General features: G+C 59.2%; 35 protein-coding genes and 1 tRNA gene. 10 read left to right on the forward strand and 26 right to left on the reverse strand.

Annotation, left to right across the window (positions count from 1 at the left end; translation table 11 throughout):
- The coding region (locus tag ABJO75_RS07945; RefSeq protein WP_348129038.1) for an integrase core domain-containing protein at positions 1–106 on the forward strand (106 nt) is incomplete at its 5' end.
- Positions 107–615: 509 nt separating this feature from the next.
- Here the strand turns inward: ABJO75_RS07945 and modC are convergent.
- The 4 genes from modC to ABJO75_RS07965 form a co-directional block, all read right to left on the reverse strand.
- Positions 616–1701 carry a molybdenum ABC transporter ATP-binding protein gene (modC, locus tag ABJO75_RS07950; RefSeq protein WP_348128945.1) on the reverse strand — a complete coding sequence of 362 codons (1086 nt, stop codon included), beginning with the start codon at positions 1699–1701 and terminating at the stop codon, positions 616–618.
- Complete coding sequence (modB, locus tag ABJO75_RS07955; protein ID WP_348128948.1) at positions 1698–2396, reverse strand: molybdate ABC transporter permease subunit; 699 nt, start codon at positions 2394–2396, stop codon at positions 1698–1700. The genes modC and modB overlap by 4 nt, the downstream gene beginning before the upstream one ends.
- Positions 2393–3115, reverse strand: a complete 723-nt coding sequence (modA, locus tag ABJO75_RS07960; protein ID WP_348129041.1) for a molybdate ABC transporter substrate-binding protein — start codon at positions 3113–3115, stop codon at positions 2393–2395. Before modA ends, modB begins: the two co-directional genes overlap by 4 nt.
- A 135-nt stretch (positions 3116–3250) precedes the next feature.
- Positions 3251–4126 carry a hypothetical protein gene (locus ABJO75_RS07965; RefSeq protein ID WP_348128951.1) on the reverse strand — a complete coding sequence of 292 codons (876 nt, stop codon included), beginning with the start codon at positions 4124–4126 and terminating at the stop codon, positions 3251–3253.
- Between the two features lie 253 nt (positions 4127–4379).
- Between ABJO75_RS07965 and ABJO75_RS07970 the strand changes: the two genes are divergently transcribed.
- From ABJO75_RS07970 to ABJO75_RS07980, 3 genes are all read left to right on the forward strand, one after another.
- Entirely contained in the window at positions 4380–6203 is a 1824-nt protein-coding gene (locus ABJO75_RS07970) for an ABC transporter transmembrane domain-containing protein (protein ID WP_348128954.1), read from the forward strand.
- 164 nt (positions 6204–6367) lie between these two features.
- Positions 6368–8257 carry an acyl-CoA synthetase gene (locus ABJO75_RS07975; RefSeq protein WP_348128957.1) on the forward strand — a complete coding sequence of 630 codons (1890 nt, stop codon included), beginning with the start codon at positions 6368–6370 and terminating at the stop codon, positions 8255–8257.
- 30 nt (positions 8258–8287) lie between these two features.
- Positions 8288–9214, forward strand: a complete 927-nt coding sequence (locus ABJO75_RS07980; RefSeq protein WP_348128960.1) for an alpha/beta hydrolase — start codon at positions 8288–8290, stop codon at positions 9212–9214.
- Positions 9215–9220: 6 nt separating this feature from the next.
- On the opposite strand, the gene ABJO75_RS07985 is transcribed toward ABJO75_RS07980, so the two are convergent.
- The 9 genes from ABJO75_RS07985 to ABJO75_RS08025 all read right to left on the reverse strand — a co-directional run bounded on the left by ABJO75_RS07985 (position 9221) and on the right by ABJO75_RS08025 (position 20349).
- Positions 9221–10057: an alkaline phosphatase family protein gene (locus ABJO75_RS07985; RefSeq protein WP_348128963.1), complete on the reverse strand. Its 837-nt coding sequence runs from the start codon at positions 10055–10057 to the stop codon at positions 9221–9223.
- A gap of 932 nt (positions 10058–10989) precedes the next feature.
- Positions 10990–12627, reverse strand: a complete 1638-nt coding sequence (locus ABJO75_RS07990) for an ABC transporter ATP-binding protein (protein ID WP_348128966.1) — start codon at positions 12625–12627, stop codon at positions 10990–10992.
- A complete protein-coding gene (locus tag ABJO75_RS07995; RefSeq protein WP_348128969.1) occupies positions 12627–13442 on the reverse strand; it encodes an ABC transporter permease in 816 nt (271 codons plus the stop codon). Before ABJO75_RS07995 ends, ABJO75_RS07990 begins: the two co-directional genes overlap by 1 nt.
- Entirely contained in the window at positions 13439–14395 is a 957-nt protein-coding gene (locus tag ABJO75_RS08000; protein WP_348128972.1) for an ABC transporter permease, read from the reverse strand. The genes ABJO75_RS07995 and ABJO75_RS08000 overlap by 4 nt, the downstream gene beginning before the upstream one ends.
- Before the next feature lie 4 nt (positions 14396–14399).
- Complete coding sequence (locus ABJO75_RS08005) at positions 14400–15992, reverse strand: ABC transporter substrate-binding protein (RefSeq protein ID WP_348128975.1); 1593 nt, start codon at positions 15990–15992, stop codon at positions 14400–14402.
- 115 nt (positions 15993–16107) lie between these two features.
- Positions 16108–18102 carry a CocE/NonD family hydrolase gene (locus ABJO75_RS08010; RefSeq protein WP_348128978.1) on the reverse strand — a complete coding sequence of 665 codons (1995 nt, stop codon included), beginning with the start codon at positions 18100–18102 and terminating at the stop codon, positions 16108–16110.
- A 31-nt stretch (positions 18103–18133) separates the two neighbouring features.
- Entirely contained in the window at positions 18134–19237 is a 1104-nt protein-coding gene (locus ABJO75_RS08015; RefSeq protein WP_348128981.1) for a DUF4147 domain-containing protein, read from the reverse strand.
- Positions 19238–19675 carry a D-aminoacyl-tRNA deacylase gene (gene dtd / locus ABJO75_RS08020; protein WP_348128984.1) on the reverse strand — a complete coding sequence of 146 codons (438 nt, stop codon included), beginning with the start codon at positions 19673–19675 and terminating at the stop codon, positions 19238–19240. It lies immediately after the preceding gene.
- Positions 19675–20349 (reverse strand): nitroreductase, encoded by a 675-nt coding sequence (locus ABJO75_RS08025; protein ID WP_348128987.1) that lies wholly within the window; start codon positions 20347–20349, stop codon positions 19675–19677. The genes dtd and ABJO75_RS08025 overlap by 1 nt, the downstream gene beginning before the upstream one ends.
- Positions 20350–20499: 150 nt before the next feature.
- Here ABJO75_RS08025 and ABJO75_RS08030 point away from each other — a divergent pair, with 150 nt between their 5' ends.
- Complete coding sequence (locus tag ABJO75_RS08030; protein ID WP_348128990.1) at positions 20500–20919, forward strand: Hsp20/alpha crystallin family protein; 420 nt, start codon at positions 20500–20502, stop codon at positions 20917–20919.
- 7 nt (positions 20920–20926) lie between these two features.
- Here the strand turns inward: ABJO75_RS08030 and ABJO75_RS08035 are convergent, their stop codons facing one another.
- From ABJO75_RS08035 to ABJO75_RS08060, 6 genes are all read right to left on the reverse strand, one after another.
- Positions 20927–22036 carry a primosomal protein N' (replication factor Y) - superfamily II helicase gene (locus ABJO75_RS08035; protein ID WP_348128993.1) on the reverse strand — a complete coding sequence of 370 codons (1110 nt, stop codon included), beginning with the start codon at positions 22034–22036 and terminating at the stop codon, positions 20927–20929.
- Positions 22037–22063: 27 nt separating this feature from the next.
- Positions 22064–23182, reverse strand: coding sequence for an SPFH domain-containing protein (locus tag ABJO75_RS08040; protein WP_348128996.1), 1119 nt, complete (start codon positions 23180–23182; stop codon positions 22064–22066).
- Positions 23183–23207: 25 nt separating this feature from the next.
- Positions 23208–24140 (reverse strand): DUF2927 domain-containing protein, encoded by a 933-nt coding sequence (locus ABJO75_RS08045; RefSeq protein WP_348128999.1) that lies wholly within the window; start codon positions 24138–24140, stop codon positions 23208–23210.
- Positions 24141–24182: 42 nt separating this feature from the next.
- Positions 24183–25373, reverse strand: a complete 1191-nt coding sequence (locus tag ABJO75_RS08050) for a toxic anion resistance protein (RefSeq protein WP_348129002.1) — start codon at positions 25371–25373, stop codon at positions 24183–24185.
- 19 nt (positions 25374–25392) lie between these two features.
- Entirely contained in the window at positions 25393–26286 is an 894-nt protein-coding gene (locus ABJO75_RS08055; RefSeq protein WP_348129005.1) for a 5-bromo-4-chloroindolyl phosphate hydrolysis family protein, read from the reverse strand.
- A gap of 173 nt (positions 26287–26459) precedes the next feature.
- Positions 26460–27263 carry a pseudouridine synthase gene (locus ABJO75_RS08060; RefSeq protein ID WP_348129008.1) on the reverse strand — a complete coding sequence of 268 codons (804 nt, stop codon included), beginning with the start codon at positions 27261–27263 and terminating at the stop codon, positions 26460–26462.
- A 61-nt stretch (positions 27264–27324) separates the two neighbouring features.
- On the opposite strand from ABJO75_RS08060, the gene ABJO75_RS08065 reads away from it, so the two are divergent.
- A complete protein-coding gene (locus ABJO75_RS08065) occupies positions 27325–27783 on the forward strand; it encodes a nucleoside deaminase (protein ID WP_348129011.1) in 459 nt (152 codons plus the stop codon).
- On the opposite strand, the gene ABJO75_RS08070 is transcribed toward ABJO75_RS08065, so the two are convergent.
- The 4 genes from ABJO75_RS08070 to ABJO75_RS08085 all read right to left on the reverse strand — a co-directional run bounded on the left by ABJO75_RS08070 (position 27780) and on the right by ABJO75_RS08085 (position 30996).
- Positions 27780–28010 carry a hypothetical protein gene (locus ABJO75_RS08070; protein ID WP_348129014.1) on the reverse strand — a complete coding sequence of 77 codons (231 nt, stop codon included), beginning with the start codon at positions 28008–28010 and terminating at the stop codon, positions 27780–27782. The genes ABJO75_RS08065 and ABJO75_RS08070 overlap by 4 nt on opposite strands.
- A 154-nt stretch (positions 28011–28164) precedes the next feature.
- Complete coding sequence (locus ABJO75_RS08075; protein WP_348129016.1) at positions 28165–28857, reverse strand: metal-dependent hydrolase; 693 nt, start codon at positions 28855–28857, stop codon at positions 28165–28167.
- Between the two features lie 149 nt (positions 28858–29006).
- Positions 29007–30677 carry a sulfatase-like hydrolase/transferase gene (locus ABJO75_RS08080; RefSeq protein ID WP_348129042.1) on the reverse strand — a complete coding sequence of 557 codons (1671 nt, stop codon included), beginning with the start codon at positions 30675–30677 and terminating at the stop codon, positions 29007–29009.
- 244 nt (positions 30678–30921) lie between these two features.
- Positions 30922–30996 (reverse strand) — tRNA-Gly (locus ABJO75_RS08085).
- A gap of 154 nt (positions 30997–31150) precedes the next feature.
- On the opposite strand from ABJO75_RS08085, the gene ABJO75_RS08090 reads away from it, so the two are divergent.
- Together ABJO75_RS08090 and ABJO75_RS08095 are read left to right on the forward strand one after the other, a co-directional pair.
- Complete coding sequence (locus tag ABJO75_RS08090; protein WP_348129019.1) at positions 31151–31282, forward strand: hypothetical protein; 132 nt, start codon at positions 31151–31153, stop codon at positions 31280–31282.
- 133 nt (positions 31283–31415) lie between these two features.
- The gene (locus ABJO75_RS08095) at positions 31416–31769 is read left to right on the forward strand and encodes an MmcQ/YjbR family DNA-binding protein (RefSeq protein WP_348129022.1); all 354 of its coding nucleotides are present in this window, start codon (positions 31416–31418) and stop codon (positions 31767–31769) included.
- A 149-nt stretch (positions 31770–31918) separates the two neighbouring features.
- On the opposite strand, the gene ABJO75_RS08100 is transcribed toward ABJO75_RS08095, so the two are convergent.
- Together ABJO75_RS08100 and ABJO75_RS08105 are read right to left on the reverse strand one after the other, a co-directional pair.
- A complete protein-coding gene (locus ABJO75_RS08100) occupies positions 31919–35359 on the reverse strand; it encodes a pyruvate carboxylase (protein WP_348129025.1) in 3441 nt (1146 codons plus the stop codon).
- 116 nt (positions 35360–35475) lie between these two features.
- Entirely contained in the window at positions 35476–36624 is a 1149-nt protein-coding gene (locus ABJO75_RS08105; protein ID WP_348129028.1) for an alpha-hydroxy acid oxidase, read from the reverse strand.
- A gap of 119 nt (positions 36625–36743) precedes the next feature.
- Between ABJO75_RS08105 and ABJO75_RS08110 the strand changes: the two genes are divergently transcribed.
- Both ABJO75_RS08110 and ABJO75_RS08115 read left to right on the forward strand, forming a co-directional pair.
- Complete coding sequence (locus tag ABJO75_RS08110) at positions 36744–37544, forward strand: glycoside hydrolase family 19 protein (protein ID WP_348129031.1); 801 nt, start codon at positions 36744–36746, stop codon at positions 37542–37544.
- Positions 37545–37604: 60 nt separating this feature from the next.
- The gene (locus ABJO75_RS08115; RefSeq protein WP_348129033.1) at positions 37605–39965 is read left to right on the forward strand and encodes a UvrD-helicase domain-containing protein; all 2361 of its coding nucleotides are present in this window, start codon (positions 37605–37607) and stop codon (positions 39963–39965) included.
- Positions 39966–39977: 12 nt separating this feature from the next.
- Here ABJO75_RS08115 and cls read toward each other — a convergent pair whose 3' ends face one another.
- Positions 39978–41405 (reverse strand): cardiolipin synthase, encoded by a 1428-nt coding sequence (cls, locus tag ABJO75_RS08120; protein ID WP_348129035.1) that lies wholly within the window; start codon positions 41403–41405, stop codon positions 39978–39980.
- Between the last annotated feature and the right edge of the window lie 269 nt (positions 41406–41674).

The raw sequence follows: 41674 nt of genomic DNA on the forward strand, positions 1-41674 counted from the left end.
ATGGAGGAACCATTACAACACCAAACGACCCCATAGTGCTCTGGGCTACCGCCCACCTGCGCCAGAGGCCATCGTTCAGATGGACCAAAGGCCATTCATGCACTAACTCTCAATTTGGACCACTCAAGTGGGGCTGTTCACATCCATGCTGCCCCGCAGGTCGTCGCATGCCGTCATGAGGAGACTTTCTAGCCTTGCAAGAGTGAGTTTAAGCTTCATGATCTATTTCTTTCATTTTCAGCAGCGCACGTTGCCAGACGACTCTCAGGGTGTCAGCTAAACTTAACAGCTACCTTTGTTGGGTGCATCCACAGTCATACAAAACCTAGTGGATATCCACATGCCAGCAGCAGTTTGGCGACTGGTAGGTTAGTGGATATGCCGCCATCTTCCGAGCGACCGACCGAACTGTTGCAGGAACCCGTAATCGGTTGGCCGGAAGCAATGTCCGCTTTCCTGACGCCCAGTGCTACGATGGGGTGGCGGGGCGAACCAGAGGTTTGCAAAGCAATGGGCAGATTGATCACCTTTGTCGATGGTAAGTAACCCACCAAGCCCAACTACAAAATACATTTACAATCTGCATTGTGCGAAAGCGCCGGAGGTGTAGACTGACTATCCTGCGCCGACATCGGTGCGGGCTATTGATACCGATTTGATGACCGCATGGATGCGATCGCCGGGTTTCAATGCCATCGCATCGGCGGATCTGCGGGTGATGCGGGCCAGCAGGCGATCTTCGCCGCATTGCATTTGCACGATGACGCCGGGGCCATCGCCGCCGCGCAATGCGAGTATCTTGGCCGACAGGATATTGAGCGCAGACAGCCCCTTTGGCACGGCGCGGGACAGGATCACGTCATGTGCAAGGATCCGCACGCGAGTCATTGTGCCGGGTGCGGTCTCCATCTCGGGCAGAAACAGCCGACCGCCGGAAACGCTCAACTCGGTCAGCCCGTCGTCGTGATGTCTGGCGACTGTCGCTGGCAACACGGCACCTGCTTCGCGCACACCAAGCTGGCGCACCATTTCTGGGTCGGAGAGTACGTGTTCGGCTGGACCGGATCGCGCCACACTGCCTCCTTCGAGTACGACGACCGTGGTTGCGAGGCGAGCGACCTCGGCGACCGAGTGGCTGACATAAAGGATTGGAATATCGGTGTGATCGCGCAGTCGTTCGAGAAACGGAAGGATCTCGGCTTTGCGCGCTGAATCCAGCGCAGCCAATGGTTCGTCCATCAAAAGTATCCGGGGACGTGATAACAGGGCCCGCCCGATTGCGACACGCTGCTTTTCGCCGCCTGACAAGCCGCCGGGGCGCCGCTCTAGTAAGTCAGATATGCCGAGCAGCTCGCTGACCTCTGCCAAGGTTGCACGGGGGCTCGTGCGGGCGAAGCGGGCGCCGTATGTCAGGTTTTGGCGCACGGACAGATGTGGGAACAGGCGTCCGTCCTGAAACACATAGCCCACGCGGCGTTTGTGCGTGGGTACAGACAGGCCCGAACGCGTGTCCAGAACGGGCGTTCTGTCAATTTCAATGGTTCCATGGTCGGGCGTCAGAAGACCTGAAACCGCGTTGATGACGGTCGTCTTGCCAGTGCCTGACCTGCCAAAAAGCGCGGTAACGCCACCCGGTGCGCTGAACGAGATTTGCAAGTCAAGCGCGCCGAGGCGATGACGGATGTCCACCGACAGGCTCATGCGCCGGCAACCCGCTGTGTCGCGCGCCGCGCGAGCCATTCTGATACCAATAGCGCGCCCATCGCAACTATGATTGATACGACGACGAGGCGTAGTGCCGGTCCTTCGCCACCGGGCACTTGCAGGAACGCATATATCGCAGAGGGCAGGGTTTGAGTTTGGCCGGGGATATTGGAGACAAAGGTGATGGTTGCACCGAATTCGCCCATCGCCTTGGCAAATGCCAATACCGATCCTGCGATCAGTCCGGGGAGGATCAGTGGTAGCGTTACCGTGGCAAACACCCACAGGCGTGATGCGCCGAGTGTCGCTGCAGCCTGTTCAAGTTTTGGATCCACCGCCTCTATGGCCAACCGCAGAGAGCGCACCATTAAGGGAAATGCCATGATCGCGGCGGCAAGCACGGCCCCGGTCCAGCGAAAGGCCAGGACGATGCCAAAGCTGTCATAAAGCCAACTGCCGATCGCACCCTGCCGGCCGAAGGTCAGCAAAAGAAGATAGCCTGTGACCACGGGCGGCAGGATCAGCGGCAAATGCACAAGCACGTTCAGCAAGTGTTTGCCGCGGAACTGCCAACGGGCCAAGGCGTAGGCAATGAACACACCTAAAGGCAGGCTCAGCAGAGTGGCAAAAAGCGAGACGCGCAAGGACAAGGCGAGGGCCTGCCATTCCGCCGGGCCGAGCCAATCGGTCACGCGCCATCCTCCGGCAATCCAAATCCGTGATTTCGGAATACCTCTGCTGCTTCCGAAGTGCTGAGATAATCCAGAAACACCTGTGCCGGGGCAAGGCTGGCGCCAGTAACTAGCGCTGCCGGGTATCGGATCGGCGGATGCGAAGTTGCAGGGAATGTGCCGACGATTCGGACCTCGGGGCTTGCGGCTGCGTCGGTTGCATAGACGATGCCGTAGGGCGCTTCGCCCAGAGCCACCAGCATCAGCGCGGCGCGCACATTGTCGGTTTGCGCGACGCTGGGGGCGACCTGCTCCCAGATACCGAGGGATCGCAGGGCGGCCGCGCCGTAGATGCCCGCAGGTACTGCCTCGACGAGCGCCATTGCCAGATGGTCCTGCCCCAACGCCCCCGCGAGATCAAAGCCGGGTTCAATGGAGAGATCACCGTTTACATCAGGCCCCGCGATCAGGACCAGCTGGTTGGTCAAGAGCGTTCGGCGACTTGCTGTGACGATCAGTCCTTCCTGCTCAAGAACATCCATCCATGCGGTATTGGCCGAGATAAAGAGATCGGCCGGCGCGCCGTGTTGGATCTGGCGTGCCAAGGTCGAACTGCCGCCATAGGAGATTTGCACCGGTCCCGCATAGGCCGTGCCAAGTTCGTCGAGTGCCGATTTCAGGCTGGCTGCGGCAAAGACGGTTACAGGTGTGTCTGCGCGGGTCCCAAGCGGGGTCATCATTGCCGCGAGGGACAAGGACAGGAACAATCGCCGGGGCCAATGTTGCAGCATGGTTGATCGTCTCCGTTGCGACGCTTGGTTCAGATATCTCAAGGGCGCAGGGCGCGATGCAAGTAGATTAGCATTTGCAAACGGTCAGGGGTCAAGCAGCGTGACCCCCGGAATATTGCGGATCCGTGCGAGATCTTCGTCGTAGAGTTCGGTCATTTCCTCCACCAAGTCTTCGGTCCATCCGGACAGGTCGAGTTCTTCTTCCACCTGCTCGGGAATGGCAAAGTTCTCCAGGAATGCCGCGATCACGCCGCGTTTTTGTTGCTCGTTCAGCCGTGGATACTTGTGCAGATAGGCGCGGAACCGCTGCATGCCCTCGCGTGTGATCAGATCACTTAACAGATCAAATCCGCCAACGATCTTTTCGTAAGGCTGCAGACCGGCCATTTGCCGAATTATATGAGCCCAGAGCAGGGGGGTATCCTCGTTGCACCAGACCGTCATTTCCATATCGGGCGCCGCCGCGCGGATCCGACGCAGACAATCGGACCAGCGTAGCTTTTGTGGTTCTGCGCCTCCGAGGGCATCGGCAAGCAGTTCCGGTGTCGCGTCGCCCAAAACCGCCGGCAGAAACGTCGCCGGATTGCGTAGCCCCATGAACAGGCTCAGCTGATCGCCGGGAAACAGCTTTTGCAGATGGGTTACGCGTTCTGGTGCCGCCGGGTAGAACTGTCCGTCCTGAACGGCAAAGCGCCGGGATCCGAGGAAATACGCATTGGACAGGATCATCCGGTCGGCATGGTCGTCATCAAGGATGGCATCCATCAGTACTTCGCGTGCATCGGGTGCAGGCTGCGTCGTGGACATGGCCCGAAACGATTGCCCCAACAGCTCACGATATTTTCCGGGGCCGGGGGCCGCAATGCCGCGTTGCGAAAAGGTCTGATTGTTGCGCAAGAGGCATTTCAGAATACGATCACCATCGGTGCAGTGTGCGCCTGTATGAAAGATGACCCGCATGCCTGCCTAAACGCTCTTTCTTTCGAACCGTAGAAAAATTCAGGTACCCTGTTGTCGGGGGGGCGTCAAATGTCATTGCCCCATCCCGCCGTCCAGTAGTCCGCACTATTGCCTGTTTCAACGTCCTATTTATGTCGAAGTTCGCCACCGGGCACGGATCGAACGCTTGACCCCGCCTGCTTGCGCGGCCATGAAACGGGGCCAAGAAAATACTGCCCGTCAGGTGGTATGCTGAATGACCAAAGGAGGCGAGATGGCCCGCCGACCCCAGACCAGCCAATCCGCGCCAGCAGTGGCCCCCGGTGCCACTGAAGAGCGCGAACGCTCAAAGGCGATTGGCGGCCTCCAGGCCTTGTGGCCTTTCATGTCTCCGTATCGGGGTTTGATTGTCGCGTCGATCATGGCGCTGGTTCTGACTGCCTGTGTGTCGCTGACCCTGCCATTGGCCGTGCGCCGTGTGGTTGATAACTTTCGCGCACAGGATGGGGCCATTCTGGATCAGTACTTTATGGCCGCTTTGGCGATCGCCGGTTTGCTCGCGATCGGCACCGGCCTACGCTATGCGCTGGTTACACGCCTTGGGGAACGGGTGGTTGCGGATATCCGGATGGCGGTTTTTGACCGCGTGATCGGGATGAGCCCACAGTTCTTTGAAAAGATCATGACCGGCGAAGTGCTGAGCCGGATTACAACCGATACCACGCTGATCCAGTCGGTTCTGGGGTCTTCGATCTCGATCGCCTTGCGTAACCTGCTGATTTTTATTGGCGGTTTGATCCTGATGCTGCTGACGTCGGGCAAGCTGACGGGGTTGGTCTTGCTTATCGTGCCGGTGGTCATCGTGCCGATCCTGGTGCTTGGGCGTAAACTGCGGGTCATCAGCCGCGAAAATCAGGATTGGATCGCCGCGAGTTCGGGCAATGCCTCTGAAGCATTGGGTGCGGTGCAAACCGTGCAATCCTATACGCATGAAACAGCGAGCCGCGCACAGTTCGCCGAGATGACAGAGACCTCATACGATGTTTCCCGCCGCCGTATCCGCACACGGGCGCTGATGACCGTGATCGTGATCTTTCTGGTCTTTACCGGTGTGGTCGGCGTTCTGTGGATGGGGGCACTGGATGTCCGCCTTGGCAACATGACCGAAGGCACCCTCATCCAGTTCGTGATCTATTCGGTGATGGTTGCCGGGTCCGTGGCCGCGCTTTCGGAAATCTGGGGCGAACTGCAACGGGCGGCAGGGGCAACGGAGCGTTTGGTGGAGCTGCTTGCAACCATTGATGCTGTGCAGGATCCGGACCAACCCAAAGACTTGCCAGAACCCGTGCATGGGCGGATTGCGTTTGAAAACGTGTCGTTTCGATATCCCGCACGCCCTGAAACGGCTGCGCTCTCGGATGTATCACTGGATATCGCGCCGGGTGAAACCGTTGCCTTTGTCGGGCCATCCGGGGCGGGCAAGACAACAATCATTCAACTGATCCAGCGGTTCTACGATCCTGACAATGGCCGCATCACGCTGGATGGTGTGGCGTTGACGGATCTCGCCCGCGATACTTTTCGCCGGCATATCGCGCTGGTTCCGCAGGACCCGGTGATCTTTGCGACCTCGGCGCGCGAAAATATCCGCTTTGGTCGTCCCGGCGCCACCGATGAAGAGGTTGTGGCCGCCGCGCGCGCCGCCGCAGCGCATGACTTCATCGATGCGCTGCCGCAGGGGTATGACAGCTATGTCGGCGAGCGGGGAGTGATGCTGTCCGGTGGGCAGAAGCAACGGATCGCCATTGCCCGTGCCATACTGCGCGACGCTCCGGTGCTGTTGCTGGACGAAGCGACCAGCGCGCTGGATGCCGAGAGCGAGCGGTTGGTCCAGCAAGCGGTCGATGAGCTGAGCGCGGGGCGCACCACCTTGATCGTGGCGCACAGGTTGGCGACGGTGAAAAAGGCCGACCGGATCGTTGTGCTGGATCAGGGACAGATCGTGGCGACCGGGCCGCATGATCAGCTGGTTGCCGAGGGCGGTCTCTATGCCCGTCTGGCGCGTTTGCAGTTCACCGATGGCAGCGCCGCAGCCTGACCGGCCAGCCCGCAAGTTTCCGCCAACCGTTAAAAAGTTGCGCGACGTCACGTGGTTCTGGGGCCAATCAGCCAATGATGCACCCTTGCGTGGCATCACGTTTCCCCGCATTTTGATTTCCAAATCAAACGCCTGAAATCGGGCGCCCTGGGGAGGAAACTATAATGTCCATTGCAAATCTGGCTGATCGCAACGCGATTGAAGGCAAAATGCCGTGGGCAGAGCGGGACGTTCCCAAGACCCTGTTCCAGATGCTTTCCGGAACAGCAAAGAAGTACCCCGGGAACAATGCGATCAGTTACCAGATTCTGTCAGGCCCGACGGACAAGGTCGAAACGCTGACCTGGTCCGAGTTGTTGCAGAAATCGGTGCAGGCGGCGAACCTCTTCCGCTCGCTAGGTGTCGGCGAAACGGACGCCGTTGCCTTTATCCTTCCCAATTGCAACGAAACGATCCTGACCATTCTGGGCGGGGCCATTGCCGGGATCGTCAATCCGATCAACCCCTTGCTTGAGCCCGAACAGATCGCGTCGATCCTGCGCGAAACCAAGGCCAAGGTGGTCGTGACGCTCAAGCCGTTCCCTAAGACCGACGTTGCGGAAAAGACTGCCGAGGCTGTGCGTCATGCACCCGATGTCGACACGGTGCTTGAGATCGATCTGAACCGGTATCTGACGCCGCCGAAATCCTGGATTGTTCCCTTGATCCGCCCCAAGATGCCGAACAAGGAACATCTCGCGCACGCGGATTACAAGGATTTCAACAAGGAACTGGCCCGGCAGCCCACCAGTCTTGCCTTTGAAGACAGCGCAGAAGACCGTGTGGCGTTCTATTTCCACACCGGCGGAACGACGGGCATGCCCAAGGTGGCACAACACACCTATGGCGGCGTGGTTTATAACGGGTGGGTCGGCGGCGAACTGTTGCTGAACGAAGAAGACAACATCATGTGCCCCTTGCCGCTGTTTCACGTGATGGCCTGTCACGTGATCCTCATGGCAGCGGTCTATTGTGGCAGCCATGTGATCTTTCCAACGCCGCAAGGGTATCGTGGCGAAGGTGTTTTCGACAATTTCTGGAAGCTCAACGAACGCTACAAGACCACATTCATCGTGACAGTGCCAACCGCCATTGCGGCCAGCATGCAGCGGCCCGTGGATGCCGATATCTCGACCGTGAAAAAGGCGTTCTCTGGATCGGCCCCTCTGCCGCTGGAGCTGTTCCGGCGCTTTGAAAAGGCCACTGGCGTGACGATCATCGAAGGCTACGGGCTTACCGAGGCGACCTGTCTGGTGTCCGGAAACCCGGTTGATGGTGAAAAGAAGGTCGGCTCGATCGGCATTCCGTTTCCCTATACCGACGTCAAGATCATCAAAGGGTCTGCCGATGGGCCGGTAGAGGCGGGCGAGGACGAGATTGGTGAAATCTGTATCAGCAACCCCGGTGTCTATACCGGCAAGACCTATACAGAAGTGGCCAAGAACACTGACCTTTATTATCAGGACAAGTATCTCAGAACCGGCGATCTGGGCCGGATAGATGCCGATGGATATCTCTGGATCACCGGGCGTGCCAAGGATTTGATCATTCGCGGTGGCCACAACATTGACCCGGCCGAGATCGAAGAGGCGCTGTTGGGTCATGCGGCGGTGGCGTTTGCCGGCGCAATCGGTCAACCGGACCCGCATTCTGGTGAATTGCCCTGTGCCTTTGTCGAACTGGTCGATGGCGGCTCGGTCACGCCCGAAGAGTTGATGGAATACTGTCAGGTGCATGTGCACGAAAGGGCTGCGCGCCCCAAGCACATCACGATCCTTGATGAATTGCCAAAAACAGCAGTCGGCAAAGTGTTCAAACCCGATCTGCGCAAGAACGCCATCACACGCGTCTACAACGGGGCGTTGGAAGCAGCCGGCAACCCGGCGCGGGTTGAAAATGTCGTTGACGACAAGAAGCGCGGCCTGGTTGCGCAGCTCGAGCGCAACGGAGCAGAAGAAGCGGATGTCGCGAAGGTTCTTGGAGACTTTACACGCCCTTGGGAATGGGCAAGTTGAGTTAACTCAAGAATCTTCCCGGAGGCAGCAATGGACTACGACTCGCTGATTGACGCGCAAACCTGGGAATTCATCCGGCGCACACGCGAAATTTATCCCGATGATGCTACCGGTCGAACAATTGAAGAAGAGCGCACGGCTTATGACGCGATGTGTGCCGAGTTCCGTGCGGCGCGACCAGAGATGATCGAGGCACAAGACGTCTCAGCGAATGGCGTGCCGGTGCGCGTCTATTGCGCTGGCGGTCCGACCCGGACTGTCATGTATTTTCACGGCGGCGGCTTTGTGGTTGGCGGCCTTGATAGCCATGACGATGTTTGCGCAGAAATCTGCGCCCAGACAGGGTATCGCGTGGTGTCGGTGGACTACCGTCTCGCCCCGGAACACAAGCACCCTGCCGCCTTTGACGATGCATATGCGGCGACGTGCTGGGCCGAGACAGAGTTTTCCGCCCCCATCGTCCTTGCGGGAGACAGCGCTGGCGGCAATCTTGCAGCTGCGGTGGCTGGCCATGCGCGCGGTTGCCTAAGTTGTATTTTGGGGCAGGTGTTGATCTATCCTGGGCTTGGCGGGGATGTTGATGCGGGCTCGTATATCACCCATGCCGAAGCACCGCTGCTACAGCGCGCTTATGTGGTCAACAACGCCGGTGTGCGGGCGGCAGATGGCACCGTTCCTAAGGGTGATCCGACCTATGCGCCGCTGGCTGACAGCGACTTTGCGAACCTCCCACCGACCATTGTGTTTTCGGCGGAATGTGACCCGCTTTGTGACGACGGGCAGGTGTATTGCGACCGCATCCTCGCGGCTGGGGGCAAGGCACATTGGATATGCGAACAAGGTCTTGTCCATGGCTATCTGCGCGCGCGGACGACCGTGGCGCGAGCACAGGACAGTTTCGAACGTATCTCTCTTGCTATAGAAGCTCTTGGTCAGGATATCTGGCCCTACGACTGATCCGGTTCAGGTCAGAAACGGCGTTGCCTTCATCGTTTCAGGGATCGGCGCTCCCAAGCGTGACAAGACCGTCGGCGCGATTTGCAATTGATCGATGACCGTGCCTTCGGGCGGCCCATCAGCCGGTCCGAAATAGTAGAGCGCCGACTCCTGCTGGAGCGGATCGTGCCCGCCGTGATGGCCGCGCGCATCTTGTCCATGATCCGCCGTCACGATGACTTCGTACCCGGCGGCACGCCATTTGGGTATGAAGGGCGCGAGCATCTCGTCCATCACGGCACAGGCGTGGTCCATCTGCGAACAATCATGAAAGAAGCGATGCCCCATACTGTCGAGCGTGCAGGTGTGCAAAAGCCCATAGTTCAGCCCAAATCGCAGGCACAGATTGGTGAGGGTGGCGAACAGATCGACGTCAGAGGGGGTCATCTGGTTGTCATGGCCATAACCAGTCATGCTGTGGAAACGTCCGTGGTTGATGGTGTCGCTGTCCGGCTCGTCATACTCGATATCGCGCACGTAATCGAACGGATGGCGGTTAAAGAACTCGGACCAGAATGAATGAGACACGGCTCCGGTTACACCGTTGGCCGCCCGCACCTGACTGAAGATATCGGGGTGGCCCAGGCGGAACACGTTGCCGTTGCCGGTGCAGCCATGCACCTGCGGGCTGACCCCGGTGTGGATAGAAGCATAGCAACTGGCCGAGATCGACGGCAGCACCGCGCGATGCGTCCAGACACGGGCCTCGACGGACTGAACCCAACCTTCGAGATTGCCAAAGAGGCGACGAAAATTGCGATGGGGTACGCCGTCGAGGATGATGAGAAGAAGTTTGTTTTGCATGTGGTTCGCGTCTTCCCTGAATTTGCGCCGCTTCCCGATTTGTGGCAACCAAGGAGCGTGCGCGCAACGGTTAACGCGACCGGCAGCGGCGATTCTCCGAATCCTGCTCTTTGCTCCGTTATTATCCTTGCCATCAGAGCGAATCGAAAGGGTGACATGGGTGCGCAGCCCGTGGACCACCCTCGCACCGGCAAAGTGCGGATACAGCGTACTGGCCGGCGTTGCCGGGGTATACGGTCGGAAACTCACCAAATGGGTTAAAGGGCGAGTTGCTGGGGGGCGCGCCAAGACAAACGCATTGCCGGATGTTTTGGTACGATGCGCAGAGCACACGGCGCGACCGGGCTCGCGACCGACGCCCCCCTCCAAAAAATTCGCCAAGGTGCCGCTGTCTGGAATGTCAGGTATGCGGACTTTTCAGACGTTCGCTGCGGCAGCAAAGCAGTTTAGTAGGTGGACGTCCTTAGTTCATTCACTTGACCCTGACGAAGTCTATAGAGACTCCGCCTTTTGCGCAGGGCGTATGCCAGAGGTGTACTGAATGCGATAAAGAGCACTGCTGAGAAGACGAATTTCCATGCGGAATTGTGTACCACAAGCAAGATGATTGGTGCCGACAAAATCAAGACTAAATAGTAGTACACCAGCATTCGACTGGACCCAATATTGGGCTGTCGATCCGAGGCGTGCAAGTCCATTTCGTTGGTCATAGCTGTTTCTCCTCACTGATATCAAACCGAATAGAGTTGTTAGCTATTTGGATCAGGTATCCATTTAACGTTTGTCCAAAAAATTTCACCCGATGGCAACAGGTCGAACGAGACATCAGGCAACCACGGGCTCAGAGCGGTCAAACGTTCCGTGGATGATCGCGTTCAATAGCGGGATGCGATCATCTTGTGAGGGGCGCGGCGGCCCGGGCGCAGGGGGCGTCAGTTCCCTGCGCTTTCCATCTTGCGATGGGCGATGACCTCTTCCAGCCAACCAAGCTTCATCTCCGGGACCGAGGACAGCAACAGGTCGGTATAATCGTCAAACGGAGGGCTAAGCACATCAGTCTTTGAGCCATACCGCTGGACCTTGCCTTGGTACATCACGGCGATTGAGTCCGCGATGGCGCGGACCGTGGCCAGATCGTGAGTAATGAAGAGATAGGCCACGTCCTCGATTTTTTGCAGGTTAAGCAACAGCTTGAGAATGCCGTCTGCCACCAGCGGGTCGAGTGCCGATGTGACCTCGTCGCAGATGATCATCTTGGGCTTTGCGGCAAGGGCGCGGGCGATGCAGACCCGCTGTTTCTGCCCTCCGGACAGTTCCGCAGGATAACGATCCTGAAACCCGTCACCCAATTCGATTTCGTCCAGCAGTTCCTGAATTCGCTTTTGTTTTTCGCGCCCCTTGAGGCCGAAGTAGAACTCGAGCGGACGACCGATGATGGTGCCGACGGTTTGGCGCGGATTCATCGCGACGTCGGCCATCTGGTAGATCATCTGCAATTCGCGCAGGTCTTCGCGGGTACGGCCTTCGAATGCGGGGCTGAGTGTACGCCCGGCAAATTCGATGACGCCGTCGCGCGGCGGCAGCAGGCCGGTGATCACACGCGCCAAGGTGGATTTGCCCGAGCCGCTTTCGCCGACAATGGCGAGGGTCTGGCCGGGATGCAGATCAACGCTGACGTCATGCAACACATCAAACTGTGTGCCGGGATAACGCGCGGTGATGTTTCTGACGGACAAAACCGGTTCCGGTGTCGGCTCCTTTTCGATGTGCTTGATCGAGCGGACCGAAACCAGCGCTTGGGTGTATTCTTCCTGCGGCTTGTTGATGATCTGATCGGTGGTGCCATATTCCACCATGTCGCCCATACGCAGCACCATGATATGGTCGGCAACCTGTGCCACCACAGCAAGATCGTGGGTAATGTATAGCGCAGCGACGCCTGTATCGCGGATGGCTTCCTTGATCGCGGCCAGCACGTCGATTTGAGTGGTCACGTCAAGCGCCGTCGTGGGTTCGTCAAACACCACAAGATCGGGTTCTGGGCACAATGCCAGTGCGGTCATACAGCGCTGCAACTGCCCGCCTGAAACCTGGTGTGGGTACCTGTTGCCGATGTTCTCGGGATCGGGCAATCCGAGTTTGGTAAAGAGTTCGATGGCACGGGCCTCGGCCTCTTTCTTGTTGAACTTGTTGTGGCGGATCGCGGCCTCGGTCACCTGTTCCATGATCTGCTTGGCCGGGTTGAACGACGCAGCGGCGGACTGGCTGACATAAGTGACCTCGCCGCCCCGCAGGCGTCGCACATCCCGCATGCCGCTCGCGAGGATATCGCGACCGTTGACCCAGACCTCACCACCGGTGATTTCAACGCCACCGCGGCCATAGGCCATGGTTGCGAGGCCGATGGTGGATTTGCCGGCCCCGGATTCTCCGATCAAGCCGAGAACCTCGCCCTTTTGTAGGTCGAAGTCGACGCCGTGGACGATCTCGATTGGATGGGGTTTTTCGTCCGGTGGATAGATGGTCGCCCCGATCTTAAGGCCACGGACTTTGACGAGTGGGTCTGACATTATCCGCGCCCTCCTTTCAGGCTGGTGGTGCGGTTTAGCACCCAGTCGGCTACAAGATTGACCGAGATTGCCAATGTTGCGATGGCAAAGGCAGGGATCAGTGCGGCGGGAATGCCGTAAACGATGCCTTCCTTGTTTTCCTTCACGATGCCACCCCAGTCCGCCTCTGGCGGTTGCACGCCAAGGCCCAGGAACGACAGGGTCGATACGAACAACACCATAAAGATGAAGCGTAGACCCATTTCCGCGACCAGCGGGCTGAGTGCATTGGGAAGGATTTCGCGAAAGATGATCCACGCGGTTTTCTCGCCGCGCAGGCGTGCAGCCTCGACATAGTCCATGACGGTGATGTCAACGGCAACGGCACGGGCAAGGCGATAGACACGGGTCGAGTCAAGCAGACCCATGACCAGGATCAGAACCGGGACCGTGACCGGCATGACCGACAGAACCACAAGCGCAAAGATCAGAGTCGGGATCGACATGATGAGGTCGACAAAGCGCGAAAGGACCTGATCGACCCAACCGCCGGAAACCGCAGCCAGAAAGCCGAGGATTGATCCGGTGATAAAGCTGAGCGCGGTCGCCATCGTCGCGATAAAGATCGTGGTACGCCCGCCATAGATCATCCGGCTGAGCAGATCGCGTCCGATGCTGTCTGTGCCAAGCAGGAACTGGCTTGACGATGGCTCCCACACGTCCCCGACGACCTCGGCCATGCCGTAAGGAGCCAGAAGCGGTGCAAAAATAGCCATCAGGAAATAGAGGCCGGTGAAGAACAGGCCGATGAGGGCCGAGATGGGAATATTCTTCATTTCGGATGCCTCAAACGCGGATTGGACAGGATTGAGACGATATCGGCGAACATGTTGAGCGCGATATAGACGGCCGCAAAAATCAACCCGCAAGCCTGCACAACAGGAACGTCACGCTTGGACACGTGATCGACCAAGTATTGGCCCATGCCGGGATAGACGAACACCACCTCGATCACGACAACCCCGACCACAAGATAGGCGAGGTTGAGCATCACTACGTTCACAATTGGCGCGATTGCGTTGGGAAAGGCGTGTTTGCGGATGACGTCAAGGCCGGACAGCCCCTTGAGTTCGGCAGTCTCGATATAGGCCGACTGCATGACGTTAAGGATTGCGGCGCGGGTCATGCGCATCATATGCGCCAGAACCACCAGCGTCAGCACCATGACGGGCAGGGCGATCGCATTCAGTTTCTGACCCAAAGACATGGTGTCGTTGATCATCGCGACTGAAGGGAACCAACCCAATTTGACCGAGATGAAGTACATCAGCACATAGCCGATCAGAAATTCGGGGATAGAAATCGAAGTGAGGCTTACGGCCGAGATCAGCTTGTCCGGCCAACGGTCCCGATAGCGGACCGAGAGAAGGCCGAGAAAGATGGCCAGCGGCACCGCTATAACAGCGGCCCAGAAGGCAAGGAAAATGGTGTTCTTGAAACGTACGCCAAGGCTTTCAGCGATGTCGCGGCCATTGGTCAGGGCGGTGCCCAGATCGCCGTGCATCACGCCGCCCAGCCAGTCGAAATAGCGGGTGAGCGCGGGATCGTTCATCCCCAGCTCGGCGCGCAGGTTGGCCAGCGCTTCGGGCGTCGCAGCTTGGCCCAGAATGGATTGTGCCACGTCACCAGGCAGGATTGTTGTGCCGGCAAAAATCAGGATCGAGGCAAAAAAGAGGAGGATCAGGCCCAGCGTCAATCGCTGGGCCACAAGTTTCAGGACAGGGTGCATCTGATCAGGCTTCGACCCAGCACTTGATGTTGAACTTGTTGTTCATCATCTCGCCATTTGGATCGGTAACCCAGCCACCGACAGAATTCGATACACCGCTGACAAAGTCGTTGAACATCGGCAGGATTACCCCGCCTTCGTCGCGCAGCATTACACCCATCTTGGAATAGGTTTCCTTGCGTTTGGCTTCGTCCAGTTCGCCACGGGCCGACAGCAACATCGCGTCGAAATCATCGCGTTTCCAGCGCGTGTCGTTCCAGTCTGCGGTCGACAGATAGGCCGTGGAATACATCTGGTCCTGCACCGGTCGGCCACCCCAGTAGGAGGCACAGAACGGTTGCTTGTTCCAGACTTCCGACCAGTAGCCATCATTTGGCTCGCGCTTGATCTCCAGGGGAATGCCGGCAGCTTGTGCCGATTGCTGAAACAGCGACGCGGCATCGACTGCGCCGGGAAAGGCCCCATCGGCTGTGCGCAGGATGATCGGGCTGCCATCATGGCCCGAGGCCTTGTAATGTTCGGCGGCTTTTTCAAGATTGAATTCGCGCTGTTCAATGCTTTCGTCAAACAGCGGATAAGAGGCGTTGATCGGAAAGTCGTTGCCGATGCTGCCATAGCCACGCAGGATTTTGTCGACCATTTCCTCACGGTTGATGGCGTATTTCAGTGCCAGCCGCAGTTCGGCGGCATCAAACGGTGCAGTGTCGACATGCATGATAAAGACATAGTGGCCACGACCAGAGGCGCTCTCAACCGAGAGATTTGGCGCGCGGTCGAGTAGTGCAGCAACCTTGGGATCGACCCGGTTGATCGCATGAACCTGTCCTGATTGCAGGGCGGCCGCACGTGCAGTGGCATCGTTCAGTACCAGCACTTCGCTGAATTCGGCAAAGCCGCGATTGTCGGCGTCCCAGTAATTCGGGTTGCGTTTGAAGCCGTGGCGGACGCCAGGCTCGTCAAATTCGATGGTGTAGGGGCCGGTGCCAATGCCTGCCGCCGGGTCTTCCATGCCACCATCGGGCTGGATCATCAGGTGGTAGTCGGCCATCAAATAGGGCAAATCCGCGTTAGCAGTGCCAAGCTCCACGACAAAATTGTCGCCGTCTACGCTCATACCTTCGATGCCTTTGACGATACCCAACGCGCCGGATTGGCTATCTTCGTTGGAATGGCGCTGCATCGTTTTCAGCACATCCTCGGCGGTCATGGTCTTGCCATTGCTGAATTCTACGCCGGGACGGATTTTGAAGGTCCAGGTCTTTGCATCGGCCGAAGCCTCGACACTTTCTGCCATGCGGAAATCGAGAGAGCCATCCGGGCTTACATCGACCAGCGTTTCACCCCAATGGCGGATGTTGGACAGGGGAACTTCGGATGCGGTCAGCGCCGGATCCTGCGTGTTCGTGCTTTCACCGCCAGAAGAGCCCAGCTTGATCGTGCCGCCCTTTACTGGATCGGCTGCTCTGGCTGCGCCGGTGTAAATCGAGGTCGCGACCACTGCGCTTACGCCGAGCGCGGCGGCCTTGCCCATGAATTCGCGACGGGTCATTTTCCCAGCCGTCACGCGGCTGGCCATGTAATCGAGTTGGTTGTTCATCAGGAGCTCCCGTTTGGTGCCACGCTTGCTGCGCGGCTTTATTGATTGATGAGTCAAGGTTTGCGCATTTCGGACCTGCTCGCAAGGGGCGATGTCATTTGATCGGGCGGCAGGATCACAGCAGATCGCGCGGAATACTGTCGCAAACGTCCCGGTCCAGTATCAGCTTGTCGTTCTCATAGGCCTCAAGTCGGGCCCTGAGGTGAAAGTGAGAGGCATCCGACGACATTTCACAGGTGGTCTCGGTGCGCAAGCGGATGTCGCCACGTTCGAGTTCATCCGTCCAGTGGCAAGTCCCACGCGCTGACAACGGATCGTCAGGGTGGATCGACCAGCGTTCGCGCGCGATTGATCCGGAGATCAGGCCGTGGTTGGCATCGCGGAACTTGCCAAAATCGTCCTCGATCACCAAATGCACTTCTCCCGTCGTCAGATCGGTTTCCTGCCTGCGCAAATGGGCCTCGGGGCGCAGCTCCTCGGTCTGCCATGGCGCATCGGCGTCGGGTGGCGGAAACTGCCATTCATCGGCGTCTGCCGTTTCGCGCAGAGGCAGATCGAGCGCCCCACGCGTCAGTGTCAGCGCGGTTGTTTCGGGGCTGGGCCAGAGCAGCGGCCAGTATGCGGTGGAAATCGCGACCCGCAACCGGTGACCCCGTGGCACGCGATAGGCGATGTGATCCAGCGTCAGATCGATTTCGACAGGTGCACCCGGTGCCAGCGGTGTCGGACTGTCCGATCCGTCGCGATGACAGAGGTTCAGAACGCCATAGGTGATCCGTGTGCTGGCTCCGTCCGGGTGGATATGGTTCAAACGGACGGCGATTTGCGCCTGTGGTTTGTCCGCAGTCAACGTCAGGCGCAACGACGGCGCGCCCACGATATCCATATCCTCAGCGAGCGGGCCAGTGTCAGAACAGGCCGACAGGGCATCATCCGCGCGCTGGTCTCCGGGCAGTTCCGGACCCAGCCAGATGGCGCAATATTCGCCCGCCGCCATGCCGCAATGATGGGGGGACCTGATCGTGGCACTAAGACCGCCTCCGTGATCACTCAGCCCTGTGTCGGATAGGTGCAGCGTGCGTCGGGGAAGGTGGGATGTCGCCGCTCCGCGCTCGGCGATCCAGCGACCGGGACGCTCGGTGTACCAGGTCGCGGGGCGCACGCCATCCATCAGCCAGGCACGGTAGTCGGGGTCGTTTTCGACGTTGGTCGCTTTCTGCTTGAGCCAGCGATCCCACCACCGAAGCGCTTCTTGCAGGAAGCCGATACGTGGTTCCGGAACGGCGAAATGAGGGTATTTGTGGACCCAAGGCCCAACAATACCCTTAGCACCGGGGACGTTTTCCACAAGTTGTGGAACCGCGTTCTTGTAGGCATCTCCCCATCCGCCCACGGCCAGAACCCGCGCCTTTATTGCGCTAAAACCCTCGCACACGGACCCCTGCCGCCAATAGTCATCACGGCGTTGATGGCGCAACCAGACCGAGGGCAGAAATGGCTCGTTCTTAAGTCGATCAAGCCAGATCTCGCGCCAGTTTTCACGCAATGCCGGATCGGGTGCACGGCTGGAATAGGACCACATCGTGGCGCCCCAACCGAGATTTTCATTCAAGAGGCATCCACCCTTGTAGTGGATGTCATCCGCAAAGCGATCGACAGTCGAGCACAGGGTGATGATCGCCTTCAGCGGGTCGGGCTGAAGTGCTGCGACTTGAAGGGAATTGAATCCACCCCAGCTGATCCCCATCATTCCGACGCTGCCGGAACACCAGTCTTGTGCGGCAAGCCAGTTGATGACCTCGACCGCATCGGCGAGTTCCTGCGGCGTGTATTCGTCGGACATCAGTCCTTCGCTGTCGCCATTGCCGCGAATGTCCACACGGATGCAGGCATAGCCACGCCGGGCGAACCACGGATGGGTTAACGCATCCCGCGCACAGGTGCCGTCACGTTTGCGATAGGGCAGGTATTCGAGGATCGCGGGCACGGGGTTGGTTACCGCGTCAATAGGCCGCCAGACGCGCGCAGACAGGCGGCAGCCATCGGACAGAGTGATGCCCACATCGGGCAGTTCCTCAATCTCGCGCAGCGCGTTTGGGGCGTGGGTCATGGCGCGACTGTTTTCCGATGCGGTGCGGGTGTCAATCCCGTACCGCGATCAGCAGGTCCATCACGTTGGTGCCTGTTGGGCCTGTGGTAAAAAGCGCGCCTTGCTGCTCAAGAAAGCTGCCACTGTCGGCCGCTTTCAGCACTTCGGCCGCACCTGCGCCCCATGTGGTGCCATCGACGACACCGCCGGCCGCATCGGTTGGCCCATCGCTGCCATCGGTGCCACCGACGATGACAGTGATCCCTTCGATGCCTTCGATTTCCCGTGCGAGCTCCAGCGCCAGCGCCTGATTGCGACCGCCGCGACCGGGATTGGGCGGCAGGACCACTGTGGGTTCGCCACCCAGAACCACGACGCCGGGTGGCATGTCCTGCAAGCGCCTGCCGATACGACGCGCCAGTGTTGGCAGATCGTCATGTAGCGATTCCACGTTTTCCAATACCGTCAATCCAAGAATCTTGGCGGCGTCGGCCGCCGCGTTGCGGGCAAGCGTATTGCTGGCGATGATCCGGGTTTCGCAGTCAAAGGAACATGGGTTTGGCGGCGCGCCGATGCCGGACCCGATCACCGACAAATCATCGCCCGGGACATCGGATATCGCCAGCACCTGCGCCGACTGCCCGGTGAACGTGCCCAAGAGACCACCGCCCTTGATGCGCGAAATCTTGCGCCGCTCGATATTCATGGCGGTGATGTCCAGCCCATCGGACAGAAGTCTGGAGTTGAGAGCCTGAAGGTCGCTCAGGGTTTTGCCTTCGACGGGATCCTCGGCCAGTGACGATGCCCCCCCGGAGACCAGCAGCAAGAGGTGCGTTCCGGGGGCCATGCCCTGCACACAGGTGCGCAAGGCGCGGCCTGCACTCAGGCTGCGGGCATCGGGCACGGGATGCGAGGATTCGATGACATGTACCTCGTCCGGCAGGCCCTGTGCATGGCCATCCTTGGTCACGACCAATGCGGGCAGCGGTCCAAAATGGTCCAACGCGGCCCGCGCCATGTCTCCCGCCGCCTTGCCTACGGCGATGATCTGATCCGGTGCCGGGCCATCGCTGGTCGCGAGTGCCGTGCGCGTGGCTTCGTACCCGCCGACCGCATCTACACCTGCACGCCAGATCTTGATCGCTCTGGTATCCATTTAACTCTCCATCCAGATGGTAACGGGGCCGTCATTGACGAGTGCGACTGCCATATCGGCACCAAACTCGCCGGTTTCGACGGTGATTCCTTGCGTGGCCAGTTCCGCGGCGAACAGTTCGTACAACCGCTTGCCCTCATCCGGCGGTGCGGCAGCAGAAAATCCCGGGCGATTGCCGCGCGAGGTGTCAGCCGCCAGCGTGAATTGACTGACGACAAGGGCTGCGCCGCCGGTGTCGAGCAGGGACTGGTTCATCTTACCTGCATCATCGCGAAAAATGCGCAGCTTGGGAATCTTTGTGGCGAGTTTACGCGCGGCATCGTCGCTGTCGTCCTGCATGGCGCAAACGAGGATTAATAGGCCGGGGCCAATCTCGCCGATGGTCTGACCATCTACGGTCACGCTGGCCGTGCTGACCCGTTGAACAAGGGCGCGCATCAGGTCGTTCCCCGCCAGTCAACGATATCGGAAATCGGCGCACGTTCCGTGCGAAATCCGTTGGCGGGGTGGTCGGTATCGGCATAGCCAAATGAAATGCCACAGAGGATCAGGCGGTCCTCTGGAATGTCGAAATACGCGTGCAGGAATGGCCCGTAAGACGCCACCGCCGCCTGCGCGATACTCGCGATCCCATGGGATTGCGCCGCGATGGTGAACGCGGTGACAAAGCCACCGCAATCCATCGCGCCATAGGGGCCAAGGTCGGCAGGGCTTGAGACGATGGCGCAATGTGGCGCACCAAACAGGCTAAAGTTCTCCATCATCTGCCGCGCGGAGCCGACCCGGTCACCCTTTTCAACTCCAACGGCCTCATAGAGCTGCCACCCGCAAGTGCGGCGGCGCTCCTGATACACACCGGCATAGCGCGTGGGCCAGGCCAGATCAGGTTCCGGCGTGCCACTGGCTGCTTCTTGGTGCAGGGCCGCGCGAAAGCGGTCGGTTTCGCCGCCGCTGGTCACGGTCAGTTGCCAGGGTTGTGCATTGCACCAGGATGGCGCGCGTCGTGCGGTCGAGATGATCTCTTGGATGACCGTGCGGGGCACGGGATCGGGGCGGAACGCCCGGCAGGAATGCCGCGCGGCAAAGAGTGCATCCAGATCAGAAGGAGTCATTTGGTGTCCCCGGGTATTTCGCCGCGCAGGATGGCGTTGACGCATACAATCTGCAAGGGGCGGTTTTTGCTACTGGATTTGAGCAAGATCAATTTCCATATTCCGCGAAAGGCATATGATTCATCGCACCATGAAAGGAGGGAATTTGCCATGGTTGAAAAGACTGAACACGGTGGCCTCTGGCCTTCACTTTATGACCCGCTGCGCGCAATGGGGGCTCGGATTGCCGACTGGCTAAGCCCGGCAAGCGAGGCCTCGGGTGGCGAGGACACTTATGACATCTCGATGGAACTGCCCGGGGTGTCAGAACAGGATATCGATATTTCGGTCGAGGATGGGGTCGTGACTATTCGGGGCGAAAAGAAGACCGCGACGGAGAAAAAAGGCGACACTTGGTATTTCAGCGAACGCCAATATGGCGCGTTCCGTCGATCCTTCCGCCTGCCTTCTGATGCGGACGGGGCCAATGCGAGTGCTGCGATGAAGGACGGCGTGCTGCAGTTGACAGTGCCAAAGCTGGCACCCGAGAAATCGGAGACCGCGAAGAAGATACAGATCGCGAAAGGTTGACGCCGATCTACTGATTGGTGGCCGCGAGATAACCAACGCCCGCGGCTACCAGCAATCCGAGAAGAACCGCGAAGGTGATCTTGATCGCGGACCAGGGTCGCTCCCCCTGAACTCGGCCGGTCTGACCGTTGACCACGAAACGATAGGTCTGCCCCCGATATTTGTAGGCGGCCAGCCACACGGGCAAGAGGATGTGTTTGAAGGTCACGTCGCTGACATCCGTCGCAATGTTGTGGACACGCTGCTGATCACCGCCGATGTCAAACCGCACGTCTCGATTGATCACCCGCGCCATGTGCTCGCGGGCCTCGTCATACCCATCCTGAAGTGGAACCGAATAGGCCTCGGCGCGGAACCCGGCGAGGTATTGTGGTTGATAGGGGGCGAGGGCCGCAAGGTCCCAAGGCTGCAGCGCATCGGTAAAGCGTTTGGGCAAGCTTGTAGAGGCAAGGATCAACACATCATCAAAGAACCGCGCCACCCGACCTGACGCACGGGTCCAGCGGACCTTGGCGACGCGCTGCTGCATGCGTTTGCCATCGCGAACGACGGTTTTGGTGATGTAATAGACAGTCCCGCGCTCGCCCTGATATCTCGACCGGGTATTGGCGTCAAAAGTCCAGTAGGGAACATAGATGCCCTGCATCTTGCGCCCTTTGCGGGCATAATCCTTGAGCCCGCCCGGCGCGAACCACAGCCGTCCCAGCCAATCGGTCATGGCGCCATGTGCGCTGCGTTCGTCCAGCACGAATGGCAGGACGCCGCGTGGTTTGATGTGCCGGTTGGTGCCGGTATCCGTGACCACGGGCGTGGCGCAGAACGGGCATTCGGCGGCATGGGTATTGGGATCAAATTCCACCTGCGCCGCGCAGTTGGGACATTTGAGAACCCGCGTTTCCTCGATCTCGGTCAGAGGCAGATTCTCGGCAACCGCAGCGTCAAAATCGAGTTCGCTCAGTTTAGCATTTGCCCACGGGCCGCCGCTGATCTGTTGGCTGTTTCCGCAATGATCGCAGACAAGCATGTTCTCTTTGGGATCAAAGCGGTAATCTGCCCCGCATCGATCGCAGGGAAAGCGATGGTCCTCAGGATGATCTGTTGAGGTGACTTCCGTCATCGGCGCGCGGGCTCCCGAATTGCGTCGTCAGGCGGAGGGCGGAGGAGGCGGCAGGATCGTGAAGAGTTGCGCCAGTTCCTGCACATCCTCGGCCCGTTTCCAGCCATCCTGACCAGCGGTCCAGACATAGGTTTCGCGACCCAGCGAGCCGTCGGTTGCCATACGGCCCATCGCCGCCTTGGAAAACGGACCCTTGGTCTCACCTACCTCGGCGATATGCCAGACATGTTCTGCGGGTGGAGGCGGGGGCGGGGCCGCGGCGGGTTGCTGCGCTTGGGGAACGGCTCCCCAAGGTCCCTGATTGGCCATCTGGCCGGCCATCGCCATGCCCATCCCTGCGCCAAGACCGGCGGCCATGCCACCGCCCGCCGGGTTGTTGGCCGCTGCGGTCATCGCTTCGGCGGCAGAGTATTGCGTGAATTTGCCGAGATCTCCGGCAAGTCCCATCGACGTGCGTTTGTCGAGCGCTGCTTCGACCGCTGGAGGAAGCGAGATGTTCTCGATGTAGAGTTCCGGGATCGACATCCCATATTCTTCAAGCGTCGGTGAAATCGCCGCTGCGATCAGCTTGCCCAGATCGGCGGTGTTGGCGGCCATGTCCAGCACCGGAATGCCAGAGCTTGCGATGACTCGCGAAAACTCTTGAACGATGATGTTGCGGACCTGAAAGCTGATCTCGTCCATAGTAAATTCACCGTCGGTGCCGACGATTTCGGTCATGAACCGCGCGGGATCAGTGACGCGAACGGAATAGGTACCAAAGGCGCGAATGCGCACCGGGCCAAATTCAGGATCACGGCAGATGATCGGGTTCTTGGTGCCCCATTTCAAGTCGGTGAACCGCGTTGTGTTGACGAAATAGATCTCGGACACAAACGGGCTTTTGAAACCGTGATCCCAATGGTTCAGCGTGGTCAGGATCGGCATGTTGTTGGTTTCAAGCATATAAAGGCCGGGCGTGAACACGTCGGCCAGCTGGCCTTCGTGCACGAACACTGCTGCCTGTCCTTCGCGTACCGTCAGCTTGGCGCCATATTTGATAGCGTGGCCTTCGCGCTCGAAGCGCCAGACCATCGTGTCGCGCGTATCATCGACCCAATGGATCACGTCGATGAATTCACCGCTCAGGAAATCGAAGATGCCCATTGTCAGGTTCCTTTCAAATCGGGTTCTATAGCTCTTGGCCCATCAACTCGCGGGCAACAAGGCTTACGACAGGGCGCGCCTCGTCCGCGGTCATGCCCTGTTTCAGGCGCGGGTCATACAGCATTTTCAGCAACAGTTCGTCATGGCTCGTCAACAGCGCAAATTCGTCATCATCATTAAAGATTGACGGACGGGCAGAAGGGCTGTCGTTGGATAGCCCAAGGCCTTGTGCGAGCTCTTCATGTACGCAGGACAACCGGACAAGATCAGGATGTTCGGCCCGGATCAGGGCGATGGCGCGGGTATAGTCGTTGGGGTTGCTCGACCCGGACACTGCGACCACGAGACAATAGTAGGAGCGCGGCAGGTTGGTGAACAGATCCAGTTCCGCTGCGCCGATCCCTGGCACAATCTGTTGAAGGCGTCCTCGCAGGAAATCGCGGTCATCTTCGCTCACGATAAAGACGTGGAAATTCGCCCCATTCCTGACCGGCGTGATCGAGTGGCCGGTGATACGGCCCAGCCTTTCGGCGTAACGGTCGATTTGGGCCTTGTCTCGAACGCGCTGTTCCTGCGGTACCGCTGCACCAAACTCGGTCCCGACTCGGACCGGGCCGCTCCAACGGCTCAGGCGGCCGCTTTGACCACCGCGCGTGCGGCTTAGTCCGGCACCACGAGAGTATTCGTCAAAGAAGACGATGTTTTCAAAGTTGCGCGCAAGATCGTCGGCGGAATAGGGCGTGTCGGGGCCACCGCCATCTGTGCGCAGCAATCCACGGGTCAGAAGGTCGCTCTGGACCTTGTTGTAATAGCGGGCAAGATCGACGCTCTGGGCAGAGGGTGCCACCGGGGCAGGCGGCGTGACACGCAGGCTGGCCGGGCGGACCTGCGGGGTGGGCGAGGATTTAAGGCCCATCTCGTCACACCCGGCAAAGAGCAAGGTGGCGCCAACGACCAATGACGGCCACCGCCTATGCCACCTTGATCGCATTTTGCCGCCTTAGCCCGGAACCGCCGTGCCGGAATTGTCACCAACTCCGTCGCGGCGTGCCTTGGCCGATGCAAGCGTATCGCGCAGCTCGGTCTCCATCTTTTTCAACTCGTCCTCGGCGGCCGCGCGGCGGGCCTTGCCTTCGTCAGCAATCGCGAGGCTTTCGTTGATGGTGCCGATCAGGTCGGCATTGGCCTGCTTGACGGCCTCGATATCAAAGACACCGCGTTCCATTTCCTGACGGATCATCTTGTTGCTGTCGCGCAGGTTGGCGGCGTTGGCGGTGAGCAATTCGTTGGTCAGGTCGTTGGCATCGCGCACAGCATGGGCGGCCTCGGCACTGCGTTGGATGGTGACGGCCTGCGCCAGCTGGGTTTCCCAGAGCGGGACGGTGTTGACCAGTGTCGAGTTGATCTTGGTGACGAGGCTCTTGTCGTTTTCCTGAACCAGACGGATCGAGGGCAGCGACTGCATGGTGACCTGACGGGTCAGTTTCAGATCATGAACCCGCCGCTCCAGATCATCGCGCGCGGCGCGCAGATCACGCAATTCCTGTGCGGCCATGACTTGTTGTGCCTCTGGGGCGGCGGCGACGGCGGCTTCTTTTTCCGGAATGTCAGTGGCGTCCAGCCGTGCCAGTTTTTCCTCGCCCGCCGCGATGTAAAGCGCCAGTTCGTCGTAAAAATTCAGCGTCTTCTCATACAAGAGATCCAGTGACTTGATGTCCTTGAGCAACGTGTGCTCGTGGCCAAGCAATTCGTCGGTGACGCGGTCGATCTGATCCTGAACTTCTTCGAATTTGGCGGTAAACTTGGCAAAGGGCGCAGCCCGGCCCAACAGCTTTTCCCACCAGCTGCGTTCGCGGCGCACATCCAGTTCGCTGACCGAAAATCCGCGAATCGTGGTGACGATGTTGCGCAGGGAATCACCGGCGGGGCCGACATCCTTATTGCGCACATCTGCAAGCATCGCCTGACTGATTTCCTGCAACTCGGCCTGAGCACCCGAGCCGAATGCGACGATGGAATTGGTATCTTCCATGTCGATCTCGTCCATCCGTTTGACGATTTCCGCGCTGGCCGGTTCGTCCGCCTGTTCAAGCGGTACGATCTCGGACGCAGGGTCGGCGAGTACCACGGCAGTGATCTCTTCGACCTCGGTCAGGGTTTCCTGCGCCTTCTTGCGGATTGTGTCAGACATGGATGGGCTCCTTGTTATGTCACGGGGCGTCTGTACGGACGCCTTCGCGCTGCAACCGTTCGCGCAGCACTTCGATTTCAACAGTCAGATCGCTGCGATCATCTAGCAGCATCTTGCGCGTCCGCGCAGCGAAATTTTGTTCGAGATCGTCCAGCAGGGCGAGATAGTCCTCACGTGCCTGTGGATCCCGGCTGCGCGCATAGATATCGGCATATTTGATGGTCGCATCACGTGCGCCCTGCAAATAGACAGTCAGATACTTGCGCGCCGCTGTCAGGTCGCGGGGGTCTTCTTCGACCGTGCGAAACAGGTCGCGCGCCGTGACCTGAAACTGATCCACGCGGCTTTCAATCTTGCGGTCGCCAGCGCGTTTGACGGCATCGCTCATCTCGGACAGCCGGCTTTCGGCTTCTTCGATCACGCGGGCGACACGGTCCTGTTGGAAGGTGTCGATGCCTTCCATGCCCTTGTCCCGCAGCGGATCCAGACCAAAGGCGAACCCGTGCAGCACCGTGGCGACACCACCATAGAGGATCGGGGCAACCAATCCCGGTTCGGATTTGTATGCGGCGATGGCAATCCCCAAGCCGGTCAGCAGACTAGCGGCCATCTTGCGGGGAAAGGCCGGGCGCCGCGACACCTTGCGAGAATTATAAGCGGCCTCGGCGCGCAATCCTTCGCGCACAAGCCAAGCCGCCAGAGTCAGAACCGCAGCCGCCACCAGTGCAAGCGTCAGTCCAAGGGCGCCATCGCCCAGCGACATGAACACCAGTGGGATTGCCGGAATGAACAACACGTTCGTCCGTGCACCAGCGGGGTCCACCCGCGCACCTTCAAAGGTTCCGCGCGGTTCGATCTTGCTGTCGTTGGTTTCGCCGTCCGGGCTGTATTTGCCACCAAAGCGCTTTGCCATGGCTACAGCCCCCCAAGCCAACCGGTACACACACCGAACATCAGTATGATCAAGACCGTATAAGCCATTTTCTGTAAACCAGCGTGCGACACGTCAATTCCCCGACCGTTTTCTGTCTTGAAAGGTAGGTCATGCGTCACCCGCTTGCTAGGGGGAACTATGCACGGATTAGATCAGCTATTGCGTGAGGGCGGTTTTTTCGTGCGTTTGCGGGTTGGGCGTGCAGTGCCGACAGGAGGCTCGGGCTCTAACCCCAATTGCTCGCGCAACACGCGCCGTTTCAACTCCTGAACCTCGCCGGGTTTCAGGGTGCCAAGCTGAAACGGGCCATAAGACACCCGGATCAGGCGGTTTACCGTCAGGCCGACATCTTCGATTGCTCGCCGAATTTCGCGATTGCGCCCTTCGCGCAAGGCGATAGTCAGCCAGGCATTTGCACCCTGTTGCCGGTCCAGCGACACCTGCATTGGCTGAAAACGCTCGCCTTCGATCACGAGTCCCTTGCGCAATGGCGCGAAATCCTCGTCTTTCGGGCGACCATTGATCCGCACGCGATACTTGCGCAGCCAGCCTGTGCTGGGCAATTCCAGCTTGCGCTTGATTGCACCATCATTGGTCAGGAGCAGCAGGCCCTCGGAGTTCAGATCGAGTCGCCCGATGCTCATAACACGGGGCATCTCGGCGGGAAGCTCGTCGAAAATGGTCTTGCGACCCTTTTCATCGCTGGTTGTGGTCACCAGCCCCAGCGGCTTGTGATAGAGCCACATCCGAACCGGTTCCGGCTCGGCCAGCGGTTTGCCGTCGACGGTGATCCGGTCCTTGTCTGTCACGTTCAGCGCCGGGCTGTCGATCTTGCGTCCGTTCACGGTGACGCGACCGGCCTCGATCATGCGTTCGGATTCGCGCCGACTGGCGATACCCGCGCGGGCAAGGACCTTGGCGATCCGGTCGCCGGGTGGGGTGGGTTTATCGCTCATGTGCCGCGCTTAACCCATTCCACGGCCTTGCGAAAGCGGGGAATGCGGGGCAGTTTGCCCTATGGTCTTTAAATCCCAGATGAATCAGGCACTTGAACAGGCGCGTGCAGCAGGTGCACGTGGCGAAGTGCCGGTTGGCGCGGTGATCGTCGCGCCGGATGGCCGGATTGTGGCAGCCGAAGGCAACCGGACGCGAGAGTTGAACGATCCGACCGCCCATGCCGAGATTCTGGCGATCCGTGCGGCATGCGCTGCTGCGGGGAGCGAACGTCTGAACGGGCATGACCTTTACGTCACGTTAGAGCCATGCCCGATGTGTGCCGCCGCAATCGCCTTTGCCCGGATCGGGCGGCTGTACTATGGCGCATCTGATCCAAAGTCTGGCGGTGTTGCCCATGGGGCGCGGGTTTTTGATCATGCCCAGACGCATCATGCGCCCGAAGTGTACGACGGACTCGCCGAAGCCGAGTCCGCCGATTTGTTGCGCCAGTTCTTTGCCGACCGGCGCGGCGAAAGTTAGCGGGCAGGCGCCGATCGACGGACGTTGCCGTGCCAATCCTCTCCGGGGATGGACCCGGTCTCCAGGTTCAGGCCGGCAAGAAACTCACCGGTGCCGGCGCGTTCAAGCGCGACGAACCCGATGACTGCGGCGACCAGCAGCAGGACAATCCACGCCCGATGGCCGCGAAACCCATGCTGGGAGGGGCGGGCGGTTGATGCGTGCAGGCAATCTACAGTGTGTGTCATGGTGATCTCCTATCCTGACGGTGTGATTTGATACCGTGAATATGAGACCGCGCGCGACATAATGAAAATGAATGTTTGAGTTGTGATAAATCACATTTCGTGATGATTATTCACCGCGCTGAGGTTCGCACGGGAACGACGGAACATTAGCGCCTCAAATCTGGATGGGGTGCAGCACTTGCGGTTCGATCACATCCACATCGGGCAGGGCGCTGACGAGCGCATCGGCGGATTGTTCGAGGATCGGAAAGGTACGGTAGTGGCAGGGGATCAGGGTCTTGAAGTTAAAATAGCGTTTGGCCGCATAGGCGACCTTGGCCATGTCCATCGTGAAATGCCCGCCCGCCGACAGGATGCCGATATCGGGTTTATAATAATCTGCGAACCAGTCCATGTCGGCCATGATGTCGGTGTCACCGCTTATGTAAATCGTATGGCCTTCGGCGCTCAGCATGTAACCGACTTCGGACCCACCGGTGCGCAGGCCGTCCTCGGTTGAAAAGGTCGAGGAATGTTGCGCTGTGACCATCGAAAATGTCGCGCCACCCAGATCGATCGTGCCGCCCTTGTTGAACCCGACCGTCTTGATTTCCTCGGTTTCGCCCCAGAATCCCATGATGTCATATTGGCCAACAGCAGGGACGTCCAGTTTCCGACACAACGACAGAACGTCGGCAACATGGTCAAAATGCACATGGGTCAGGATGACATGCGTGGCACCGCTGACGGCTGCTTCGTGCTGGTCTTCGTTCAGCATCGGGTTGCCCGTCAGCCAGGGGTCGATCAGCAGAACCAGATCGCCTGTTTCGATACGAAAACTGCCATGTCCAAGCCAGATGATGTTCATCGATTTCTCCCTTTGTTGGTTCCAACCCTAACGAGTGGTGGTCAGAAATCCAGCGCTGCGCGCGGGGGCGACTCTGTGATCCAGAACCGGCAATGCTGGGATCGCAGATGGATGCCATCAGCAGCTTACGTTGCGGCTGGTCAGTCAGGTCAGGATTTGGGGCCGTTCTTCATATCAGGCGCTTTTCGTCCGCGATATCGCACGGTGAGATCAAGAGGCACGTCGTTTTCGTCATACACCCCGAGCACGATACCGCGCCCGCGGCTTTTCGTACGCATTTCAACCAGTTGCGCCGCGCTGCGCGTCGTGCGTTGAGAGGGGCGTCGGGCCCAGGTAAAGAGCTCGTCATACATCTCGGCGATCACATCGGAATGCTCGTCGCTTTCACCCAGATCGTTCAGCTCGTCCGGGTCATTCGCAAGGTCAAAGAGCATGGGCCGGTGCCCGCCCTCAAAATGCATCAGCTTCCATTCCTTGTTCGCCACCATGAACATGGTGGCGTCCCGCACGTCCGCGCCAAGTTTGTCAGCCACGGGCGAGGCTGAGTAATCATATTCGCAGATCACAGAATCGCGCAGGGTCTCGTCCGATTGACCGTGAAGGATCGGGATCAGGCTCTCTCCTTCAAGGATGTGCAGGTCTGGTTCCGCGCCCGCCGCCTCGACAAAGGTTGGCGCGAAATCAATACATTCCACCAGCGCGTCGCAGACACTGCCACGCGTTGCGTCGGCCTCTTCGGATGGATCATAGATAATCAGTGGAACAACTGTTGAAGCGTCGTGGAAAAAGGTCTTCTCCCCCATCCAGTGGTCGCCAAGGAAATCGCCGTGGTCAGAGGTCAGCACGATCATCGTGTCCTCCATCCGGCCGGTCTGCTCAAGCCAGTCAAACAGGCGACCCATCTGATCGTCAGCCTGCTTGATGAGGCCCATATAGGCCGGGATCACGGCCTCGCGCACCTCTTGCCGCGAAAAGGTTTCGCCGATCTGATTCTCCATGAAGGCCTTGAAGACAGGGTTAGGCGCTGCCCGCTCGCGGTTTGAACGGACCGGCGGTAGCACATGCTCGGGGCCGAACATCGAAGCATAGGGCTCCGGCACGATGTAAGGCCAATGCGGTTTGATGTAACTCAGATGGCAGCACCATGGCCCCTTCTGGCTTTCGATAAACTCCATTGCCCGCCCCGTGAGATAGGGCGTTTCGCTGTCGGGCTCGGCAATATTGGCGGCGGTGGTCGCATTTTTGAGAAACCAGCCCGAGAGGACATTTCCGTCCTCATCCAGGCCAGAGTTTGCAAAATCATGCCAAGGGTTGTCGCTTTCATAGCCCTTGGCACTCAGCCATTTGTTGTATTCCTTGGCTCCGTCCGGGTCGTAGTATCCGTCTGGTCCTTCTGGCAACATGCCATCATCGCGTTCGAAGACGTCAAATCCGCACTCTGCGACGCGGGCGCCGATCAGGCTGTCAGGCGCAAGCCCCAGACGTGCCATCCCGTCGGCATCGGCGCGCATGTGGGTCTTGCCGACAAGAAAACAATCCATCCCCGCCTTGCGCAGGTGGTCGCCCATGGTGAGTTCCCCGACCTTCAGCGGAATGCCGTTCCAACTGGCGCCATGGCTGTGCACATAGCGTCCGGTATAGGTCGACATACGAGAGGACCCGCAGACAGGGGATTGGATGTAACAGCGGGTAAAACGCACACCTTTTTCCGCCAGCCGGTCGATATGCGGGGTCTTGAGATGGGGATGGCCATAACAGCTCAGGTAATCCCACCGCAGCTGATCGAACATGATGAATAGGATATTCTTTGCTTTGGCCATGTTTTTAAGCTGGGACAGGGCAACCGGATCGCGTCGAACTGGGCCGGTCACCTGTCACTCTCCCTTGATTCTGGGTCTTAAACTAAGGAGCGATTCCAGAGAGAGGAAGCAGTTAGTTTGGGCTCCACGCCGCAGGATCGGCGGGAGTCGCTATAGAAATGATGTACTGTATGAGGATCGCGATCCAGCGTTGCCTCGGGCCTTGTCTGGATCAATTTATCACTGGGGTTGGTGATGGCCTCAATGGAGCGGGCGATGAGATTCGAACTCACGACCCTAACCTTGGCAAGGTTATGCTCTACCCCTGAGCTACGCCCGCGTCCTTGAGTGAGGCGTGAGATATAAACAACTGACCGAACCCGCAAGAGGAAAAACATGGGATACAGCAAATAATTTTCTCCTCGGTGCGACGGAACTGTGGCGCGCCCGCGTGTCATCGCTGTCAAAGTTGAATAATGCTGAAAGGCTGGAGGATGACGGGTATTGAGATGTGCAGAATTGTGCTGCTGAGTGCCGCGATACTTTTGGGTTTGACGCTTGAGGGGCCGGCAGCCGCGCCGATGATCGCAGATGACACCGCGCTGGAGTACGTGGCAGACCGCTGATTCCAAATTTGCATGACCAATGCAGCGAAGGCTGCCGGCTGCAATCCTCGCCTGCGGTCTTCTCAGTCCGACCCTTGCGCGCTAGGCTGGATTATTGTCGGCCCAACGGGCCTTTGCCTCAGGTGGATGCGGAATGGTCAGGGACGAGTTCAACCGGTATTGCGCAAGTTTCACCGGAGCCGCCCATGTGGTGCAATGGGGAAACTCGGATGTGTGGAAGGTTGGCGGCAAGGTTTTTGCGATCTGTGGCTGGGCCGACGGCGACGACGCATTCACCTTCAAAGCTTCGGATATTGCGTTCGAGGTTCTGTCAGACATGCCGGGTATCCGCCCCGCGCCATATCTCGCTTCGCGAGGCTTAATGTGGTTGCAACATTATGCGGCACCGGGGCTATCCGATGCCGAGTTACAGCGCCATATTTCGGATTCTTACGATATGGTTGTCGCCGGCCTGACCAAGAAAAAGCGCGCCGAACTTGGGCTGTGAGCCCAGTTAACGGTAATGCGCGCGATAAAACGGGCAATGGCATCGGCTGAGATTTCCGCGCCTGCCGTAACTCCTGAATCATCCGGTTGCGGTGGGTATGCCCGCCCGGCGGCCTTTGGCCTTGTTCCGGGCGGTACAGGTCTCGCTCGCTATTCCAGTTCGATCAACAGGTCCTTTGCGTCGATCTGGCTGGCGGGTTGGACGTGGACGGCTTTGATCGTCGCATCGCGTTCGGCGTGCAGGCCGGTTTCCATCTTCATCGCTTCGATGGTCAAGAGCAGGTCGCCTTCCTTGACGGCCTGTCCTGCCGTCACTGCGACCGTGGCGACGACGCCGGGCATGGGTGCCCCGATATGGTCGGGATTGCCCGCTTCGGCCTTGGCGCGTTTCTCGGTTGTGGATTTGACCATGCGGTTGGGCACGCGGATGACACGGGGTTGGCCGTTGAGTTCAAAGAACACTTTGACCTCACCTTCGTCATTGGTCTCGCCCACAGCCTGCATGCGGATTTCCAGGGTCTTACCGGGATCGATTTCCGCGCTCAGTTCCTCGCCCGGCTGCATGCCATAAAAGAACGTCGTGGTCGGCAGGGTGCGCACCGGACCATATGTACGGTGGCGACCCATGTAGTCCATGAAGACCTTGGGATACATCAGATAGCCGCAGAGATCTTCGTCGTCGATTTCCTTGCCTTCAAGCTCGGCGGTGACGCTGGCCCTGACCTCATCGAAATCAACGGGAGGCAGGTGTTTGCCCGGGCGTTCCATGTTGGGCGCGTCGCCCTTGAGCACTTTTTTGGTGATGACCTCGGGAAAGCCGCCGGGCGGATGGCCCAGATCGCCCCGCATCATGCCAATGACGGAATCGGGAAAGGACACGTCCACATCCGGGTTTTCGACATCTGCACGGGTCAGGCCCTGACTGACCATCATCAGCGCCATGTCCCCGACCACCTTGGACGAGGGTGTGACCTTTGGAATGTCGCCGAACATCTGGTTCACATCCGCATAGGTCTGCGCGACCTCATGCCAGCGTTCCTCAAGCCCGAGACTGCGCGCCTGCGCCTTGAGGTTTGTGAACTGCCCGCCGGGCATTTCGTGCAGGTAAACCTCGGAGTTGGGGGCTTGCAGGCCGGATTCAAAGGCCGCGTATTGCGCGCGTACGGCTTCCCAGTATTCGCTGATCTCGCGGATGGCGTTCATGTCCAGACCGGTATCGCGGTCAGTGCGGCGCAGCGCCTCGACCACCGAGCCCAGAGTTGGCTGGCTGGTGTTGCCCGACAGCGCGTCCATGGCGCAGTCGACCGCGTCCACGCCTGCCTCACTCGCCGCTAGGATAGTAGCGCAGCCGACACCGGCAGTGTCATGCGTGTGGAAATGGATCGGCAGGCCAACCTCTTCCTTCAGCGCCTTAACCAGCGCCTTGGCCGCGGTGGGTTTCAGCAATCCACCCATGTCCTTGAGGCCGAGGATGTGCGCGCCTGCATCGCGCAATTCCTTGCCCGCGGAGACATAGTAATTCAAATTGTACTTGGCGCGGTCCGGGTCATTGATATCACCAGTGTAGCAGATCGAGCCTTCGCAAAGCTTGCCAGATTCGAGCACCGAATCCATCGCAACGCGCATGTTTTCGACCCAGTTCAGCGCATCAAACACCCGGAACAGGTCAACACCGGTTTCGGCGGCTTGTTTCACGAATTTCTGTACGACATTGTCGGGATAGCTCGTGTATCCAACCCCATTGGAGCCGCGCAACAGCATCTGAGTCATCACGTTGGGCATTGCGGCGCGCAGGTCGCGCAGGCGCTGCCATGGGCATTCCTGCAGGAAGCGATAGGCGACATCGAAGGTTGCTCCACCCCAGCATTCGACCGAGAACAGACCCGGAAGGTTGGTTGCATAGGCCGGTGCAACCCGGATCATATCGATTGACCGCATGCGCGTTGCCAGCAGAGACTGGTGGCTGTCGCGCATGGTGGTGTCGGTCACCAGCAGTTGAGATTGGGCTTTCATCCAGTCGGCAACCGCTTGCGGGCCTTTTTGTTCCAGCAGATTACGCGTGCCCATCATCGGTTCACCACGTTGCGCAGGGGCGCGGGGCAGTTTCAGATCGGCGCGGGGGCGCGGGCGATCCTTGACCTCGGGGTGGCCGTTCACCGTGATGTCGGCGATATAGGTCAGCACCTTGGTCCCGCGGTCTCGGCGGCGCTTGAACTGGAACAGCTCAGGTGTCTCGTCGATGAACTTGGTGGTGTATGTGTTGTCCAGAAACGTCGGGTGTTTCAGCAGGTTTTCGACAAAGGCGATGTTGGTGCTGACACCGCGCACGCGGAATTCACGCAGGGCGCGGTCCATCCGGGCAATTGCCATTTCCGGCGTCGGGGCCCAGGCGGTGACCTTGGTCAGCAGGCTGTCGTAAAAGCGGGTGATAAAACCGCCGGCGTAGGCTGTGCCGCCATCCAGCCGGATGCCCATGCCGGTGGCCGACCGGAAGGCGGTGATACGGCCGTAGTCGGGGATAAAGTTGTTCTGCGGATCCTCGGTCGTGACGCGGGTTTGCAGCGCGTGACCGTTCAGATGCACATCTTCCTGACTGGGCTTGCCGGTGGCGTCGGCGATGGTTTTACCCTCGGCGATCAGGATCTGCGCGCGCACGATGTCGATGCCGGTGACTTCCTCGGTGACGGTGTGTTCGACCTGTACGCGCGGGTTCACTTCGATAAAGTAGAACTGCTCGTTCGCCATATCCATCAGGAACTCGACGGTGCCCGCACATTCGTAGTTCACATGCTTGCAGATGCGATACCCCAGGTCACAGATCTCGGCGCGCTGTGCCTCGGTCAGATAAGGGGCCGGGGCGCGTTCCACGACCTTTTGGTTGCGGCGCTGGACCGAGCAGTCGCGTTCATACAGGTGATACATGCCTCCCTGCTTGTCGCCGAGGATCTGCACCTCGACGTGACGGGCGCGGGTGATCATCTTTTCCAGATACCCCTCGCCATTGCCAAAGGCGGCCTCGGCCTCGCGGCGGCCTTCGCGAATTTTCTCTTCAAGTTCGTCGGCTTTCAGGATCGGGCGCATGCCACGCCCGCCACCACCCCAGGACGCCTTGAGCATCAAGGGATAGCCAACCTCGTCCGCCTCGGCGCGGATCGCATGCATGTCGTCGCCCAGAACTTCGGTTGCCGGGATCACCGGCACGCCGGCCTCGATCGCCACCTTGCGGGCGCTGGCCTTGTCACCAAGGGCACGCATGGTTTCGGCGCGCGGCCCGATAAAGGTTATGCCCGCCTGATCACAGGCATCGACAAAATCGGGGTTTTCCGAAAGCAGGCCATAGCCCGGATGGATGGCATCGGCACCACATTCGCGCGCCACGCGGATGATCTCAGGGATCGACAGATAGGCCGCAACCGGACCCATGCCTTCGCCGATCCGATATGCTTCGTCGGCCTTGAACCGATGCAACCCCAGCTTGTCTTCTTCGGCGTAAACCGCGACCGTCCGCTTGCCCATCTCGTTTGCCGCCCGCATCACGCGAATGGCGATCTCGCCCCGGTTGGCAATCAGAATCTTCTTGAAATCGGGCATGGCATTCTCCTGGAGCCGAAGAGTTTCGGCCTTTTCTATTCAGCTTGTTACCAAACGTAAACGTTTGCGTATGATGTAATCGCTCAACCGCGAAGTTTGCCTGTTTTTTAGGCGCATCAGCGTACTAAAGGCAGTTCTATGGGGGGCGGCAAATCCTGCAGGGTATGGGCGCCGATCTGCCCCATATTGGCGTGCATGTCCTTGGTCAGCAGGTCGACCAGATGCGGTGGTCCGTCAGAGCCAAGGGCCGCGAGGGCAAAGTGAAACCCACGGCCAAGCATCACAAAATCCGCACCAAGCGCGAGAGCGCGAAGGATGTCAAGACCGCTCTCAATACCACTGTCAAAGATGAGCGGCAGCGACGTCGTCGCCCGAACAGCGGGCAGGACCTCAATGCTCGACAGCGAGCCATCAAACTGCCGCCCGGCGTGGTTGGACACCCAAAGAGCATCGATACCGATTTGCTCCAGCGGCGCGGTATCTTCCGGGCGCATGATACCTTTCAGGATAAAAGGACCGTCCCAGTGATCACGCAACCATCGGACGTAGTCGAGATCAGGCGAAGTGCGCAGGATATAGCCAATATGCGCGGTCGGGGGCAGATTGGCCTGAGCGTCCGTGATGTATTTGTCGAGAGTGCGCATGCGCGGCATGCCCTTGCGCGCCATCCCGGCGGCCCAGACCGGACGCATTCCGACCTGCGTCAATAGGCGGGGAGTCAGCCGGGGCGGTTGCGTCAGCCCCGAACGGGTCTGCCGTTCACGGCGCGACGCGACCGGGACATCTACTGTCAGCACAAGCGTGGAAAAGCCAGCGGTGCGCGCACGGTCCAACAGATCGCGCCGGATATCTTCGTCCTTGGGCGGGTAGAGTTGGAACCATGCGTTTGGCCCCAGATGCGGCGCGATGTCTTCGGGGCTGGCGCTGGCCACGGTGGACATACAATAGGGCATTCCTGCGCGTGCAGCGGACTGCGCCAGCAACGTTTCAGCATCGGGCCAGATCAGACCCGACATGCCGATGGGAGAAACACCAAACGGTTGCGGATAGCTCTGACCCAGCAAGGTCGTGCTGATATCCGGTTCGATCGCACCATGCAGGATGGATGGGGCAAAACCGATCCGGTCCAGCGCCGCGCGGTTGCGCGATTTGGTCGCCTCGGTGCCCGTGCCGCTGTCAAGAAAATCCCATACGAACTTGGGCAACCGACGCTTGGCGCGCCACTTCAGATCGATCAGCCCAGGATATCTGCTGTGAAAATCCATACCGTCTTTTCCGTTGTGCCGCGCCGCAGCGCAAGCGTTAACAACGCCGTGGCTGGATGGAAATGCGGTTTCGTGCTAAAGTTGTCAGGTTTTATTAATGTATTTGTTCGGAGTTTCCCATGACCATTGAAACCGCAATTCGCGTGTGTGCGTCTTCTTCTGTCACAGCCACAGCAGCCTTTTCAGCCTGGCAAGCCGTTGAAAGCAAGCTGGAAGAGATCGGCGTCAACAATGACCGGCGCCGCGCCAGCCTGATCGGCCAATGCGCCCATGAAAGTGCCCGGTTCAAGACCCGGTTCGAGAATCTGAATTATTCTGCCGCCGGGTTATGGAAAATTTTCCGCCGTCACTTTGCGTCGGAGGCCGAAACCAACTCCTTTGCCCGGCAACCAGAGAAAATCGCCAACCGGGTTTATGCCAATCGGATGGGTAACGGCACCCCGGCGTCTGGAGATGGCTGGCGGTATCGCGGACGCGGCTATCTGCAACTGACCGGCAAGGATAATTACACCCGATACGGCGCCGCGATTGGCGAGGATCTTGTCAACAACCCGGATCGTGCGGCTGATCCGGATATATGCTGGCTGATCGGGGCCGAGTATCTCGCACGCACCCGGCGGTCGAGCCGCACACTTTTGGAATGGGCCGATGTTCCCGACATTCTGATGGTCACCAAAGGCATCAATGGCGGCACCCATGGTCTCGCCGACCGGGAGGTTCTGACCGGCAAGGCGCATGCGGAGTTGACAGGCGATGCCAGTACCGCAGAATGGCAGGCCCTGCTGTTGAACGCGGGGTTCAATCCGGGACCGATTGACGGGCTGTTCGGTGCCAAGACCGAAGCCGCACGAGACGCCGCCGAGGCGCATTTCGGGGTCAGCGGCGATGCGCTGCTCGCGGTTCTGCGCGGGATCGATTAACGCGGGAACAAGCCGCGAACATCCCTTTTCCTGCCCGACGGCTTGGGCTACATTGCCCGCATGAGCAGTTTTGACGACATCGACGCCTTTGAAGGCGGATCACTTTCGGCGCGCGCAATGGCCGCGCGACCGCAGCCTTACCTTGAAGGCCTGAACCCCGCACAGCGCGAGGCGGTCGAGAAACTTGACGGTTCGGTGCTTATGCTGGCCGGGGCAGGCACTGGCAAGACCAAGGCGCTGACCGCGCGGATCGTGCATCTGATGAACACGGGGGCGGCGCGTCCAAACGAGATTTTGGCGGTGACCTTCACCAACAAGGCCGCGCGCGAGATGAAGAATCGCGTGGGTGGCATGTTGGGGCAATCGATTGAGGGGATGCCGTGGCTGGGCACGTTCCATTCGATCTGCGTAAAGCTGTTGCGCCGCCACGCAGAACTTGCCGGGCTAAAGTCTAATTTCACCATTCTGGATACCGACGATCAAATCCGGCTGATGAAGCAACTGATTTCAGCGACGGGGATCGACGACAAGCGTTGGCCAGCACGGCAACTCGCAGGGGTCATCGACGGCTGGAAAAACCGGGCCCTGACACCAGACAAGGTGCCCGCGGCCGATGCGGGCGCTTACAACAATATGGGCGTCAAACTGTATGCCCAATATCAGGCGCGATTGAAGGAACTGAACGCGGTCGATTTCGGCGATCTGCTGCTGCATATGGTGACGATATTTCAGACCCATTCGGATGTGCTTGAACAATATCAACGCTGGTTCCGCTATATTCTTGTGGATGAATATCAGGATACCAACGTCGCACAATACATGTGGCTGCGTCTGCTTGCGGCGTCGCATCGGAACATCTGCTGTGTCGGGGACGACGATCAGTCGATCTATGGCTGGCGCGGGGCCGAGGTCGGCAATATCCTGCGGTTTGAAAAGGATTTTCCCGGCGCACATGTGGTGAAGCTGGAACAGAACTATCGCAGCACCCCGCATATTCTTGCCGCCGCATCAGGTGTCATTCGTGGCAACGAGGGTCGGTTGGGCAAGGAACTGTGGACCGACACCGATGACGGTGAAAAGGTCAGGTTGATCGGCCATTGGGACGGCGAGGAAGAGGCGCGCTGGATCGGCGAAGAGATTGAGGCGATGCAAGGCGGCGCGCGTGGAATGCGTGCGTTCGGGCTGGATCAGATGGCGATTCTGGTCCGGGCGAGCCACCAGATGCGGGCGTTTGAGGACCGGTTTCTGACCATCGGACTTCCCTATCGGGTGATCGGTGGGCCGCGATTCTACGAGCGGATGGAGATCCGCGATGCCATGGCCTATTTCCGCGTGGTGGTTAGCCCCGAAGACGATCTGGCGTTTGAGCGGATCGTCAACACGCCCAAGCGTGGCCTCGGTGACAAGGCGCAGCAGACCATCCAGACAACGGCGCGCGCCAATGGTGTGTCTTTGGTCGAGGGCGCGTGGCTCGCAGTGCAGGGCGGGCTGATCAAGGGTAAAGGCGGCGCAGCGCTGGCCGAATTGGTCGAAGGCATCGCGCGATGGGGCCGGATGGCCGGCGATGCGGGGATGACCCACATGGAGCTGGCTGAGATCATTCTGGATGAAAGCGGCTATACAGGCCATTGGCAGAACGACAAGACGCCCGAGGCTCCAGGGCGGCTTGAGAACCTTAAGGAACTGGTCAAGGCCTTGGAAGGGTTCGAGAATCTGCAAGGGTTTCTGGAACATGTCAGCCTGATCATGGACAATGAAAAGGATGATGCCGGGCAAAAGGTCAGCATCATGACCCTGCACGCGGCCAAGGGGCTGGAATTTCCCGCCGTGTTCCTCCCGGGCTGGGAGGACGGTTTGTTTCCGTCGCAACGGAGCATGGATGAAAGCGGCATCAAGGGGCTCGAGGAAGAACGCCGGTTGGCCTATGTGGGTATCACACGGGCCGAGGAACTCTGTACAATTTCCTTTGCTGGGAATCGCCGGGTGTTTGGCCAATGGCAATCACAGCTACCTTCGCGCTTTATCGATGAACTGCCCGAAGAGCATGTCGAGGTGCTGACCCCACCCGGTCTTTATGGTGGTGGCTATGGCGCGGCGGGCATGGCGCAACAACCAGAGGCGCAATCAGATATTGCGGCACGGGTGGCCAAGGCCGACGGGTACAACTCGCCCGGCTGGAAGCGGTTGCAGGCGCGCGCGGGCGAGCGGGGGCTGTCGCAACCCAAGGAAAGCCGCAACACGGTGATCGACATGAGTGCGGACAGCAGCTTTACCATCGGCGAGCGGGTTTTTCACCAAAAGTTCGGCTATGGCGCCATCACCGGGATCGAAGGCGACAAGCTTGAGATCGATTTTGAGAAAGCTGGACCCAAGAAAGTGGTGGGTCGCTATGTCAGTGCAAGCGACGACATTCCATTCTGATCCCTGCAGCGATCACAGGATCGGCCCGATCGTGGCAACAGCATTGTTCCAGATGCGCCTGTGTCCGGGCCAGGCGTTCACATCTGCCAGCGTCACAAGATCGGATTCGGCGATATAGTCGGCCTGACGCGCGGTGATGTCGGCGGTGATCGCGCTGTCACATAGCAGCAGGTTGTTTTCAAAGTTGAGATCAAAGCTGCGCAGGTCGAGATTTGAGGAACCAATCAGGCTGACTTCATCGTCGATGGTCAGGGTCTTGGCGTGCAGCAACCCACCGCGATACTCGTGAATGATGACGCCGGCCTCAAGCAGGTTGCGATAGCTGGAATGACTCGCGGCAGCGACGATCCAGGAATCATTGAGCTTTGGAAAGATCATCGTCACCGCAACGCCGCGAAAGGCAGCGGCGCAGATCGCCTCAAGCACAATGGCGTTGGGTACGAAATAGGGCGTTGAAATGGTCACCCGCCTGCGCGCCCCGTTCATCAGTGACGAGAACAGATGCGGGGTCGCCCTGCGCCGCTCGGTCGGGCCATCGCCCATGATTTGCGCGATGCTGCCCGGATCTTGCCGATCAGGCGCCAATCGGAAATCGTCAAGCGATCCGCCGGAATGCGCGATCCAGTCACCGGCGAACAAGAGCTGGTTCTGGGCAACCACGGGGCCTTCGATGCGCAGCATGATATCAACCCAGGGCGCATAGCGTGCCTTGACCCGAAATTCGGGATCGGCACAGTTCTGGCTGCCACAATAGGTTATCTTGCCATCGATGACGGTGATCTTGCGGTGATTGCGAAGGTCGAGCCGGCTCTTGAGGATCGTTGCAATCGGGTTGTTGATCGGCAGGGCAACCGAAAGTTCGACGCCAGCCGCGCGCATCTCGGCCCAAAGCGCCGATTTCACCATGACCCGCGAGCCCAACCCGTCGGCCATCGCCCGACATTCGACGCCACGTTTCGCGGCTCGCATCAGCGCGCGCGCAGTATTGGTGCCAGTCTCGTCGCCCAACCAGATGTAGTAGAGCACATGCACCTGCTCCTGTGCGGCATCAATGTCTTCGATCAGGCGGCTACGGGCAGTCTGTGCGTCGGACATCAGTTCTACGGAATTTCCGGATACGGGCGGAAACCCGTTGATCGAGTGGCTATAGGAAAAGGCGGGTACAAACCGGTCGGGTATCTGGTCCGACGGGTCATGTTCCTTGGGCTGCAGGTCGCGGCCAACCGCATGGACCTTTTTGGTAACGGCCGCGATGCGTTTGCTGGCGGTGTGGCCGAGGTCAATTTCACCAAAGAGAAAATAGAGCACCGAACCAAACACGGGAAGCACACTGATCACCATGAACCATGCCAGACGGGCAGTGGCGGCGAGATCATCACGCAACAGGATTCGGATACTGAACGCGATAACGATCAGGATGTGCAGGGCCAAGGCAAGCATATGTGCGGTCTTTTTGTCAGGGCGCGGTTGCGCGGTTCTAACAGCAGAAATCATTTGCCGGGGAAAGGCAACCTGCCGGGTTTCTCACCTGCGTCGGCATATCAGGAATGTGGTTCTGGTGAATAGAAGATGCGGCGACATCAGGGAGGAGGAAAGATGCCGCCGCTCTTACAACACCAAGACGCAGGGAGGAGGAGAGCGCCCGGTGTATCAAGCCCGGTCTGTTGGACCGGTATGAAGGATGCGGCGACATCAGGGAGGAGGAAAGA

This window comes from Sedimentitalea sp., assembly GCF_039973035.1.
Lineage (GTDB): Bacteria > Pseudomonadota > Alphaproteobacteria > Rhodobacterales > Rhodobacteraceae > Sedimentitalea.

Excerpts from the sequence above, each read along its gene's own strand:
- ABJO75_RS08090 (WP_348129019.1), top strand. The coding sequence starts at position 31,151 with ATGACGGGTATTGAGATGTGCAGAATTGTGCTGCTGAGTGCCGCGATA.
- dtd (WP_348128984.1), bottom strand. The coding sequence starts at position 19,675 with ATGCGCGCCCTTGTTCAACGGGTCAGCACGGCCAGCGTGACCGTAGAT.
- ABJO75_RS07990 (WP_348128966.1), bottom strand. The coding sequence starts at position 12,627 with ATGTCAGACCCACTCGTCAAAGTCCGTGGCCTTAAGATCGGGGCGACC.
- ABJO75_RS08100 (WP_348129025.1), bottom strand. The coding sequence starts at position 35,359 with ATGCCCGATTTCAAGAAGATTCTGATTGCCAACCGGGGCGAGATCGCC.
- ABJO75_RS07995 (WP_348128969.1), bottom strand. The coding sequence starts at position 13,442 with ATGAAGAATATTCCCATCTCGGCCCTCATCGGCCTGTTCTTCACCGGC.
- ABJO75_RS08010 (WP_348128978.1), bottom strand. The coding sequence starts at position 18,102 with ATGACCCACGCCCCAAACGCGCTGCGCGAGATTGAGGAACTGCCCGAT.
- ABJO75_RS07965 (WP_348128951.1), bottom strand. The coding sequence starts at position 4,126 with ATGCGGGTCATCTTTCATACAGGCGCACACTGCACCGATGGTGATCGT.
- ABJO75_RS08060 (WP_348129008.1), bottom strand. The coding sequence starts at position 27,263 with ATGAGCGATAAACCCACCCCACCCGGCGACCGGATCGCCAAGGTCCTT.
- ABJO75_RS08065 (WP_348129011.1), top strand. The coding sequence starts at position 27,325 with ATGGTCTTTAAATCCCAGATGAATCAGGCACTTGAACAGGCGCGTGCA.
- ABJO75_RS08080 (WP_348129042.1), bottom strand. The coding sequence starts at position 30,677 with ATGGCCAAAGCAAAGAATATCCTATTCATCATGTTCGATCAGCTGCGG.
- ABJO75_RS08055 (WP_348129005.1), bottom strand. The coding sequence starts at position 26,286 with ATGGCAAAGCGCTTTGGTGGCAAATACAGCCCGGACGGCGAAACCAAC.
- ABJO75_RS08000 (WP_348128972.1), bottom strand. The coding sequence starts at position 14,395 with ATGCACCCTGTCCTGAAACTTGTGGCCCAGCGATTGACGCTGGGCCTG.
- modC (WP_348128945.1), bottom strand. The coding sequence starts at position 1,701 with ATGAGCCTGTCGGTGGACATCCGTCATCGCCTCGGCGCGCTTGACTTG.
- ABJO75_RS08095 (WP_348129022.1), top strand. The coding sequence starts at position 31,416 with ATGGTCAGGGACGAGTTCAACCGGTATTGCGCAAGTTTCACCGGAGCC.
- ABJO75_RS08075 (WP_348129016.1), bottom strand. The coding sequence starts at position 28,857 with ATGAACATCATCTGGCTTGGACATGGCAGTTTTCGTATCGAAACAGGC.
- ABJO75_RS08115 (WP_348129033.1), top strand. The coding sequence starts at position 37,605 with ATGAGCAGTTTTGACGACATCGACGCCTTTGAAGGCGGATCACTTTCG.
- ABJO75_RS08040 (WP_348128996.1), bottom strand. The coding sequence starts at position 23,182 with ATGGGCATCTTCGATTTCCTGAGCGGTGAATTCATCGACGTGATCCAT.
- cls (WP_348129035.1), bottom strand. The coding sequence starts at position 41,405 with ATGCTTGCCTTGGCCCTGCACATCCTGATCGTTATCGCGTTCAGTATC.
- ABJO75_RS07985 (WP_348128963.1), bottom strand. The coding sequence starts at position 10,057 with ATGCAAAACAAACTTCTTCTCATCATCCTCGACGGCGTACCCCATCGC.
- ABJO75_RS08110 (WP_348129031.1), top strand. The coding sequence starts at position 36,744 with ATGACCATTGAAACCGCAATTCGCGTGTGTGCGTCTTCTTCTGTCACA.
- ABJO75_RS08015 (WP_348128981.1), bottom strand. The coding sequence starts at position 19,237 with ATGGATACCAGAGCGATCAAGATCTGGCGTGCAGGTGTAGATGCGGTC.
- ABJO75_RS08005 (WP_348128975.1), bottom strand. The coding sequence starts at position 15,992 with ATGAACAACCAACTCGATTACATGGCCAGCCGCGTGACGGCTGGGAAA.
- ABJO75_RS07980 (WP_348128960.1), top strand. The coding sequence starts at position 8,288 with ATGGACTACGACTCGCTGATTGACGCGCAAACCTGGGAATTCATCCGG.
- ABJO75_RS07975 (WP_348128957.1), top strand. The coding sequence starts at position 6,368 with ATGTCCATTGCAAATCTGGCTGATCGCAACGCGATTGAAGGCAAAATG.
- modA (WP_348129041.1), bottom strand. The coding sequence starts at position 3,115 with ATGATGACCCCGCTTGGGACCCGCGCAGACACACCTGTAACCGTCTTT.
- ABJO75_RS08070 (WP_348129014.1), bottom strand. The coding sequence starts at position 28,010 with ATGACACACACTGTAGATTGCCTGCACGCATCAACCGCCCGCCCCTCC.
- ABJO75_RS08030 (WP_348128990.1), top strand. The coding sequence starts at position 20,500 with ATGGTTGAAAAGACTGAACACGGTGGCCTCTGGCCTTCACTTTATGAC.
- ABJO75_RS07970 (WP_348128954.1), top strand. The coding sequence starts at position 4,380 with ATGGCCCGCCGACCCCAGACCAGCCAATCCGCGCCAGCAGTGGCCCCC.
- ABJO75_RS08050 (WP_348129002.1), bottom strand. The coding sequence starts at position 25,373 with ATGTCTGACACAATCCGCAAGAAGGCGCAGGAAACCCTGACCGAGGTC.
- ABJO75_RS08035 (WP_348128993.1), bottom strand. The coding sequence starts at position 22,036 with ATGACGGAAGTCACCTCAACAGATCATCCTGAGGACCATCGCTTTCCC.
- ABJO75_RS08025 (WP_348128987.1), bottom strand. The coding sequence starts at position 20,349 with ATGACTCCTTCTGATCTGGATGCACTCTTTGCCGCGCGGCATTCCTGC.
- ABJO75_RS08105 (WP_348129028.1), bottom strand. The coding sequence starts at position 36,624 with ATGGATTTTCACAGCAGATATCCTGGGCTGATCGATCTGAAGTGGCGC.